This is a genomic window from Nafulsella turpanensis ZLM-10, from assembly GCF_000346615.1.
GTDB lineage: Bacteria > Bacteroidota > Bacteroidia > Cytophagales > Cyclobacteriaceae > Nafulsella > Nafulsella turpanensis.
Window position 1 is genome coordinate 57,672 of the sequence record NZ_ANNU01000025.1, and the last position, 55,896, is coordinate 113,567.

The 55,896-nt window shown below is 43.8% G+C and carries 55 protein-coding genes and 1 pseudogene (1 of these 56 cut by a window edge); 16 read left to right on the forward strand and 40 right to left on the reverse strand.

Annotation, left to right across the window (positions count from 1 at the left end):
- Nucleotides 1–667: the final stretch of a hypothetical protein gene (locus F752_RS0111630; protein WP_017731919.1), read on the forward strand. It extends 1,448 nt beyond the left edge of the window; the window shows 667 of its 2,115 coding nt (coding positions 1,449–2,115); its start codon lies off the left edge, out of view; it ends in the stop codon at nt 665–667.
- An 88-nt stretch (nt 668–755) separates the two neighbouring features.
- Here the strand turns inward: F752_RS0111630 and F752_RS0111635 are convergent, their stop codons facing one another.
- From F752_RS0111635 to F752_RS0111665, 5 genes are all read right to left on the reverse strand, one after another.
- Complete coding sequence (locus F752_RS0111635; RefSeq protein ID WP_017731920.1) at nt 756–1,079, reverse strand: 2Fe-2S iron-sulfur cluster-binding protein; 324 nt, start codon at nt 1,077–1,079, stop codon at nt 756–758.
- 11 nt (nt 1,080–1,090) lie between these two features.
- Nucleotides 1,091–2,095, reverse strand: a complete 1,005-nt coding sequence (locus F752_RS0111640) for an NAD(P)/FAD-dependent oxidoreductase (RefSeq protein ID WP_017731921.1) — start codon at nt 2,093–2,095, stop codon at nt 1,091–1,093.
- Nucleotides 2,096–2,187: 92 nt separating this feature from the next.
- Nucleotides 2,188–2,622: a MarR family winged helix-turn-helix transcriptional regulator gene (locus tag F752_RS0111645; RefSeq protein WP_017731922.1), complete on the reverse strand. Its 435-nt coding sequence runs from the start codon at nt 2,620–2,622 to the stop codon at nt 2,188–2,190.
- A gap of 123 nt (nt 2,623–2,745) precedes the next feature.
- Nucleotides 2,746–5,391 (reverse strand): CHASE domain-containing protein, encoded by a 2,646-nt coding sequence (locus F752_RS0111650; protein WP_017731923.1) that lies wholly within the window; start codon nt 5,389–5,391, stop codon nt 2,746–2,748.
- Nucleotides 5,392–5,711: 320 nt separating this feature from the next.
- Entirely contained in the window at nt 5,712–6,482 is a 771-nt protein-coding gene (locus tag F752_RS0111665) for an acyl-CoA desaturase (protein WP_017731925.1), read from the reverse strand.
- 251 nt (nt 6,483–6,733) lie between these two features.
- Between F752_RS0111665 and F752_RS0111670 the strand changes: the two genes are divergently transcribed.
- Nucleotides 6,734–8,350 carry an ABC-F family ATP-binding cassette domain-containing protein gene (locus tag F752_RS0111670; RefSeq protein ID WP_017731926.1) on the forward strand — a complete coding sequence of 539 codons (1,617 nt, stop codon included), beginning with the start codon at nt 6,734–6,736 and terminating at the stop codon, nt 8,348–8,350.
- Nucleotides 8,351–8,392: 42 nt separating this feature from the next.
- Here F752_RS0111670 and F752_RS0111675 read toward each other — a convergent pair whose 3' ends face one another.
- Nucleotides 8,393–8,929: a hypothetical protein gene (locus F752_RS0111675; protein ID WP_017731927.1), complete on the reverse strand. Its 537-nt coding sequence runs from the start codon at nt 8,927–8,929 to the stop codon at nt 8,393–8,395.
- A 129-nt stretch (nt 8,930–9,058) separates the two neighbouring features.
- On the opposite strand from F752_RS0111675, the gene F752_RS0111680 reads away from it, so the two are divergent.
- The 3 genes from F752_RS0111680 (at nt 9,059) to F752_RS0111690 (ending at nt 11,653) form a co-directional block, all read left to right on the forward strand.
- On the forward strand, nt 9,059–9,799 hold the full coding sequence (locus F752_RS0111680; protein WP_017731928.1) for a nucleotidyltransferase: 741 nt from the start codon (nt 9,059–9,061) through the stop codon (nt 9,797–9,799).
- A gap of 3 nt (nt 9,800–9,802) precedes the next feature.
- Nucleotides 9,803–10,537: a metallophosphoesterase family protein gene (locus tag F752_RS0111685; RefSeq protein WP_017731929.1), complete on the forward strand. Its 735-nt coding sequence runs from the start codon at nt 9,803–9,805 to the stop codon at nt 10,535–10,537.
- 75 nt (nt 10,538–10,612) lie between these two features.
- Nucleotides 10,613–11,653, forward strand: a complete 1,041-nt coding sequence (locus F752_RS0111690; RefSeq protein ID WP_017731930.1) for an SDR family NAD(P)-dependent oxidoreductase — start codon at nt 10,613–10,615, stop codon at nt 11,651–11,653.
- 49 nt (nt 11,654–11,702) lie between these two features.
- Here F752_RS0111690 and F752_RS0111695 read toward each other — a convergent pair whose 3' ends face one another.
- From F752_RS0111695 to F752_RS26250, 20 genes are all read right to left on the reverse strand, one after another.
- A complete protein-coding gene (locus F752_RS0111695; RefSeq protein ID WP_017731931.1) occupies nt 11,703–12,083 on the reverse strand; it encodes a response regulator in 381 nt (126 codons plus the stop codon).
- Between the two features lie 6 nt (nt 12,084–12,089).
- The gene (locus tag F752_RS0111700; protein WP_017731932.1) at nt 12,090–13,991 is read right to left on the reverse strand and encodes a PAS domain-containing protein; all 1,902 of its coding nucleotides are present in this window, start codon (nt 13,989–13,991) and stop codon (nt 12,090–12,092) included.
- Entirely contained in the window at nt 13,978–14,112 is a 135-nt protein-coding gene (locus tag F752_RS26830; RefSeq protein ID WP_017731933.1) for a hypothetical protein, read from the reverse strand. The genes F752_RS0111700 and F752_RS26830 overlap by 14 nt, the downstream gene beginning before the upstream one ends.
- Before the next feature lie 263 nt (nt 14,113–14,375).
- The gene (locus F752_RS23960) at nt 14,376–14,786 is read right to left on the reverse strand and encodes an ArsI/CadI family heavy metal resistance metalloenzyme (RefSeq protein WP_051049895.1); all 411 of its coding nucleotides are present in this window, start codon (nt 14,784–14,786) and stop codon (nt 14,376–14,378) included.
- Nucleotides 14,787–14,866: 80 nt separating this feature from the next.
- Nucleotides 14,867–15,892 carry an ACR3 family arsenite efflux transporter gene (gene arsB / locus F752_RS0111720; RefSeq protein WP_017731936.1) on the reverse strand — a complete coding sequence of 342 codons (1,026 nt, stop codon included), beginning with the start codon at nt 15,890–15,892 and terminating at the stop codon, nt 14,867–14,869.
- Nucleotides 15,893–15,978: 86 nt separating this feature from the next.
- The gene (locus F752_RS0111725) at nt 15,979–17,040 is read right to left on the reverse strand and encodes an ArsO family NAD(P)H-dependent flavin-containing monooxygenase (RefSeq protein ID WP_017731937.1); all 1,062 of its coding nucleotides are present in this window, start codon (nt 17,038–17,040) and stop codon (nt 15,979–15,981) included.
- Between the two features lie 11 nt (nt 17,041–17,051).
- Nucleotides 17,052–17,675, reverse strand: a complete 624-nt coding sequence (locus F752_RS0111730) for a low molecular weight phosphatase family protein (protein WP_017731938.1) — start codon at nt 17,673–17,675, stop codon at nt 17,052–17,054.
- Between the two features lie 44 nt (nt 17,676–17,719).
- Nucleotides 17,720–18,049 carry an ArsR/SmtB family transcription factor gene (locus tag F752_RS0111735; RefSeq protein ID WP_017731939.1) on the reverse strand — a complete coding sequence of 110 codons (330 nt, stop codon included), beginning with the start codon at nt 18,047–18,049 and terminating at the stop codon, nt 17,720–17,722.
- Nucleotides 18,050–18,205: 156 nt separating this feature from the next.
- Nucleotides 18,206–18,640 (reverse strand): hypothetical protein, encoded by a 435-nt coding sequence (locus F752_RS0111740; RefSeq protein WP_017731940.1) that lies wholly within the window; start codon nt 18,638–18,640, stop codon nt 18,206–18,208.
- Between the two features lie 13 nt (nt 18,641–18,653).
- Nucleotides 18,654–19,319 (reverse strand): hypothetical protein, encoded by a 666-nt coding sequence (locus F752_RS0111745; RefSeq protein WP_017731941.1) that lies wholly within the window; start codon nt 19,317–19,319, stop codon nt 18,654–18,656.
- 271 nt (nt 19,320–19,590) lie between these two features.
- On the reverse strand, nt 19,591–20,253 hold the full coding sequence (locus F752_RS0111750; RefSeq protein WP_017731942.1) for a response regulator: 663 nt from the start codon (nt 20,251–20,253) through the stop codon (nt 19,591–19,593).
- Complete coding sequence (locus tag F752_RS0111755) at nt 20,253–22,415, reverse strand: sensor histidine kinase (protein ID WP_017731943.1); 2,163 nt, start codon at nt 22,413–22,415, stop codon at nt 20,253–20,255. Before F752_RS0111755 ends, F752_RS0111750 begins: the two co-directional genes overlap by 1 nt.
- 173 nt (nt 22,416–22,588) lie before the next feature.
- The gene (locus tag F752_RS0111760) at nt 22,589–24,961 is read right to left on the reverse strand and encodes a TonB-dependent receptor (RefSeq protein ID WP_017731944.1); all 2,373 of its coding nucleotides are present in this window, start codon (nt 24,959–24,961) and stop codon (nt 22,589–22,591) included.
- A 2-nt stretch (nt 24,962–24,963) separates the two neighbouring features.
- Nucleotides 24,964–25,632: a ribulose-phosphate 3-epimerase gene (gene rpe / locus F752_RS0111765; protein ID WP_017731945.1), complete on the reverse strand. Its 669-nt coding sequence runs from the start codon at nt 25,630–25,632 to the stop codon at nt 24,964–24,966.
- A 57-nt stretch (nt 25,633–25,689) separates the two neighbouring features.
- Entirely contained in the window at nt 25,690–27,303 is a 1,614-nt protein-coding gene (locus F752_RS0111770) for a S8 family serine peptidase (RefSeq protein WP_017731946.1), read from the reverse strand.
- Between the two features lie 2 nt (nt 27,304–27,305).
- On the reverse strand, nt 27,306–27,959 hold the full coding sequence (locus tag F752_RS0111775) for a hypothetical protein (RefSeq protein ID WP_152425115.1): 654 nt from the start codon (nt 27,957–27,959) through the stop codon (nt 27,306–27,308).
- A 37-nt stretch (nt 27,960–27,996) separates the two neighbouring features.
- Complete coding sequence (gene mnmA / locus F752_RS0111780) at nt 27,997–29,133, reverse strand: tRNA 2-thiouridine(34) synthase MnmA (protein WP_017731948.1); 1,137 nt, start codon at nt 29,131–29,133, stop codon at nt 27,997–27,999.
- A 122-nt stretch (nt 29,134–29,255) separates the two neighbouring features.
- Nucleotides 29,256–29,501 carry a DUF6952 family protein gene (locus tag F752_RS0111785; RefSeq protein WP_017731949.1) on the reverse strand — a complete coding sequence of 82 codons (246 nt, stop codon included), beginning with the start codon at nt 29,499–29,501 and terminating at the stop codon, nt 29,256–29,258.
- Between the two features lies 1 nt (nt 29,502).
- The gene (locus F752_RS0111790) at nt 29,503–29,856 is read right to left on the reverse strand and encodes a thioredoxin family protein (RefSeq protein WP_316928875.1); all 354 of its coding nucleotides are present in this window, start codon (nt 29,854–29,856) and stop codon (nt 29,503–29,505) included.
- Nucleotides 29,857–29,917: 61 nt separating this feature from the next.
- Nucleotides 29,918–30,055 carry a hypothetical protein gene (locus F752_RS26250; RefSeq protein ID WP_017731951.1) on the reverse strand — a complete coding sequence of 46 codons (138 nt, stop codon included), beginning with the start codon at nt 30,053–30,055 and terminating at the stop codon, nt 29,918–29,920.
- A 30-nt stretch (nt 30,056–30,085) separates the two neighbouring features.
- On the opposite strand from F752_RS26250, the gene trpF reads away from it, so the two are divergent.
- Both trpF and F752_RS0111805 read left to right on the forward strand, forming a co-directional pair.
- A complete protein-coding gene (gene trpF / locus F752_RS0111800; protein WP_017731952.1) occupies nt 30,086–30,718 on the forward strand; it encodes a phosphoribosylanthranilate isomerase in 633 nt (210 codons plus the stop codon).
- A 31-nt stretch (nt 30,719–30,749) separates the two neighbouring features.
- The gene (locus tag F752_RS0111805; RefSeq protein WP_017731953.1) at nt 30,750–32,051 is read left to right on the forward strand and encodes a glycosyltransferase family 39 protein; all 1,302 of its coding nucleotides are present in this window, start codon (nt 30,750–30,752) and stop codon (nt 32,049–32,051) included.
- Between the two features lie 36 nt (nt 32,052–32,087).
- On the opposite strand, the gene trmB is transcribed toward F752_RS0111805, so the two are convergent.
- The 8 genes from trmB to F752_RS0111845 form a co-directional block, all read right to left on the reverse strand.
- Nucleotides 32,088–32,747, reverse strand: a complete 660-nt coding sequence (trmB, locus tag F752_RS0111810) for a tRNA (guanosine(46)-N7)-methyltransferase TrmB (RefSeq protein ID WP_017731954.1) — start codon at nt 32,745–32,747, stop codon at nt 32,088–32,090.
- 2 nt (nt 32,748–32,749) lie between these two features.
- Nucleotides 32,750–34,033, reverse strand: coding sequence for a bifunctional folylpolyglutamate synthase/dihydrofolate synthase (locus tag F752_RS0111815; protein ID WP_017731955.1), 1,284 nt, complete (start codon nt 34,031–34,033; stop codon nt 32,750–32,752).
- A gap of 8 nt (nt 34,034–34,041) precedes the next feature.
- A complete protein-coding gene (locus F752_RS25365) occupies nt 34,042–34,911 on the reverse strand; it encodes a hypothetical protein (RefSeq protein ID WP_017731956.1) in 870 nt (289 codons plus the stop codon).
- 15 nt (nt 34,912–34,926) lie between these two features.
- Complete coding sequence (locus tag F752_RS0111825; RefSeq protein WP_017731957.1) at nt 34,927–35,328, reverse strand: ExbD/TolR family protein; 402 nt, start codon at nt 35,326–35,328, stop codon at nt 34,927–34,929.
- Between the two features lies 1 nt (nt 35,329).
- A complete protein-coding gene (locus F752_RS0111830) occupies nt 35,330–36,016 on the reverse strand; it encodes a MotA/TolQ/ExbB proton channel family protein (protein WP_026135692.1) in 687 nt (228 codons plus the stop codon).
- Between the two features lies 1 nt (nt 36,017).
- A complete protein-coding gene (locus tag F752_RS0111835; RefSeq protein ID WP_017731959.1) occupies nt 36,018–36,683 on the reverse strand; it encodes an SPOR domain-containing protein in 666 nt (221 codons plus the stop codon).
- 211 nt (nt 36,684–36,894) lie between these two features.
- Nucleotides 36,895–38,550, reverse strand: a complete 1,656-nt coding sequence (locus tag F752_RS0111840; protein ID WP_017731960.1) for a hypothetical protein — start codon at nt 38,548–38,550, stop codon at nt 36,895–36,897.
- A 37-nt stretch (nt 38,551–38,587) separates the two neighbouring features.
- On the reverse strand, nt 38,588–41,611 hold the full coding sequence (locus F752_RS0111845; protein ID WP_040664543.1) for a tetratricopeptide repeat protein: 3,024 nt from the start codon (nt 41,609–41,611) through the stop codon (nt 38,588–38,590).
- 665 nt (nt 41,612–42,276) lie between these two features.
- Here F752_RS0111845 and F752_RS23970 point away from each other — a divergent pair.
- Nucleotides 42,277–43,269 carry an MBL fold metallo-hydrolase gene (locus F752_RS23970; protein ID WP_017731963.1) on the forward strand — a complete coding sequence of 331 codons (993 nt, stop codon included), beginning with the start codon at nt 42,277–42,279 and terminating at the stop codon, nt 43,267–43,269.
- A gap of 53 nt (nt 43,270–43,322) precedes the next feature.
- Here the strand turns inward: F752_RS23970 and F752_RS0111865 are convergent, their stop codons facing one another.
- Complete coding sequence (locus F752_RS0111865; protein WP_017731964.1) at nt 43,323–44,576, reverse strand: NAD(P)/FAD-dependent oxidoreductase; 1,254 nt, start codon at nt 44,574–44,576, stop codon at nt 43,323–43,325.
- A gap of 31 nt (nt 44,577–44,607) precedes the next feature.
- Nucleotides 44,608–45,435: a CvfB family protein gene (locus tag F752_RS0111870; RefSeq protein WP_017731965.1), complete on the reverse strand. Its 828-nt coding sequence runs from the start codon at nt 45,433–45,435 to the stop codon at nt 44,608–44,610.
- A gap of 121 nt (nt 45,436–45,556) precedes the next feature.
- Between F752_RS0111870 and F752_RS0111875 the strand changes: the two genes are divergently transcribed.
- Entirely contained in the window at nt 45,557–46,447 is an 891-nt protein-coding gene (locus F752_RS0111875; RefSeq protein ID WP_017731966.1) for a 3-hydroxybutyryl-CoA dehydrogenase, read from the forward strand.
- Between the two features lie 106 nt (nt 46,448–46,553).
- Here F752_RS0111875 and F752_RS0111880 read toward each other — a convergent pair whose 3' ends face one another.
- Nucleotides 46,554–47,792 (reverse strand): BaiN/RdsA family NAD(P)/FAD-dependent oxidoreductase, encoded by a 1,239-nt coding sequence (locus F752_RS0111880; RefSeq protein WP_040664551.1) that lies wholly within the window; start codon nt 47,790–47,792, stop codon nt 46,554–46,556.
- A 630-nt stretch (nt 47,793–48,422) separates the two neighbouring features.
- Between F752_RS0111880 and F752_RS23975 the strand changes: the two genes are divergently transcribed.
- Nucleotides 48,423–49,289, forward strand: a complete 867-nt coding sequence (locus F752_RS23975) for a DNA/RNA non-specific endonuclease (protein WP_017731968.1) — start codon at nt 48,423–48,425, stop codon at nt 49,287–49,289.
- Nucleotides 49,290–49,300: 11 nt separating this feature from the next.
- Nucleotides 49,301–50,002, forward strand: a complete 702-nt coding sequence (locus F752_RS23980; protein WP_152425116.1) for a hypothetical protein — start codon at nt 49,301–49,303, stop codon at nt 50,000–50,002.
- Nucleotides 50,003–50,005: 3 nt separating this feature from the next.
- On the opposite strand, the gene F752_RS0111895 is transcribed toward F752_RS23980, so the two are convergent.
- From F752_RS0111895 to F752_RS0111905, 3 genes are all read right to left on the reverse strand, one after another.
- The gene (locus F752_RS0111895; protein ID WP_017731970.1) at nt 50,006–50,605 is read right to left on the reverse strand and encodes a tetratricopeptide repeat protein; all 600 of its coding nucleotides are present in this window, start codon (nt 50,603–50,605) and stop codon (nt 50,006–50,008) included.
- 115 nt (nt 50,606–50,720) lie between these two features.
- Nucleotides 50,721–51,548 (reverse strand): DUF3108 domain-containing protein, encoded by an 828-nt coding sequence (locus F752_RS0111900; protein WP_017731971.1) that lies wholly within the window; start codon nt 51,546–51,548, stop codon nt 50,721–50,723.
- Between the two features lie 68 nt (nt 51,549–51,616).
- Complete coding sequence (locus tag F752_RS0111905; RefSeq protein ID WP_017731972.1) at nt 51,617–52,429, reverse strand: 2,3,4,5-tetrahydropyridine-2,6-dicarboxylate N-succinyltransferase; 813 nt, start codon at nt 52,427–52,429, stop codon at nt 51,617–51,619.
- Between the two features lie 25 nt (nt 52,430–52,454).
- Between F752_RS0111905 and F752_RS0111910 the strand changes: the two genes are divergently transcribed.
- The 5 genes and pseudogenes from F752_RS0111910 to F752_RS0111930 form a co-directional block, all read left to right on the forward strand.
- Complete coding sequence (locus F752_RS0111910) at nt 52,455–53,570, forward strand: glycosyltransferase (protein ID WP_152425117.1); 1,116 nt, start codon at nt 52,455–52,457, stop codon at nt 53,568–53,570.
- A 132-nt stretch (nt 53,571–53,702) separates the two neighbouring features.
- Nucleotides 53,703–54,374, forward strand: a complete 672-nt coding sequence (locus F752_RS0111915) for a metal-dependent transcriptional regulator (RefSeq protein WP_017731974.1) — start codon at nt 53,703–53,705, stop codon at nt 54,372–54,374.
- Nucleotides 54,375–54,622: 248 nt separating this feature from the next.
- Nucleotides 54,623–54,835 (forward strand): hypothetical protein, encoded by a 213-nt coding sequence (locus F752_RS26045; RefSeq protein ID WP_152425118.1) that lies wholly within the window; start codon nt 54,623–54,625, stop codon nt 54,833–54,835.
- Between the two features lie 119 nt (nt 54,836–54,954).
- Nucleotides 54,955–55,446, forward strand: coding sequence for a thioredoxin family protein (locus F752_RS0111925; protein WP_017731976.1), 492 nt, complete (start codon nt 54,955–54,957; stop codon nt 55,444–55,446).
- 3 nt (nt 55,447–55,449) lie between these two features.
- Nucleotides 55,450–55,896, forward strand: a pseudogene (locus F752_RS0111930) (tRNA uridine-5-carboxymethylaminomethyl(34) synthesis GTPase MnmE); the annotation flags it as partial.

Below are 55,896 nucleotides of genomic sequence, written 5' to 3' on the forward strand. Positions count from 1 at the left end.
GGATCAGAAAGCTGAAATATTCCAGACCGGAACACTCAATGATGTGTATGCCATCCAGCGTGGCGAAGGAAACGAAACCTGGATCGCCCAGTTTGGTGAAAGAAATGTTGCCTTCGTTAACCAGCTGGACATGAACAACAGCTCTTATGTGCTGCAGGATGGAACAGACCATTATGCAAACCAGGAGCAGTCTGGCAGCGAAAACAATGCCATTGTTTACCAGTATGACCTGAACCAGATTTCTAACCAGGTACAGACAGGCATGAGCAATGTTGGCTTAATTAAGCAGTGGGGCGACACCCAGACCGGCCGCCAGTGGCAAAGCGGAATGGATAATGCTGCTACTATCATGCAAATGAGTGGAATGGAAAACCTTGCTGAGCAAATGCAGGCGGGCGTTGAAAATACTGCTCTTGCCACACAAAACGGAGAGTTCAACGAATCTTACCAGAACCAGTACGAAGAAGCTCTTGGAAACTACTCTGAAACAGAGCAGTGGGGAACCGGCAACATGGCGCTTACCGAGCAGTGGGGCGACTATAATGAGGCCTGGATCTACCAGAATGGCATCGATAACTATGGTGCAATATACCAGTATGGCATCAATGATGACGCTACCATTTACCAGACTGGAGTAGGCAATAGGGCTATTATCATTCAGTATTAATTAGCTGCCCAGTTTATTAAAAAGGCCGGCAGAATTTAATTTCTGCCGGCCTTTTTCTATGAATGCCCTGTTCGGGAAATCATTGTTTTTAAGATTCTTCTTCAGCCATTAACTTAAAATAGGCTCCATTCAGGTGCTCTCCTATCCGGATTTGGCAAGCCAGGCGGCTGTTAGAGGTAACAATGGGTAAGGTGTCCAGCATATCCAATTCTGCGTCTGAAGGTTCTCCTAATTCCTCTACCCCCTCTTCCACTTCTATATGGCAGGTGGCACAAAGGGCCATTCCTCCGCAGGTAGCAAGGATATTATACTCTGATGCCTTTAAAACTTCCATTAAGCTTAAGGAAATATCGGCAGGCACTTCAATATCCTGCACGTTCCCTTCCCTGTCTTCTACTTTAAATCGAATCATAAATAACTAAGTTAAAAGGCATTAACTCCGTTTACGGTTGTATATTTAAAGCTTAGCTTCTGATTTGGATATACAAATTTAAAGGCACTTTGTGCCATGAGGGCCGCTTCGTGGAAGCCACTTAAAATAAGCTTAAGTTTTCCGGGATAAGTATTGATATCGCCAATGGCGAAAATGCCGGGGATGTTGGTGCTGTAATCAAAGGTATCGACCACTACCGCATTTTTATCAATGTTTAAGCCCCAGCCGGCAATTGGTCCCAGTTTAGGACTTAACCCAAAGAGAGGGATCAGGTAATCGGTATCCAGTTCCGTTACTTCCTTTTCCTTATTTATTACCCCAACTGATTTTAATACACCATTACCATTAATAGAGTGCAGATTGGCATTAAGGAGCAGGTTAATCTTACCAGTTTTTGCCAGTTCAAATACCTTTTCAGCCGAATCAGGCGCACCACGGAAGGTTTCATTCCGGTGTACCAGGGTCACTTCTTTTGCAAGATTGGCCAGAAAAATGGTCCAGTCAAGGGCAGAATCACCTCCACCGGCAATTACCAGCTTTTTATCACGAAAGGATTCCGGATTCTTGACCATGTATACGATTCCCTTTCCCTCATAATCTTCCAGTTTTTCCACCGCTGGTTTACGGGGCTCAAAGCAACCCAGGCCGCCGGCGATTACCACTACTTTGGCTTTAATCTGCGTTCCGTCAGAAGTACCAAGGACAAAATCGCCATCCTCGTTTTTCTCCAGCTTCTCTACCCTTTCGCCTAATGAGAAGGTCGGCTTAAAAGGTTCAATTTGCTTCATGAGGTTATCTACAAGTTCCTGGGCCTTTACTTCAGGAAAGCCAGGAATATCATAAATGGGTTTGCTGGGATAGATCTCAGAAAGCTGCCCTCCCACCTGCGGAAGTGCATCGACCAAATGGCAGCGCATTTTTAATAAACCTGCTTCAAATACGGCAAATAAACCAACCGGACCGGCGCCAATGATACAAATATCTGTTTCAATCATATTTTAAAAGGTTAGAGAAAGCGCGTTTTATATTATAAATGCTTTATATTGTGTATTAATAATTAGTATAACAAGCAGTTTGATAAAATGATTTATATGCTGCTTAAGTTTTCATTTATAGTGGAAAGGATCCTTTTAAACTCCCTGAAATCTTCTTCACCTAATCCATTCCATGCTTTTAGTCGAATAGCTCTTATCTGCGGTTTTAATTGCTCGACTTTCTTTACTCCATCGGGAGTTAGCTGAACAATAAAACTTCGTCTGTCTTCCGGATGGAGAACTCTTTCGGTTAGCCCCTTGCTGCAGAGCAGGTCAATAATTCGGGTAAGTGTGGGGGTATCTTTAAACACCCTTTCGGCAAGCTCCCTCTGGTTAAGGCCATTATGCTCATACAACTGCCGAAGAACCAGCCACTGATCAACAGTTACATTAAAGCCTAATTCCTTAAACTGCCTTTGGGCGAACTGTTTTACACTTCGGGCCGTGCGGTCCAGCAGCAGGGAATAAAGACTATAAGGTTCCTCCATCTATCAACAATTATTAGTACAACAACAAAGTTACAAAAAGGGAATTAATTCTGTTCCATTTTCTCAGGAGAAAAAATTTGGTTCTCTTTTAAAAGAAGTAACGGGTCTTTACTTTCTTATTGCTTATTGATCCTGTGGTAGCTCAATGGTGAAAGTGCTCCCCTGCCCTTCCACACTTTCTACACCTATCGTTCCGCCATAATTTTCCACTATTCTTTTTACCAGGTACAAGCCCACCCCTGTTCCTTCGGTATGGGTGTGGTAACGTTTGAACATGACAAAGATTTTCGAAAGTTGTGATGCCGGAATCCCTAATCCGTTATCTTTTACTTTTAATGTAACAAAACCATCGTCTTTTTTGTGGCAGGAAACGGTTATAAGCGGCAGCCTTTCCGGCGATCTGTATTTAATGGCATTGGTAATAAGATTTAGCAGAATGCTCCGTAAATTTGGTTTTGAGAAGTGTAAAAGCCCACACTCCAGATCCTGCTGTATACGCACACCGGCATCTATTATGAGTTCGTTAACGCTCAGCCGAATGTCTTCCAGAATTTCCTGAAGGTCCACCTCTTCCACTTTTTCATCCAGGTTTTTATTTGTGCGGGCCACATCAGTTAAGGCCTGTATGGTTTCTTTAAACTTTAACACCGAGATATTCATCATTTCCACGATTTTATCTACCTGATCGGTATTTTTCTTTTCCATGGCCACTTTCAGGGCATTCAGCAGCCCTTCAATGTTTAATACAGGCGCCTTTAAATCGTGAGAAGCGGTATACACAAAATTATCAAGGTCATTATTGATTCTGATTAATTCTGTATTCTTCTTCCGGGTGGTTTCGAAAAGCCGTGAATTATCAATGGCAATGGCTGCCTGTGAGGCTATACCCACTACAATTTCTTCAGTATTTTCTGTAAACACTCCTCTCTTCGAATGTCCAAAAAACAAACCTCCTACTGTGTCTCCACCGCGAGAAACGACTGGAATGGCAAGGTAGCTTTTTACCGGAAGGTGGCCCGCAGGCATTCCTTTATAGGGGGCATTTTGGCCAAACCGAGGATCCTGAGTAATGTCATCGGACCTAAGTATAGTTTGTGCTTTGAAAGTTGGCTCAAAAATCTTAGTGGCACGCGGCATAGGCATTTTTGAAAATGCTTCAGGAGGTACGCCTGACAAAGTATACAACATATAGGAACTTTCTTTTTCAGCATCCTGCTGATTGTAAAAAAAAGCTCCGAATTCAGCGCCGGCCAGCTCTGTGCATGAATCTGTTACTTCCTGCAGGAGCTTTTGCAGGTCAAGCTCAGCCGATAAATTTTTACCGATATGGTTAAGGGTTTGCAGGTCCCTGTTCCTCTTCTTTAAAGCTTTCTCATTCAGCTTCTCCTGTGTAATATCTCTTACCTCTAATAAAAAGGCTGTAACCATCCCTCTTTCATAGAGAGGGCGGGCATTGATGCTCACTGTTATTTTTTCTCCATTTTTTCTATAGAAGACATCCTCCTCATTTATCAGAACCCCTCTGTTGTTTAAGGTTTTAAATATGGCACAATCGGCAGGATTGAAATAGGAGCCATCAGGGTGGCTGTGGTGGACCATATTATGCAGGGTGTCCTGCTGTATCTCTTCCAGTGTAAAACCTGTAAGAATTTCTGCAGCAGGGTTCATAAATGTGCAGTAATCTTTTGGATCTAAAATAAAAAGAGCCGCAGTGGCATTATCCGTAATAACCTCGTTTAGGTAAGTGGAGCGACGGATGTTAGCCATGGAAAACATAACAAAAAATAGCAGCACACTCATTAAAACCCCTCCACCTAATATAAACCAGGGGAAAGTGGTTTCATAGCCAAAGTCCGGGAGGGCGCGAATAAACACCAGCCATTGGTGACCTCCTACTGTTAAAGTAGATTTTTGCTGGAGACTAAAAAGGGATGGAATATCCGCGAAAGTAAGAGAAGGTTCTTTATCGAATAAAAGGGTGCCGGGGCCCATTTCTGTACCATCATAAATTTCCAGGTCCAGATCTTCATAACGGCCTCTAAAAATGCCATTCATCAGATCATTTACCCTGAAGGGGCTATACACAAAGCCTTTTAATTTGGCCTGTCTCTCTCTAAGGGTTTGTGGCTTTTCTCCATTTTGGTACACCGGCAGGTAAAGTAAAAAGCCTTTCTGCACTCCTACATCTTTTTCTTGAACCAGGGTTACCATACCCGACAAAGAAGGTTCCCCAGTTCCTCCGGCTCTTTTCATGGCTTCCCGCCTAATGTCATTGGTAAACATATCGTAGCCAAATGCCCGCTGGTTTCGCTCATTAAAAGGCTCCAGGTATATAATAGAGGAATAATAATCCCTGTTATCCTCAGGCCACACTTTAAAACCAGGAAAACCCGCCGATTGAACTGCAGCTTCAAAAGCCGGAAGCTTCCTTTCCGGAAAAAACCTGGAGTAACCAATTCCTAAAATGCCAGGATATACTTTATCTACATTCAGATTATCTACATAGTTTTTCCATTCCTGCCGGGTAACGGTGTCACTAACATTCAAAAGTCCCTGGGCTCCCTTTAAAATTTGGGTATAATCCCGTATCCGCTTTGCTACAGCGTCTTTGGCTGATTCTGCCCTAATGTTAAAAAGCACCTCATTTCTTTCCTTTACCCTTTGGTAAGTTTCGAAATAGATAAGGAGGGTAAGTGTTAGCAGAAGTAAGGCAGAAACGAATGCTAATAAATAAAACCTTATAAATTTTCTGATCCTGATCCAGGCCATATTTTTCTCAGTCAAAGCAGGTAACTTCCTGCAACTTTCCTGCTTTATTTAACCACCTTCCACCTTTTATTTCTGGTAGTATGGAAACATGATTATTACCAGTAACTAACTTAAACGGATGTGCTATTTTTTCACCACACAAGCGAAAACTTTTCGCTGATTTAAAACCGGTTAAAAGCTGAATTCCTAACTGGTTTGACAAGCCGCAGGTGTAAAGCAGTAATTACTATTTCCCTTGCAAAGATAGGAATAAAAAAAGCTTTTGGCATAGCCTCTCACTATACCAAAAGCTTTAACTGCTTCCTGCCAAAAAAGGTTGCTTAGGCAGCCTGCTGAACAGGTACCATTTTGGCCTTTTTTCTCTTCTTTAATCGAATAATTCTCGTTTTATCCAGCAATACAATAACCAGATAGGTCGGGTCCAGTTCATGCCAGCGTACACCACCAAAGTTTGCACGGTTCCCATGCTTGTGGTGGTTATTGTGGTAGCTCTCTCCCATCATTAAGAAGTCGAAAGGAAGAAAGTTCTTAGAAGTATCACCTACTTTATAGTTCGTATAGCCGTATTTATGCGCAAACCAGTTAATTATGGCTCCATGGATGGGCGACATCAGGAAATGAATAGGTAAAAGCAGCCATAACCACCAGGCTGTGGCAAACTGCCAGTAAATAAAAACATAAACAGCACCCCATATTAGCCTCGAAACCCATGAACGGGCAAAGGAATCAAAAGCTTCCCATTCAGGCACATCTTTGGTAAAGCGCTCCTCTACCTTCATGGATTTAGAGGTAATGGCAGAATAAATGGTTTTGGTTTTCCACATCATTTTCCAGATGCTTTCATCGTATTTGGGCGAGTGAGGATCATCGGGAGTATCGGCAAAAGCATGGTGCATGCGGTGCATAATACCATAACCATAGGCACTTAAATAGTTAGAGCCCTGGAAAACCCAGGTAAGTACAAAAAAGACTTTCTCCGTAAATTTAGACATGGTAAATGCCTGGTGTGCTGCATAGCGGTGCAGGAAGAAAGTCTGGAAGAATAGCGATAGGTACCAGTGTGCTATAAAGAAAAGAAGTATAATTTTCATTGGGTATTAAATAAATGGTATTTGAATTCTCTTTTAATGTTTATACATTAAAGACAGTTCCCTCAACTCTTTTGTGACAGAGAAAGGAAATTATTTTTTTCTCCCTTCTGTAGGCTGCCGGCTAAACTTTACTTCCCGCTAAATAAACTTTAAATAAAATCCACCAGCCCGCACTAATTAAAGCGAATGATGGTTGTGCTTTAGATTTGACGTTTATTTCCGCTACCTTTGCGGTTTAAAAATTATTTTGAATGATATCAGCAAATAATATTTCCCTACAGTACGGCAAGAGAGTCCTCTTCGATGAGGTTAACATAAAATTTACCGCCGGTAACTGCTATGGAGTAATTGGCGCCAATGGAGCCGGTAAATCCACCTTCCTGAAAATCCTTTCCGGCGAGGTAGACCCAAATGCCGGCCACATCAGCATCGATGCAGGCAAACGGATGGCTGTGCTGCGCCAGAACCACTTTGAATTCGATGAGTTTACAGTTTTAGATACTGTTATGATGGGCCATGGCAAGTTGTGGAGCATTATAAAGGAAAAAGATGCTATTTATGCCAAACCTGATTTTTCGGAAGCCGATGGGGTGCGAGCCTCTGAACTGGAAGCAGAGTTTGCCGAAATGGATGGCTGGAATGCTGAATCAGATGCAGCAGCCCTTTTAAGTGGAGCCGGTGTTCCCGAGTCGGAACATTATAAACTCATGAAGGACCTGAATGGTAACATGAAAGTAAGGGTTTTGCTCACCCAGGCTCTTTTTGGAAATCCGGATATCCTGATCCTGGACGAACCTACCAACGACCTCGATATCCATACTGTAAGCTGGCTGGAAGATTTCCTGCTGGACTTTAACAATACGGTTATCGTTGTATCGCACGACCGCCACTTCCTCGACACGGTTTGTACTCATATTGTCGATATTGACTTCAAAGCAATCAAGCTTTATACCGGTAACTATAGTTTCTGGTATGAGTCAAGCCAGCTGGCTCTGAGCCAGAGGGCCTCCTCTAATAAAAAGGCCGAGGAGAAGAAGAAGGAGCTCCAGGAGTTTATTGCCCGCTTTAGTGCGAATGCTTCTAAGTCAAAGCAGGCCACCAGCCGTAAAAAGCTTCTCGATAAAATAAATGTGGATGACATTCAGCCGTCTACCCGCAGGTACCCTGCCATCATTTTCAACCAGAACCGCCAGGCCGGGGACCAGATACTGGAGATAAAAGGACTGAGCAAAACAGCAGAAGGTAAAAAGTTATTCCAGAACCTGAACCTGTTTGTGAATAAGGGGGACAAAATATCTTTCCTTAGTAAGGATAGCCTTGCCACTACCGCCCTGTTTAAAATTCTGATGGAAGAAGAAAAGGCCGATGCAGGTACTTTTAAGTTTGGACAGACAATTACAACCGCCTACCTGCCAAACGAGAACGGGGAATATTTTGAATCGGAGGAGAACCTGATCGACTGGCTGCGCCAGTATTCCGAAGGAGAAAAGGATGATGTATATATCCGGGGATTCCTTGGTAAAATGCTCTTTTCAGGAGAAGAAACCTTTAAGAAGTGTAATGTCCTCTCCGGTGGAGAAAAAGTGCGTTGTATGGTATCGCGTATGATGCTGGCAGGCGCTAACGTCCTGATCCTGGACGAGCCAACGAACCACCTCGACCTTGAATCCATTACCGCTTTCAATAATGCCTTAAAGGATTTCCCGGGCACTGTTCTCTTCACTTCGCATGACCACGAGTTTACCCAAACAGTGGCAAATCGAATTGTTGAGCTTACGCCAACAGGCTGCATCGATAAGCTGATGACATTCGATGAGTATATCTCTAATGAGAAAATTCTTGCCCAACGCCAGGAAATGTATGCTTAATTATACCTGAAAAGGTAAAAGAATAAAAATGAAGGACGGTTTTTAGCTATTTTCGCTTAAAGCCGTCCTTTTTTCTTTTGAAAGATCTATCTTCTTTTTAGCCTCCTGAGAACTTTCGATCAAATTGATACCCTCCCCTTCAAGGTACAGGAGTGCTTTGCTGGTACACAAGCCAAACACCAGGTGAGCCAGGAAAAGATGCAGAAAATACCTGCATTGCGCAATTTCAGGAGGCTTCGGATGAAGGCTAAATACCATCTTCCAAATTCCTACCCCAAGCAGGCCATCCATTGCTCCCATTAAAACGCCTTTACCCAATCCCTCCTTTTGTTTTCCTTTTAATACCTTCTTAGTATATCCAAGAGAAAAAACAGCTCCGACCATATAGTGGAGCATCCATCCTATTATTTTTGTATTGCTGTCGACTTTCGCCTTTTTATTCCGTTTTCCTTCTAATAATAATGCTAAAAGCACGGGTTCCCTGAACTGCTGATGAGCCACCCTCGACCAGGCATAGCTAAAAGCAGACATGCCGGTCGTGCCGGCTATTCCGCCTAAAATCTTATGTTTTAATTTCATTTTATTTTGCTCTTCCTTTACCTAATTACTCCGATAACGGCCTCTGGAATGGAAAGTTATGGGCAGATAAAAGAAAGGCATAAATTCATTTTCCGGCCAACCTTCTGCGGGTAAACAGGTTCCATTGCTATGGATGTACTAGATTATTTTACAGAAGAACAAAAGCAATTTTACCGGGAGGCGATGCAACTCCTGGAAAAACATAAAATGCCTTACCTGATTGGGGGTGCCTTCGCCATACAGCATTATACCGGCATTTACCGTAATACCAAAGACCTTGATATGTTCTGTAAAGCCGGAGATTACCAGGAGCTGCTGAAAATTTTCAGTCGCGAAGGCTACCAGGTAGAAGTCACTGACTCCCGCTGGATTGCTAAAGTATTTAAGGACGACTACTTTATCGATGTTATTTTTAATACCACAAATCATCTATGCGCGGTGGATGACAGCTGGTTCGAAAATGCACGGCAGGGAGAGTTTTTAAACTGTCCCGTCAGGGTTGTAGCTCCTGAAGATCTCATCTGGTGTAAAACTTATATCCAGGACCGTGGCCGGTACGATGGTGCAGATGTGAATCATTTACTCCTGAAGGCATCAAAGGAAATAGACTGGAAGCGCCTGCTGGAGCGGCTGGACCAGCACTGGCACCTTCTGCTGGGGAAGCTGCTGAATTTCCAGTTTGTTTACCCTGCTGATCGGGACTTAATCCCCCGCTGGTTATTTGATGAGCTGCTGGAAAGAGCAAAGGATCAGTTTGACCTCCCTCCTTCCGAAAACAAGGTTTGCATGGGGCCTGTTATAGATCATAGCAGCTATGCCATTGATATTAAGGAATGGAATTATAAATCCCTCACCCTTTATACTACCTGAGCTATGAAGAACACCCAAAGTACCCGGATCGCAGCAGTTGGCGATATTCATGTAAAAGAAGGCGACGAAGGAAAGTGGGCACCTTATTTCAGAATTCTTTGCGAGGAGGCCGATGTACTCCTGCTCTGCGGTGACCTTACCGATACAGGAAAGCCCGAAGAAGCAGTTGTATTGCTGGAAGAATTACAACATTGCGATGTCCCTGTAATCGGAGTTTTAGGAAATCACGATTTCCAGTCAGGAATGGAAAAGGAAGTATCTGCCATACTGAAGAAGGCGCTGAAGCTGTTAGACGGAGACTCAGTAGTGGTGGAAGGAGTTGGCTTTGCCGGGGTAAAGGGCTTCTCCGGTGGCTTTGGCAGGTACAAAATGCCCGCTTATGGAGAGGAAATGAATAAGGTTTATGTCCAGGAAGTATTGCGTGAGGCAGAAAAGCTGGACGGTGCACTGGAGGAATTAAACCGGCAGGATGGTGGACTCAAAAAAGTTGCCGTTCTGCATTATGCTCCTGTTGAAGAAACTTTGGTAGGTGAACCTATCCAAATTTACTCCTACCTGGGCTCCTCCTACCTAGCAGATCCGCTGGATAAGCACAGGGTAAAGGTAGCTTTTCATGGCCATGCACATGCAGGGGCATTAAAAGGAAACACCAGCGGTGGAATAGAGGTTTTTAATGTTTCTGTACCAGTGCTTCGGGCGAATGGCTTTAAAGTACCATTCTATTTCTTTGAAGTATAGGTAGCAGCCTCACCTCCTGTTTAACAAACAGGCCGGCGGGTGGGTTGAGTAAGCAAAAAGGCAGGAGATTATTTTATGAATCAGAAGAAAATTATTTGGCTGGCCGGTCTGGCAGCTGCAATAGGGGTACGTAAAATTTGGCACAGGAAGAGAGAAAAGCAATTTCCTTTTTTTCGAAAAGTGGTTTTTATTACTGGAGCTTCCAGAGGACTCGGACTAATTCTGGCCCGACAGCTTGCTAAACAAAATGCCCGGCTGGCTATTTGTGCAAGAAGTGAAATAGAGCTCCAGCGAGCCAAAAATCAATTGCAGCAGGAATACGCGGCAGAAGTTCTTTGCATTCCCTGCGATGTGGCAGACCAGAAGCAAGTAGAACAGGTAATTGATCAGGTTGTAGCGCATTATGGTAAACTTGATGTACTGATTAATAATGCCGGCGAAATTATCGTGAGCCCTCTTCAGAATAATACCTTAAATGATTTTGACCAGCTGATGAAAGTCCACTTCTATGGTCCTTTGTTTGCCATGCAGGCGGTTGTTCCTTATATGCAACAGCAGGGCGAAGGCCGGATTGTTAATATCTCTTCCATTGGAGGTCGTCTTAGCGTCCCTCACCTGTTACCCTATAGTGCCAGTAAATTTGCCCTGTCTGGCTTATCGGAAGGAATTCATAGTGCTCTGAAGAAGGAGAATATTCATGTTACGACCGTTTATCCGGGGCTGATGCGTACCAGGAGCCCCAGAAATGTGCTGGTAAAGGGCCAGTATGAAAAAGAGTATCAGTGGTTCAAAATTTGTGATTCTGTACCCGGGATGTCGGTGAATGCAGAAAGAGCGGCTGCAAAAATTCTGCGGGCCTGTCAGCGAGCGGAAGCCTCCATAACCATTTCCCTGCCTGCCAAATTAGCCGGTGCTCTTCAGGGGCTATTTCCGGGCTTCACTGCCCGCTTAAATACCATTGTTAATAATTTAATGCCCGAAGCGACAGAAAGTAACAAAAGCATCCGTGGTTATGAAACAGGATACGAGCAAAAAGAAAGTTGGTTAACCCAGTTGACAGACAAGTCTGCCAGGGAAAATTTAAATGTACTTGGCCATCCTCCCAGACAGGAATGATGGCCAGTAAAAAAATGTGTTTTTCCTAAACAGTCAGATAAAGTTTTAATTAAACAATGGAAGTAGTAATTCTCTGAAGACTTTCTTCACCTAAGGGTTTTGAAAGCAAACCCTGCACAAGAGGATGCTTATCTGCTTTTTCCTCATCTCTTTTACTAATGGAATTGGTAAGAATATAAATTTTTCCGCTCAAAAGCTTCTTTCCATACTTTTCCTCCATCTTTTCTATCAGCTCAAAACCGCTCATGTCCGGCATATCAAGGTCTACCAGCACTACATCAGGCCACTCCTCATTTTTACACTGGTTCAGGTAGGCCATCGCTTCTGAGCCATTACCTGCTTTAGTCCATTCGATACCCTGCTGGTCTTCCAGCAATATATCATATAACTGCAGGGTTAGTTCGTCGTCTTCAACAATTAATATTCTCATCCTTTCCTAAATATATTCTTTTAAATACAACTGGAAACAGGTCCCTTTCCCAAGGGAGCTGCTTACGTCCACATATCCTCCGTTTTTTTCAACCATATGTTTTACAATGGCCAAGCCCATGCCCTGCTGATCGCTTCCTTTATTGATGTGACTAAAAGGTTTAAACAGGTATTTTCTTTCCTTTTCAAGGTTTATACCTGGTCCATTATCCTGTACCTCAATCATATAGAACCCGTCCCTGGTTTGCCGTGTGGCAATTTCCAGCCTGAGCGGATGGCTTTCATCGCGGAAGCGAAGGGTATAGCGGATAATATTACGAAGAATATTGTAAATATAGGATTTTGGGTAGCGAATTGTTCTCCATTCGAAGTGGCCATTCTTTACAGAAGCACCTGCACTCATCAGCTTTTCCTTCAGGTCCAGCACAATTCCCTCAATAACCTGCTGTACATCAATTTGTTCGTAAAAAGACTGCTGGCTATCTTCCTGAACTTCAATTAATTGAACAAGGCCTTTTAAAGTATTGTCTAAGCGATCGAGAAAAGCTTCACAGCCCTTGATAATTTTATCCTGCTTCGATTCATCTACCTGTTTGAGCAGTTCAAATGAAAGCTTAAGGCCGGCTACAGGTGAGCGTAAATCGTGCGCAACCGCATGGACGAATTCATCGAGGTAACTGTTAATCTGGAACAGCTTCTGATTTTTATTGTTGAGCTCATCTCTCTGGAGTTTCTGTTCATGGATATCGGTGCAGGTACCAAACCACTGCACGATTTCTCCCAGATGATTCCTGAAAGGCACTGCCATAGAAATAAACCAATGGTAGATTCCATCGGACCGTAGCAGGCGAAATTCGAACTGGAAAGGAGTGCCACTTGAAAAAGAGTGCTGCAAGGCAGAAAGAGCCCCTTCCTGGTCCTCTGGATGAATAGCGGACAACCAACCATCATTCAAAGATTGTTGAGCTGTAAGGCCGGTGTAATCGTACCACTGCCGGTTAAAATAATTTGCATTACCATTGACGCCCGTTTTCCAGACAAGCTGTGGTATGGCTTCCGAAACCTGCTCCAGTTCTCTTACCTTTAGCTCAAACTTTTCCAGGAGTACTTTATTTTCATGTATGTCTGTGGCAGTTCCAATAAAACGTACCACCTCTCCCTGCTTATTGGTAACCGGTACAGCTCTTCCGATATGCCAGCGGTAGACATTGTCTTTCGAGAGCAGGCGGTATTCCGCTTCGAACTGGCTGCCGGAATCTACCAGTTGTTTAAGCTGGTAAGCATAGGTAGGTGCATCATCAGGATGAATAAAGCGCTGCCAGCCTTTTTCCAGCAATTCTTCTTTTGGGTAACCGGTAAAGCTGCTCGCCCATTTATTAACAAAGTCTTTTATTCCATCGGGACGCGAAGTCCACACAATTTGAGGAATGGCATCTGCAAGGGCTATAAACTCCTGCATCAGTTTCACTTCTTTTTCGGCCCTTATTCTGTCGCTGATGTCGCGGGCAAGATAGCTTGCGCCGATAATGATTCCTTCTTTGTTGCGGATACAGCGATAAGCAAGTTCATGGTATGTTTCTTGCTGACCAGGAATTTCGGAGGGCTTCACAAAAATAAAATCCTCTCCCTGCAGGGCTAGAGACCACCGTTCCTTTGCTTTTTCTAATTTTTCCGGCATATCTTCCATCGCCTCCTCCAGGGACATCCCAATAGCAATTTCTTTTCCAAAAGCAGCATTAAACTCTTTCTGGTAAGCATTATTATAAGCTACCAGGCAATAATCCGTGTCAATTGCTACCATCATATCACTCATTCCATCGAAAATAGTCTTCACCCAGCCCTCCTGCTGCGCGGTTGCGGCTTCTCTTGATGAACGTGTGTATTTAGTGCTTTTTTTATTTGTTTCCATAACCCAATCCATCCTCTTTCACTTTAACATGCCAGTTTCCTGAATAGCCAACAGGAAAATCAGAGCAAACCTGTTCTTCCTTTTTGCTGCTGATAATTCCTGCATGGTGTTCAGATGTCATTAATGGTTTTTAAAGGGAGAGATTCAATACATTCCGCAATATCCGGTAATTCATTTTTTTAAACTGATCTCGATGATAAGAGAATAAAATTATGGCCGCTTTGTTTGATATTTTTTAAGAAAATCAGGTAAAACAGCCTAAATGAGATGTGGCAAAGGCCTCAGGGAAAAAATGTTCCCTTACTTTGGCCATGTCATGCGGTTATTTCCATCTATCACAAAAGAAACCGGCAGTGTAGCCGGTTTCTTTGCGGGAGTTTTCTTCTAGGTAAGTGAGCAGCAGGTTTTTTCCTCCATTAGGCTCTCTCCATAAACGGTCGATTCTCCAAATGTATAAAATGCTTCCCACTCAATCCCCTGCAGATCTTTTATCCATGACTTTTCGCTATGGGCATAACAGCAGGTGGTTTTTCCTTCTTCACGTATACTCTCTTTTGCCTCCTTTAAGCGGTTGTACACTTCCTGCAGTTCCTCCCCATTCTCAGCCTGAATCCCGAGGTGTTCCACCCCTGCCACAGGTTTTAAAGAAATAGCAAAATTTACCCGAGGATCTTCCAGCATCCATTTGGCATAATCTTTTTTAAGAACGGTAGGAGCATTCCCAAAAAGAGCGGAATAAAAGGCTACAGAGGGCTCCATGGCCGTAACACTTACATTTACATGAAATCTTTTCATTTCAGTTTCTGTTAATTGGTTTTTTCTTTCCCTATAGACCTGAAGTGATTTAAAAAGACGCAGCATAATGGAAATATTTTTCAATACCTCCAGCGATTGGCTAATGAAACCAACGAAAGCATTACCGGCACTTCAATCAGCACACCCACCACTGTGGCGAGGGAAGCACCGGAATTGAGACCGAAAAGGGCGATGGCAACTGCTACAGCCAACTCAAAGAAATTGCTGGCGCCAATCATCGCAGCCGGGGCGCAAACAGAATGCCGTAAGCCCATATAGCGGCCTGCAAACCAGGAAAGAAAGAAAATGAAATAGGTCTGGATGATAAGAGGGATGGCAATCAACAAAATATCCAGCGGGTTTTCCAATATCTTTTCTCCCTGAAAGGCAAAGAGCAGCAGTAAAGTGGAAAGTAAAGCAATCATTGAAATAGGCTTTAGAGCGGGTAAAAAGGTGGCTTTAAACCAATCATCTCCCTTCCATCGGCTCAGCAGGCGATTGGAAATATAAGCGGCCACAAGCGGAATAACAATAAATACAACCACTGAAGTAATAAGGGTATCGTAAGGGATGTAAATTGCACTGATTCCCAACAACCACTTTACAATGGGAACAAAGGCAACCAATAAAATTAAATCATTTACCGACACCTGAATAAGGGTATAATTGGCATCGCCATCGGTAAGGTAAGACCACACAAAAACCATGGCTGTACATGGAGCAGCCCCCAGCAAAATAGCTCCCGCTATATATTCCTGCGCCCGAACGGGGTCGATCCATGCCTGGTACAGCTGGTCGAAAAACAGCCATGCAAAAAAAGCCATGGTAAAAGGTTTGATTAGCCAATTGACTACCACGGTAAGACTCAATCCTTTCCAGTTATTCTTTACTTTCCGGATAGAAGTGAAATCGATTTGTACCATCATCGGGTATACCATTAGCCAGACCAGGACGGCGACCGGAATATTAACGGTGGCTATATTTAATCCGCTAAGGTAGCTTATTCTTTCACCAGCTATTTCTCCTACCAAAATGCCGGCGACTATACACAGGAAAACCCAAAGGGTAAGATACCTCTCAAAAAAAGGAATTTTCTTTTTACTCATGAAAATGGTTTTCTTTTTTGGTTTTGAAGATTTATAAAGAGGGAAAGATTAATGAGTAGGATTAACTTATTCTATTTTGGATTGCCTTATCCGTTGTGAGCCAGGTAAGTCTCTACCTCCTGAACCGTTTTCCTGGCAGACCGTCCCACTCCAATAAGTGTGGAAGAAGCAAATCCGGTCCAGTTTCCATAACCTACCAGCCAAAGGCCTTTGATGGTTTCTGCCTGTGTTCCGTTTGTCTTTACCTTTCCATTCTCCACGATTCCTAAACTTTCGAGATGAGCAAGAGAAGCCCTGAAACCTGTGCAAAAGACTACCGCGTCAGCGGCAATGCTTTTACCATTTTCCAGTATAACCCCTTCTTCAGTAAAAGCTTTTATGGGAGGATTCCATTTAAGAACACCACGGAAACGAGCCTCTTTTACAGAAGGCACCATTACTATATCACCCAGTGAGGGAGGGGTAAAAGACCTTCCCTCCTGCCTGGCTTTATACATTTCTGTAGCCGCATCAAACAAGGTTCTCCCGTCCACCTCATCAGGTAAAAAGCGTGGAGGTTTTTCCGTTACCCAAAGAGTATGGGCCACACGGCTAAGCTCTGCCAGAATCTGGGTCCCTGAATTTCCGCCTCCCACCACTACTACTTTCTTATTCCTGAATTGCCCGGGTGCCCTGTACTGCGAAGAATGGAGAATTTTACCTTTAAAAGTATCTTTGCCAGGTATTTCAGGAATATACGGGTTGGAGAATGAGCCGGTGGCACTAATTAGGGCCCGGCTCATCCATACTCCTTTATTGGTGTAAAGCTTAATAATTCCCTCCTCTGCCTGTTCTACTTTTTCGATGTGGACGGAGCGTTCTACCGGAATTTTATACTTCTCTTCATAGCCTTTTAAGTATTCGATTGTTTCATTCCTGCCTGGGTAGTAATCTGGCCCTCCCTGCATAAGGGTACCGGGTAAAGAGCTCCATTGGGCAGGACTGAAAAGCTGCAGGGACTCCCAGAAATGTTGCCAGCTGCCTCCTGCTGATTCTTCCTTATCGAGTATTTTGTAGGTGAGTTCACTCCTCCTTAGGTAGTAACCCAGGGCCAGACCGCTCTGTCCTCCGCCTATTACAAGTACATCAAATATATTAGGACCACTCATGTGCTGCAAAACTATTTTTGTGGAAAAAGAGAAAAGACATAGAAAATCTCTCTTCCAATTTGTTCACTTCTTTCGCGATATTTCTCTTCCTCCAGAGGGCTTCCATCAAATTCTTTAGGGTCTTCATAAGGTAAAGAAAAGCGAATGGCAGCACCGGGAATAAAGGGGCAGTTTTGGTCAGCCTCCGTACAGGTCATGACGGCTACAAATTTCTCCTGAGGATTTGGATCGCTATCATAAATTTTGGAATAGGCATGAACAGGAGCTGCACCATCGGCAAAGGAAACCTCATAAAGAGGGTTCTCGCCTCCATTAACTTCCTGTATCTTAAAACCAGCTTCTCTCATGGCATTTACCGCTCTAGTATTGAAAGCGGTTGCCTCTGTTCCTCCCGAAAAGGTAAAGACACCTTGAATCTGGTAGTAATAGGCCGCCACCTGTGCCCACAATTGTGCCATGTGGCTTCGTCTGGAGTTGTGGGTACAGATAAATACCAGCTTTAATGGATGGTCCTCCTTACGCTCCCCTTCCAGACAGTGGTTTAATTTTTGCAGGAGGTCTTTCCTTTCTGAAGGAATTTCCCCAAAGGTGGAGGTGAACTGTTTAGCTTTTTGAGCAATACGATCGTATAACATAATTCCACTAAAAATATTGAGATACAGAGAGTTAAAAATCTTACCTAACAGGTGGGATTTTTAAGGATAGGAGTAGAGAAGAAACCTTCCAGCACCTGTTTGGCTGCCGCCCATTTTACAGGATCGATGCAGTAACATCGCCTAGGACCTTCCACTTCTCCTTTTAGAATACCAATTCGCTTTAATTCTTTTAAATGTTGAGATACAGTAGCCTGAGAAAGAGGAAGTACTTCTACCAGGTCGCCACAGTGACAGCTTTTCTTGTCTAATAAAAACTGTAATATGGCAATGCGGGCAGGATGAGCGAGCGCTTTTGCCAGCTGAGCCAGTTGATTCTGGTCTGCTGAAAAGCCGGATGTTTTAGAAATTCCCATGTTTAATTTTTCCTATCGCAATATTACGATGGAAGTGCGAAATACCCTAGTGGATGCCAGGTAAAAACAAAAAACGATGAGAATGACAGGACAAAAGCTACAAAAAGGAAAACCAGGTTTGCTTATCAGTTTCTGTAACTTTCCTTTTTGGCTATTTTAAGAGGGTTTAAACCAGGAGTTAATCTTGCTTCCGTTTAGAGGACATTCTTCCACTTCCATGGAGACTAAGGAAGTGATTTCTGTGGAAAAGCATGCTGATGATAAACTTTGAGCGAATAATTGATCCTGACAGTAGCTGTTAATCTCCCCTTCAAATGAGGAAGCGTTGCCCGAGCTGGTTAATTCTAGCTGAATGAGAGAAGATGCCTTCTTGATCTGAAGAGACAAAAAAGGGTCTCCTTCGGAGGCTTTACCGAACACAGCATGGAACAGACAATGAGAGAGCACCTTCCGGAAGTCATCTTCCTCCATAGGCAATTCTTCCAGCTCTTTAATGTTACTGCGGAAAGCCAGATTGTACTTTAAGAAGAGAAGCAGAAGATCGTTTTGAAGACAGTTAAGTATCTGTTTCGGTTTTGCTTTAACTTTCATACCAAAACCGGAATTAGTCAATAATTTGGAGAAGCTTTCCGATTCTAAAGTCCAATCCTGTATGAGCTACAATGGTTAACTGGTAATTACCCGGACTGAGTTTTTGCTGCAGGTCCAGTTCACTGGCTGCATGTACACTTGTAATTTCCACTTCTTTGCTTATGATTCGGCGGCCTGTCTGGTCGGTTACATATACCATTGCTTTAAAGCTTTGCTCTACCCCTTTGAAACTTAAGTTTAAGGTTTCGGCATTTCCAACAGGCATGGGGTAAAGTACCAGTTCTGGCTTACCACTTCCTTCGAGATAGATGGAAACAACTCTCGAAATATTTGCTTCTCCATTGTAGTCGATTACCTGGAGGCGGTAGTAAGAAACCCCCTTGTAGGGATTTCTATCAATAAATTTATGATTGGTTTGTGTATTAGAGTAGGAAGCTTCAGTCAAAGCTTCAAAAGTCAATCCATCGAGACTTCTTTCTACTATAAAATAGTCAGTGGTATCATTAAATTTGGTAGCCCAGCTTAGTTGCACTCCCCTGCCTTTAAGATAGGTTGCTTCAATTGACTTTATTTCATTCACATTAAGAGCTGAGTTTTGAGCATACAAAGCGGTAGCAGAAAAGATGAATGCAATCAGTGCCGCAATTCCTGTTTTTTGTATTTCTTTAAAGCTTAGCATAATGTTTCGGATTATTTATGCTAAAGGTAGAAACAGTTAAAGCAGGACGGAATAGAGTAAAAACGTAATTTGTTATTTAGGAAAACTCCCTATGTTGTAGCGGGCACTTAAAAAGAAAAAGTGGTACAGAGGAAGGTACTTTTTTATTTTCTATAACTAAAAATGAATTACAATAGACATTTTCCGATTTCATAGGAATTTTACCTATTTCCTGTTGAACAACATGTAGGTAATAGAAAGTAAATCTAATAATTATAGCAAGCCGCATTACTCATATTTCTATTATTTGATGTTTAATGGCATATTTCACCAATTCCACCGTGCCTTTTAATTCTAGTTTTTCCAGAATATGGGAGCGGTGGGCATCGACAGTTCGAGGACTGATAAATAATTGGTCTGCAATTTCCTTCTTGCTTATTCCAAGGCTGAGCAACTTTACTATTTCCAGCTCTCTTTCAGTAAGCTTTGCTGGTGTAGCCGCTTTCTCTCCCCTTCCCTCTAATGAGTTTTGTTCGTAATATTTTCTAAATACAAGGTCAGATATACTCTTGCTGAAATAGGGAGTTCCGGAAACAGCATTTCGGACAGCACCGGCCAGTTCATTTTTTCTGATATCTTTTAGTACATATCCCTCAGCACCAATTTTAATAATTTCATTTAGGTATTCCTGGGAAACCTCCATCGAAAGAAACATTATTTTTATTTTCGGCAGCTTACCCCTGATTATCCGGGACGCTTCAATCCCATTGATGCCAGGCAAAATAATATCCATCAGGATAATATCGGGCTGAATCAGGTAAGATTTGTTAATAGCTTCTTCCCCATCGGAGGCCTCTCCTACAACTTCAAAATCGGCGCAGCTGGTAAGCATGGTAATTATTCCATCCCGAACCAGATTATGGTCATCTACCACAAGAATTTTTATTTTTTCCATTACAGTTCTTTTTTTTCTGTTAAAGTGGATTCTATCGGAATGTTAACAATGAGGGAGGTGCCTTTCCCTTCTTCTGAGTAAATCTGAAAGCGTCCTCCTAAAAGCTTTACCCGCTCTTCCATATTTTTTAAACCATTTCCATCTGCACCTTCTTCTAAAATACCTTTTCCGTTATCTTCCACCTTTAATTCAATAAAATTTCTTCCCTGGAAAACCTGAAGATGCGCTTCAGAAGCCTGGGCGTGTTTAATTATATTTTGGGTAGCTTCCTGTGCCACCCGGTATAAAGCATTAACAATTTTATGATTGATTTCCTGCTCTCCCCCTATGTACCGGAATTTTAGGTCAATGGCTGTTAATCGCTTCACCTGATCACACATTTGTCTCAGGGAGCTTTCGAGCCCCATGGTAGCCACACTGCGGGGAGCCAGGTTTTTGGAGATGGATCGGGCTTCTTCTAGTGCCTGTTCCAGCATTCCTTCTAAATATTGTAATTTAAAATGGTTTTCCTCCTCAATAAGGGGCTCAAGGCTTACCAGCTTATATTTAATAGCTATCAGCATTTGTCCAATTCCGTCATGGATATCTCTGGCCACTCGTTTGCGCTCTTCCTGTTGTCCTTCTTTTCGAGCTTCCTCTGCCAACTGGCGAGTGGTAACATCATTTAGCAAAATAAGAATGGAATTAAGCTGGTTATCCTCTCCGCTTATACCGGACATAAAAACTTCGCAGTGGACAACAGTCCTTTTCCGTGTCCATAGTTTTACATTATTATTCTTATAACTGAAACTGGTTTGTTTGATTTTCTGGTCAAGCCCCTGAGAACCCTGCTCTTCTCCTTCCGGAAAAATGGGAAGGGTCAATAGCTTTTTCCCTACCACTTCGGCCGCTTCCCAGCCAAAAATCACCTCCGCACGTTTTGACCAGTGGCTTACTTCAAGTTCGCTATTAAGTTGAATGATGGCCAGCGGAGAATTTTCCAAATGCAGGCTGAGTATTTGGTTAGCTCTATGCAGTTGTTCTTCTGTTTGGCGTTGTTGAGTTATATCCTGTACAGTGCATACAACATGGATCACCCTTCCTGCTTCATCCACTTTTGGCTTTCCATTTATTTTTATATATTTCCGCTTTCCACTAGCTAAAACCACTCCATGGCTCATGGCAGCTTCTGTTAAAATCCCTTCCCGTAATTGCTGAAGGAGAGAAAGTAGTTCTCTTTTTTCTTCTTCATCCTGTATAAAAGAAAGATAAACATCCAGCGTTTGCTGGTTCTGCCCCAAAGGCAACTCCAGTATCTGCAGGAGGCCATCTGACCAGCGGGTTTTATTATCGTTAGAATTAATGAGGTAACTTCCGAGCAGGGCCATACTTTGCGCTTCAGAGAGTTGCTCCTTATGGACCAGTATGTCTTGGATATTCTTTTTTTCTTCTGAAATATCCCTGAAGATTACCTGAACGGCATGTTTTCCTGAATAAGGAAAAGGGTGATAAGTAGCTTGTACCAAAGTTTCTGAACCATCCAAGCAAATCAGCCTATGCTCAAATGGGTCAGTTTGTTCATTTGCCAAAATATCTTCCAAATCTTTTTCTACCCTATCACTATTAAGGCTAGAGACAAAGCTAAGGGGGGAACGCCCAAGAATCTGCCTTTCGTTTTCTGCCTTTAATAATTGTGTGGCTTTCGGGTTAACAAAAAGGATTTCCTCTGTAGTGAAAACAACAATAGGAAGTGGAGCATTCTTAATAAGATTGATGTACCGTTTTTCTGCATCATTTAAATCTTTTCCCAAATTGTATTGCTCCGTTTCTGGACGAATCATTATCAGGCCTCCCATAACCTGTTGCTGGTTATCATAAACCGGGGTGAAGGTAGCCGAGAAATAACTCATGCGGCCAGTAATAGGAAAGAAGAGAGATTGCTTTTGCAGAGAGAATTCCCCCCCTTCCAACACTTTTCGGCAGGTAGCCTCAAATTCGGTTTTAAGAAGAAAAGGGAAAGTTTCCATCGCTTTCTTACCCAAACACTCTTTTTTCCTATATCCGCTCATTTTTTCCATTGCCGGATTAAAGAGGGTACATCGAAGTTCATGGTCGAACATTAGTACACCATCATTGCAGTTTTCCAGTACAAAATCTGAAACTTTGGATACTTCCAGGCTCATAAACAGCTTTTTAACTCTACATGAAGGTAAGGAAGAATACGGTGCCTGCTACTTTTATTTAGGAATTTATCTTACATAGGTAGGCTCGCAAAAACAGGGACTCACTTTTTAAAAACTGTAAAGCTCTGAAAAGCAGATTGATGGGGTGGAGTGTTTGAAAATTAGAAGATGAGTTACCAGTTTCCTACCACTTTAAGATTAAAAAAACGGCTAGAAAGGGTATTCGGTACCGCATACTGGTTGTTATTAAAATCACTGATCCAGGTGTAGGAGATAATATTGTTGTTCCCGAGGAGGTTGAGGATCTCCAGTCCCAGCCACAGGTTATCGAGGCCCAAGGTGGATATATTGGCTATTTTAGAGAAACCGATATCTACCCGCCGGTAGGAACGTGAGCGTAGCAAATTCCTGTATTCGATGTTTTGTGGAGGGCCAAAAGGCAGGCCTGTTCCATATAATAGTTTTAGGTATACCCGGAGGCTGGGGTCGTTAGGGATATGGTCCTGAAAGAAAATTCCAAGATTAACTAACTGATCAGAAGGTCGGGCTATGTAGCCTTTGGTGGCGCCAGGTATATCTTCTTCAGTTTTCAGCAACCCAAGGCTAAACCAGGATTCAGCCCCTCGAACAAACTCGCCACTCAACCGCAAGTCAGCCCCAGTTGCATAAGCCTCACTTTCATTATTGGCAAAATAACGGATTCGTACATTTTCTACACTATAGGCATTTACATCCCAGAGCTTTTTATAATAAACCTCAGACACAAAATTAAAAACCCTGTCCCACATCCGAAAATTTAAATCGCTACCGGCGATGAGGTGCATAGATTGCTGAGCCAGCACACCAGCTACAATCCCGCCCTTCCTGTCCCTGTACTCACGATAAAGTGGTGGCTGATGATACAAACCGGCAGCAGCTGTAAAAACAATGTCCATTAGCCAGTCTGGCCGGTAGCTGTACTGAGCCCGGGGACTTAGCAGCCACTGCTGGTTCAGGTCGAAATAATGCAGGCGAAGGCCATAGTGGAGGGTATGATTTCCCAACCCAAAGCTGCTGGTATTTTGTACATAAGCTTCCAGCCGCTGGTTTTGCAGGGTAATATCGTTAGAGATGAGTCGATCCGTTTTAATTTTTACAAAATCAGCAGAATCTGCAAACTCCCACTCCCGCAGGCGATCGTCGATATTCTCAAGACTGTACTGCAGCCCAAACTCCAGTAGCTGCCCCGGTGCGAAGCGCCATTCATTCCGGCTTTGCAGGTTTAGAATTCTGGCCTTAAAGCTGTTACGGATATTGAGGTAGTCGGTTCCTACTCCTAAAACGCGGAGGCATTCATTATAGGTGTCTGAACTGGGGTTCTTATCAATATTACAGAGATAATATCCCCCCTCTACTTCCACATATTCCCGTTCAGTGGTGTAGAGATAGGAGGCAATCCAGCTGGTTTTGAGGTGGCGATTCCAGCGGGTACTTAGCTTCACCGCATTTTGCCACATATCGTAATTTAATAGTTCTCTCCCTTCGAAGCCAACATTTAGCTGGAAAGCCTGCTGAAGCGTGCCAAAGCTGGTCTGGCGGCTCTGGGGCTCCACTAGGTAGCGGTTACGGGCATAGCTGAGCAGGAGGTCAAGAGATGTATTCTCACTGATACGATAAGTAAGGAAGGACTGCAAATCGGTAAAGCGGGGAAGGTATTCTCCTTCAGTATCAAGTGTATTGAGCAGGTATTGGGCGCTTTTATGGCGTACTCCTGCAAGGTAGGTAAACCTTCCATCTTCTGAAGCACCTTCTATATGAGCGGCACCACCCAGTAAGCCTGCCGTTACCGTTGCTGCAACAGAATCAGGCTCTTTATACCTGATGCTGAGAACTGAAGATAGCTTATCGCCCCATTTTGCCTGCCAACCGCCAGATGAAAAGTGCAATTGTTCCACCAAAGCCGGATTAACAAAGCTTAAGCCTTCCTGCTGCCCTGCCCTTACCAGAAAAGGCCTGTAAATGGGAATTTCATTTACATACACCAGGTTTTCATCGAAATTCCCTCCCCGCACTGAATAAGCCGAGGATAGTTCATTGTTTTGCCTGACCCCAGGTAGGGTAGCCAGGGTGGCACTGATATCCCCAAAGGGGGACGTGAGATGAGTTATTTGTTTAGGTTCAATCCGGCTGATGCTGCTTTGATCCCGAAGGACCTCTGCCCTGTTTTCGTTTACCGCTACTTCGTCCAGATATTGAGTTTGCGGCTCCAGCGGCACCGCCAAGAAGAGGCTTTGCCCTGGTTTCAAGGCTATCTTTTTTTCAAAGGTACGGTAGCCAACAAAGGAAATTTTAAGCAGAAAACTATCCGTGGCAGGAACAGTGAGGCTAAAGAAACCCTCCTTATTGGTAGTGGTACTTTTTTGTAGAGAAGGGATAGTAACAGAAGCCCCTTCCAGTACCTGTTGCCCTTCCCCGCTTACCTTTCCCTGCACCACTCCCTCCTGCGCCTTTGCTAAGCCGCAGTAAAATAAAGTTAGGAACAGAAGGAAGATACTTTTCTTGCGCAAGCTTACACGTTTTTTTCGTCGGTGGTTTGTTTTAGTCCGGCAATTGTCTGTAGTGGATTCTCAGCATTAAAAACAAAGCTTCCGGCTACCAGCACATCTGCTCCGCTAGCCATCAATTTTCCGGCATTGGCGGTGCTTACCCCTCCATCAATTTCAATGAGGGTTTGTGCACCTTTTGCCTGAATGATATCTCGCAGCTCCCGCACCTTGTGGTAGGTATTTTCGATGAACTTTTGCCCCCCGAAGCCTGGATTAACGGACATTACACAAACCAAATCAATTTCATTTATCACATCGCTTAATAAACCCACAGGGGTATGCGGATTAATGGCTACACCAGTCTTACAGCCGAGCTCCTTTATTTGCTGAAGGGTTCGGTGCAAATGTTGGCAGGCTTCGTAATGGACAGAAATAATTTCAGCCCCAGCTTTTTTAAAGGCCTCAAGGTATTTCTCCGGGCGTTCTATCATCAGGTGCACATCCAGGGGCTTTTGAGCATATCGATGGATGGCTTCTGTAACAGGTATCCCAAAGGAGATATTAGGAACGAAGGCACCGTCCATGATATCAACATGTATCCAGTCGGCTTCGCTTTGGTTAAGCATTTCAACTTCTTTTTGCAGGTTGGCAAAATCAGCTGCCAGTATAGATGGGGCAATAATAGGTTTCATCTTTCAAAGATAACAGAAAATGGGAGCTAATTAACCTCTTTAAAGGTTTCCTGAGTCTCAGTATTTGATAATTTTATGGACTGTAAAACTGGACCCGTTGTAAATATGCAAAAAATACAAACCGGCAGAAAGAGCTGGCAGTTGCATTTTAAGAATTCCCGCATGCTGAGAAGCTTCCAATAACATTCCTCCCGCTATTTGCTGGCCGGAAACTGTAAATAAACTTGCCTCCACCGGTAAACCGGAAATTCGGTTAGTTTTAATATTCAGATGGCTTTGGCCGGACACCGGGTTAGGATAGACCATCAGCTCTTCTTCTTCCGGAAATGATTGCACCGGCAGAATTACCGACTGCAACCTGGAGAAATTAGGCACCCCATAGCCTGCAGATTCATCGGGATTCCTTGCCTGGCTTCCCGATTCAAGGATGACTTCCCGTAATTCCAGGTTGGTTAACTCAGGATAAGCCTGCCAAACTGCTGCTGCCAGTCCTGCAATTTGTGGAGCGGCAAAAGAAGTGCCATTGCCCGTTGTAAACCCACCGGCCTGATCTGCTACAATGGTCTGTACCCCCAGGGCCACCACATCGGGTTTAATACGTCCGTCGGCAGAGGGGCCAACGGAGCTAAAGCTGGCTACTTCTCCCTGTGGGGTAGTGGCTCCAACAGCCAGAATGTTAATGGCATCTGCAGGTGTGGTAATATACCGCCACGGGTCATTTCCTGAATTTCCGGCGCTGCTCACAACCAGTATTCCTTTTTGAGTGGCAATAGAGGCGGCAAGGCCGGCCACCGTTGTCACCCCATCCAGCTCCTCGTAGGTATGATTCATAGTTGAATCATCGAAAATGCTGTAGCCTAAAGAAGAAGTAATAATATCGGCACCGGCACTATCGGCCCATTCGGCGGCAAATAGCCAGTTATATTCTTCCACCATGTATTCAGTGGCTACTTCCTCCGTTACAGCCAGCATAAAGGAAGCAAGGGGGGCTGTACCTATAAACGCTGCCGAATCAATGGCGGCAATGGTAGAAAGGGCTTTTGTGCCATGGGCACTGTAGCGGAAAACATCTTCCGTTGCGGTGGTATAATCGTAGGTAGCCAGGAGCAGTTCTTCCTCAAATAAATGGCTAAAGTAGGGTAACCTATTAGTTGCCGTAAATCCTCCATCAAAGACGGCAATAATTTTTCCCTGACCTGTATACCCTGCCTCCTGCAGTTCAGGAATGCCCAGAAGGGTATTTTGCTGATTCTCCGGAGGTGTTTTCTTCTGGTTTTTAAAAGAAACCTGCCATCTTCCCTTTATCAAATCGGAAGTGGGGGCTACATATACCACCTCTTCTACCATGGGCAATGATTTAATGTCAGGAATCACCGTATCTTCTGCCTCTACCAGAATGGCATTAAACCAGCGCGACTGGTAAAAAACAGTGGCACCTGTGGAGGCAACCGCTTCTATATAGGCCTGGCTTACCGGCAGGTCATCGGGAGAAATGGTGATTTGCTGAGCTGCCCTGCGAGCTAAAGCACGGGGCGAAAGAAACTCTTCTGGTCTGTCGAGGGAGTAGGAATTATTTTCTTTATCTCTGAAGTAAACAACATAACGGTCAACCTCCTGCGCTGCTAAGGCAGAGGAAAAAAGAAGCGTAAAAACAATTAAAAAATAGCGCATGTTTATTCCTTTCCAAAGGCGATTAATTTCATTTCTTCAAAAACACCTGTTGTAATGAGCCCCTGGCCAATACAATCGGCAGTGGCACAGTAGTTAAATATCTTCCTGATTCGGTAAACAGGCCCGGTTTGCAAGGCAAACACTTCCTGCTGCACATCCTGCCGAACAATGGTGTCCGGTATATTTTGCTGCAAAACCGTTAAAGTTTGTTCATAAAGGCTGTCGAGCACTAAAAAAGGCTGGTGTACATTGACCATCCTAAAGCTATCAGCCTCCGCGGAATTTAAAATATTGCTGTTCCAGGTTTTTCCTTCATTTACCGGAAAAACCAGCTTTACAATCGCTTTGTTATTGCTTAATTCAATAAGTTGTCGGGTATTAAGCCTGATGTGCTGGATCGAGTCGAGCTTCCATCTTTGCCCGGCATCCTTGCGATGGAGGTTATGGATTACAAAGGTGGAATCACCTTCCTGGTTCAGGTAGGCACTTTCTACCAGTTGTTTTAGTTCAAAGCGGGAGGTGTCGTTTTCTCCGACAAAATTATAATTGATGCGGTAAACATCAAAAATACGATACTGCCCGGGAGACAGAGGATAATAGTCATAACCGGTACGGGCATTATCGGGCATAATACTTACCTGCTCGCACGCGGCCATAAAAGCCAGTGCAAGCAGGAAAAGTAAAAACCTTTTATTAAGGCTGAAGCATGGCTTCATATTTTTGTTGTTCTTGTCTGAAACTTTTCGAGATCCATCCTCCCCCAATCACATCATCCCCTTCGTAAAAGACAGCTGCCTGTCCTGGAGCAATAGCATGAACTCCCTTTCCGAAGAATACCTTCATGGTATCGCCGGCCTGTTCGATGACGGCCGGAGAGCCTGCATCATTATACCTCACTTTGGTGATGGTATCCAGGCGATTGCCTCCCAAATCGGCATATTTGCCCATTACCAGCTGGTTCACATACATTCCGTCGCGGCTCAGCTCATCGAAGGTTCCTAGTACTACCTCATTTGCCTCAGGGCGAATTTCAATAACATACACCGGGTAACCCAATGCCACGCCAAGACCTTTTCGCTGGCCAACGGTAAAGAAAGGATAACCTTCATGCTGGCCTACCACGGTTCCATCTTCCAGCACAAAATTGCCGCCTTTTACCGATTCCTGTAGTCCGTCAACACGCCGTTTTAAGAAACCGCGGTAGTCATTATCAGGCACAAAGCATATTTCGTAAGATTCTGACTTTGTTACCAGTTCAATAAAGCCACGTTCTTTCGCCATTTCCCTAATTTCCGTCTTTTTCAGCTTACCGAGTGGAAAAAGGGTACGGCTCAGACTCTCCTGCGAAACACCCCATAAGGCATAGGACTGGTCTTTATTAATATCTAATCCACGGCTAATCACAAAGCGGCCATTCTCTTTACGCACATTGGCATAATGTCCGGTGGCAATATAGTCACACCCTAACCTGTCGGCCCTGCGAAGCAGCGCATCCCATTTAATATGCGTATTACATAATACACAGGGGTTGGGCGTACGGCCTGCCATGTATTCATTAGTAAAATGGTCGATTACATAATCTCCAAACTCATTTCGAATGTCCAGGATGTAATGCGGAAACCCCAGGCTAACGGCTATGTTGCGTGCATCGTTAATGGAGTCAAGGCTGCAACAGCCTGTTTCTTTTTTAGAAGAACCTGAGGAAGCATAATCCCAGGTTTTCATGGTCATTCCTATTACTTCATAACCTTGTTCGTGAAGTAATACGGCGGCTAATGAACTATCTATACCGCCACTCATTGCTACTAATACTCTTCCTTTTTTGCTCATGTTCTCGTGATTTCACAGGGTTCAAAGCCCGGCTTACACATTTATTTAACTGTAATAATACAAAAAGGAAGAAACAATCATTCGTTTCTTCCTGTAAATATTGCTGTTATGGAATAAAAACGTCAGGAAATAGATTCTCTTACCTTTTGGGTGTATTCCCGCAAAGCTGTTTTAAATTCTTTTCCTTCCTTATCCATTTGGTCCTTAATATAAATAGCTGCAATTACATGGGTTAACTGCTCACCTACGTCCTCTCCTTCCACCTCGATAAGTGTACAGCATTCCCGGTCAATAATCTCTTCTTCAACTGCTATTAAGTCGTCCATGGAGGCGTTTTCCACTAACTTTTTAATTGCTGGTATCTTCATTTTAAAGCTTTTCTAATAATTCCACAAATGCTTCTTCTTTATTAGTAGCCACCCCTTCTTTCAGCTCACCATTTTCAAAAATGGCAAAATAAGGAAGACTGGTTACGCCGGCCGCTTTCCTGGCTTCTGGGTTTTTTTCAGCATTAACATCCAGGAAGGCCACTCCTTCATACTTTTCATCGTTCGATATCCTTTTGTACTTAGGGGCAAACAAACGACAGCTACCACACCAGTCGGCATAATATTTAACAACAACCTTCTGGTTGTTTTTCAAGCTTGATTGGAATTCGTTATCAGTTATCTGTTCTACGGCCATAGTTTTAAAAGTTTTTTTGCAAATATAAGGTTGGAACATAAATTTAGCTATCTCTTCAGGGTAAAAGTAGGTACTTCCCTTCTGCCATACTTTAAACACCTTAACTGGCGGATAGTTTCCTCAGGCCTTTTGTTCCGGTAAAGATGAGGTGCGGGAGGATGAAGTTCTCTTCAGCAATACTTTCCTGTGCTGAAAGATTCGCATACATGGGCTGGTTAAAAAGCAGTCTTTTTAGCATCTTTGTGGCCTAAACTGAATAGAAGAGGACATGGCCTTACAGACTTTTGTAAAAGTAAGCAAAGTAAATAACCTGAGTGATGCCCGTTACTGTGCAGGTATGGGGGTGGATGTGATAGGATTTAACCTTGTTCCCGGCACTCCTCACCACATGAACCCGGAGCGTTTTAAAGAAATTACAGAATGGCTTTCAGGAGTGGCTTTTGCCGGAGAATTTGAAGGATTGGGGACAGAAGAAATTCAGCAAATCTCCTCCTCTTATTCTCTTCAGTATATTCAAATTACTGATGCGAACCTTATTCCTTCTCTTGCTGAACTGGGAATTCCGCTCATTCTCAAAATTAAGCTCGATGAAAATCCCGCAATAGCTTCCATTGAGCAGCTTTTAAAGGAAAATAGAGGAAAGGTAAGTTACTTTTTACTTGAAAGCGAGCAGGATGCTTACCAGCAGGATTTACTCGATAAAATTTTAGCCCTCGCAGAGACTTATCCTATTCTTTTAGGCTACGGCCTTCATCCTGGAAACGCACAGGATATCATAGAGCGCTCTTCCATCAGGGGAATCGCATTAATGGGTGAGGAAGAAATAAGAGCAGGCTATAAAGATTTTGAGAAACTTGCCGATATGCTGGAAGTACTCGAAATGGATGAATTTGATAACTAAGGTCTCTCTTACGCAGTAATACTATCCTTTTATGTTCAAGCGATCTGAGCATTATAACTACGTCTATTTCATTTTCCTGCTTGCCACAGCCGCTTTGCTGCCCCACTGGGCTTTTCATTTGCCTGTGGCTTCTTCCGTGGAAAAGGAAATAATAACGGTTGCAGGTGCAATGGCAGCCTCCGGTTCCTGGACGCTCCCTTCCTCTGCTTTTCTCCCGGGCTCGCTCCTTCCCTACTGGCTGGCCACAGCCGGGCATTTGCTCCTTCCCGAAGGCTTTTTAGGCTATCGTATGTTCTTCATCCTTATTAGCCTTTGCGGCCTTTTTAGCTGGTATTATTTTATGCGGGATCACCTGGGTCATCAGGTCGGAGCCTTTTGTATAGGTATATTTATTGCCTGCTTACCCTTGTCTTCTTCCTTTTTTCAGGCCAATCCATTTAGCCTGGCTACTATTTTCATTGCTACCTCTCTTTTTTCCTTTTATGCCTATTTAAAGAAAAGGGAGAGTTATAATTTATGGATATTGTATGGAAGCCTGGCGCTTGGGACCCTTTCTACCAGTCCTTTGCTTCTCCTGCTTCCCCTACTCATTATCATCATCTACCTGATGTTCAAAATAAAGATGACGGGGAAGATGATGGCTACCATTAGAGCAGGAAGAGGAATGCTCGCAGTTTTTCTGATTATTCTTCCCTGCTACCTTCTGGCTTTGCCGAAAAAAGAAGTGGATATGGTTCAAAACCTTTTCCTCGCTACTTCGCCTACTATGGCCTTTGCTGCAGGAGAGGCTTTTTATTTGCCACTCCTCTTTCTTTTGGGGTTGCTCTTACCTTTTGCGGGATTTTTGCCTAAAGCTTTCGCCATAGCCTGGAAATGGAAAGTTAAAAAAGATCTGCTCATGCTGATTTGCCTGGCCCTGCTCACCATTCTTTTATGGTATATGCTGTCAGAAGAGGTGCTCCTGTACCAACTGTTACCGGCGACACCTTATGCAGTAATGGCCACTGGCTTTCTTTTTAGTCAGCAGACCGGAAGAAGCTGGAAGAAAATGGGAATAAATTTTGGAAGCGCCTGCCTCCTTATAATCTCTTTGGCTGTTGTAGCAGGACTTTTATTTTACCTTCCCGAAGGACTGGAGAATAACTGGTTCCTGTGGGTGGGCTGCGTGGCCCTTTTGCTTGGTTTAGGAAGCTGCTTTTTCCTCTGGAGCAGAAAGCAAACAGATCTGGGCCTGTTCATTCTCTGCTTTAGCTTTTTCCTCTTCAATGCCTGCCTGATGGAAGCCATGCGATATCAACCACAGATTTTCATGGAAGCTACAGGTCTTTTTTAGACCTTTACCTTTTTCAAAACGGCAGAAAAGAAGGTATCAGCTCTTCAGCATTTCGCAGCGAAGGTAGTTAATCTTTTTGCCTTCTTTTAGCCAGCGCTTTTCATATGTTGTCTGAATACCAAAGTGCTCTTCCAGAAGTGGACTTTGGTATAGGTCAGTAGTTTGAGTCAGGTTTCTGATGGGGAAAGATTGCAGCATTTCCATGGTAAAGTCAAAGAATGGCAGGTCATCGGTCTTCAGGTGAAAAATTCCCCCATCCTTTAATATTTTCTGGTACATTTTCAGGTAACGGCTGTGGGTAAGCCTTCTGCGTATATCCTTGTCCCTTGGTCGGGGGTCCGGGAAGGTTATCCATAGCTCGCTTAGCTCATTCTCAGCGAAAAAATTCTCTATCAGGAGAATTTGAGTGCGTAGAAAGGCTACATTCCGTAATTGTTCCTCCTCCGCGGTGGTGCTCCCGTACCAGATCCGGGATCCCTTTATATCTACTCCAATAAAATTCCGGTCCGGGAATCGACGGGCCAGGCCAATTGTATAGTCTCCTTTACCACAGGCCAGTTCTACTGTAATGGGTTGGTCTTTTTCAAAATATCGCTCGTTCCAGCAGCCCTTAATTTGCTCATAAAGTTCTTTTCCCGGCTCAATAATATTCTCTCGTGCCGCATTGTCGGCAAATCTTTTTATTTTGTTCCTCACAATTATAGGTCTTCGATTTCGGCTACGACAAAAGTGGAGCCTGTAATTAAAATTAAATCCTGTGCCTGGGCCTGCTGGTGCGCTTCCTTCAAAGCCTGGTTTACATCAGGAATAATTTTTCCTTCCAGCCCCATTCTACTGGCTTGCTGCTCTAAAGATTCTGCAGCTAGGGCTCTTGGAATATTTGCCTGGCAAAAATAGTAAAAAGCATCTTTAGGGAGCAAACAAAGCACCGTTTGTATATCTTTATCATTAACGGTCCCGATAATGATGTGCAATTTCCGGTAATTTTGTTGCCGGAGCTGCTCCAACAACTGTAATATACCATCTGGATTATGACTGACATCTGCCACAATCATTGGCTCCTGCCCCAATACCTGCCACCGTCCTTTCAACCCTGTATTGGCGACTATTTGCGCCAATCCAGTTTTAATGGTGGAAGAAGCAATTTTTGAATATCCTTTCTCCTGTAATATTTCCAGCGATTTAAAAACACCCGGAAGATTCCTGATAAAATAGGCTGCCTTTATATCTGGCCGGAGGTTATCCATAAAAAGCGTCTCTTCTTTCCAAACCTGCCATTTCCCTGCTCCCTCCTCTTTAAGCTGGTAATGTTCACCTGCAAAATGCAATGGAGCCTGCAGTTCACTAGCCTTTTTGAGATAAACTGGGGTCGTTTCTTCCTGCTTCTGGCCTATTACAACAGGGATTCCTTTTTTAATGATACCCGCTTTTTCACCGGCAATTTCCGCAAGCGTATTCCCTAGCATAGCCATATGGTCAAGCCCAATATTGGTAATTAGGCTCACTTCCGGAATTATAACATTAGTGCTATCGAGCCTGCCACCCATACCCACTTCGATTACCGCCACGTCCACTTCTTCACTGGCAAAATAATCAAAGGCAAGCGCCACAGTTAGTTCGAAAAAAGAAGGCTTTACCGTTTCAATCAGGTGTTTATGTTCGGCGACCCATGCTACAATAAAGGTTTCAGCAATTTCCTGTCCATTTATCCTGATTCGCTCCGTAAAATTTTTAAGATGTGGCGAAGTGTAGAGCCCTGTTTTATAACCCGACTCCTGAAGAACAGAGGCTATTGCATGAGCGGAACTTCCTTTTCCGTTTGTGCCGGCAACATGGACGCTCCGGAATTTTTTTTCCGGTTTATCGAGTGCTTCGCAAAGGCGGATGGTATTGGATAGGTCTTTTTTAAAGGCAGACTGCCCGATGCGTTGGTACATCGGGAGCATCCCATAGAGATAGTCCAGGGTTTGCTGGTAATTCATTGGAAGAATTAACGCGATTTAATGATAAAAGTAACCGTACCGGAGGTTGTGGCTGCACGGGAAGCATTGCCATTGGTAGGGCTAAAAGTAGTTCTTAAAAGTTGCTCTTTATAAAACTGAGCTACTTTGGGACTGACTGTAGACGTTTTGGTCGTTACACTGATGACATAGCCCTGATCATCGATGGTAAAATTAAATACCACCTGCCCATTTTCATTTGACTGGTCCTTTCTATCCGGCCGCTCATCCCATGTCCAGCCGGATATGTTTAGCTGAGGTCCTCCCTGGCCACCTCCCGGTTCACCATACAAGGCACGTGAATCAAGTGTTCCCTGCTCGTTGCCCTGGTCCCCAACGGCTCCTTCCCGATCTCCCTGGTTGGCCTGAGTGGTTTGGGTGTTGTTTTCGTCAGATGGAAAAAGGGCAGGCTTAGTGGTTTCCTTCTTTGGTTCTTCTTTCTTTGGTTCTTCGACAGGCTGAGGTTTTTTTACCGTTTTTTTTGCGACTTCTTCTTTGGTTACAGGACTTGGTGCGGGCTGAGAAACCACTTCGGCCGGCGTTTCTGCTTCAACTATTTCCTGCACCTCAGGTTCTACCGGTATTTCTTCCACAACAGGCTCTTCTATGGGCTGAGATTTGGGGGCAACCGGTTCTATTACCTCCTCTACTTCCTCACTTTGACTGGCCGGAGTTACAGGCTGCTCGGTACCAGAGCCAGCATCGGCAAGGCCAAAATTCAGTTCAATTCCATATTCAGGTAAAGGAGGATCAGGAGCTCTCCAGGCGAGAATAAAGAAAAATAAAAGCAAAAGGATAGCATGTAACCCTACAGTTACTGCTAATCCAACCTTTTTGTCTTTTTCTTCCTGTGTAGCCATTATAAATTTTACGTTCTACCGTTCGGCGGGTTGAGTGGCAATGGAAACTTTAGCATTTAGAGCCGTAGCAATGCCTGCCGCCTCTACAAAAAACTCTGTGGGCACACTTTTATCCACATGCAGCACTACTACACCCTCGCCTTCTCCATTTGCCAGCTCCTGCTTTAATACAGATTCAAGTGCATTCCGGCTGATTTCCTTGTTGTTTACCAGAAATTCAAGATCTTCGGTAATGGTTACGCTTACCTTCTGCATGACTATCTCTGATTTTTTGCTCGAAGGTAAATTGACGTTCAGCCCTGAAGGAGTAATAAAGGAAGAAGTAAGCATAAAAAAGATCAGTAACAGAAATATAATATCTGTCATGGAGGACATGCTAAATGCCGGATCTATTTTATTTTTTGAGGTTAAGGCCATATCAGTTCGGTTCCTGTAAAAGGTCGATAAAGTCAATTGAGTTGTATTCCATTTTGTGGATCACCTTCTGTACCTGAGCCACCAGGTAATTGTACATCAGGTAGGCCAGAATCCCGACCACCAGGCCTGCGGCGGTGGTAATCATAGCCTGGTATATCCCCTCCGACAGGAGTTTCGGGCTTACAGAACCCTCCTCCTGTGCTATGGCAATAAAAGCCTTAATCATACCGGTTACCGTTCCGAGGAAGCCAATCATAGGGGCAGCTCCGGAAATAGTGGCTATAAGCGAAAGGTTTTTTTCCAGCTTATAGATCTCTATTTTACCTACATTTTCAATAGAAGCCTCAATATTTTTCAAAGGACTGCCGATGCGGCTTATACCCTTTTCAATCATTTTAGCCACCGGTGTATCGGTTTGATTACACAGGAGACGGGCCCCATTTATATCACCATTTAAAACCAGGGACTTTATCTTGTCGATAAACTGATTTGGAGTTTTAGCCGCCCGCCTTATTGTCAGAAGACGTTCGACAAAAATGTAAACTGCCACAAGCGACAGTAAAAAAATGGGTATCATAGCCCACCCTCCATTCAGCAGGAGCTCCATGACTGACACTGAAGCCTCTTCGCTTAAATCTACCGCAGAGGGATCTGTTTCCAGGGGCGTAGTAATTTGTAGTAAAACCATATTAATATTTAACAATCCAGACGTTCTCTCCAAATTTGGCTCGTAAACTATCTAATTCAGCCTGCAGGTCTACAAGGCTTTCTGCATCTTTAACGCTTAAGCGGTAGAATTTTCGTGTACCGGAAGGCTCAATTATTTTTGCATCGGTTCCTTTACTGGCTAATTCTTCGGCATAATCCCGGGCAAGGTCTGCATCAATAAAACTTCCTGCCACAACATAATAGCGACCGGTACGGCTGGATACGCTGCTGATCGTGCCCATTTCCGGTTCTTCTTCCGCCGCAACCCATTCCTCCTCCGCAGGCACTTCTTCAGGGGCTGTTTCTTCCGCAATAACGGTAGCCTCTACTGCTTTTTTAGGAGTTTCGGCAATCAGCTCCGGCTCAGTACCGGCATCAATGAGAAAGAAATAAACAAAAATTCCGGCTAAGACTAAAATAACCCCCAGCGCAGTCCACATTGGCCAGCTGGAAGCTTTTTGCTGAGGCTGAATATCTTCATCGGCAACGTATTGGTTATGAGTAGTTTCCTCCTCGTACACGGCCCACTCCTGTTGAATAGGGGTATACTCTGCTTCAGGCAAACCGTATTCATTGTCGGCATCGTTATAAGGGGGCTTTCCAGCCTCCTCATCGTTCTTCCTGTTTTGGTCGTCTTTCTCGATCATCTTATTCTGATTAAAACCGGATAATTATGGATATGCAATAGAAAATGATGCGTAAAACTAGCTATTTTTTACCAGCCAAAAAAAGGCGTGGGTTTATCTTCCTGTAAGTTTTAAGCTTAATTTGAGGGTTTTGCTGGTGGTAAGAAATCTATTCAATCTTAATAATAAGTATATTTCCTATTTTTTCACAATAAGCTACGGAAAGATTAATTTAAAAAGCATAACTACCTCCAATAGTCACAACTATTCCTCTGGACGGATAGTGGTAGTAACGCTCAAACTGTTGCGAAAGAATATTTTCCAGCTGCAGAAAAGCGGCTGCCTGAGGTGAAAACAGGTATTCAATCCCTACCCCTAAATCAGCAATTGGCTTCAGCTCCACTTCAGTATCCAGGGTGCCAATTTCTCTGGCAGTAATACCACCCAGAACAAAAGCATTAGCAGAAAAAAGGATTTTGTCATACAGGTTATAGTTAGCCAGCCATTCCACTTTATATTCCGGTTTGTGCCAGGCAGCGGCTACATCATCAGTATTATAGGCAAAATAGTCCGCACGAAGGGAGGTAAGAAATCGGTCAGTTACCGTATAGCTTAATTCACCATAGCCATTTACAATCGCAGTATTCCCATTATCATATATTACCTCAAATCGGCTACTATCTTCCAGGCTATTTACGAAGAAGAACATATTCTTGTAGTTTGCCACAGAAAAACCGGCTCCAAAACCAAATCCACCGCCTATTCGGCCTTTTACATTGCCATAGAAATCGATGGTCTTGTTGCTGTGAAGCAATGGTAGATACTCTCCTACAAAAGGATTTTCGTTTACTAATGACTGGTAAGTAAATGGAAGAATGTTTCCCTCAACACCAATCCATGCTTCTACACTTTCTGAAGGTGTAATGCGTACCTCTGCCCTTGGGTAAAAATGGAGCTGATCAGCATTTCCTGCCGTATCATTTTCATAAGCAATATTAAAACCTGCGAGTATTTCTACGGGAGCATAATCGAAACGAAAGGCCGGAGAAACCCGGAAAACATTCCGGCTGAGGCTTGTGCTATCTTTATAATTAGATACCAAGAGATCTGAATCGAGACGAACACCCAGCACATCGCTTAACTCGTAGCGGAGGGTACCTTCAGCCATTCCTAAATTTTCCCTGGCATCTAAAAAGCTGCTGGTCCTGTAAAATGCCACACCTGCACCCAATCCTAATCGGTCATTTTCTGCATTCTTTATGGCCAGCCGGGCACCCATCTGGTTAAAGACCTGCTTTAGTCCTGATTTTTCAGGGTCCAGAGCTTCTTCATCATAACCGTAAAAATTAAAGCGGCTTCGCTGGTAGTATGCCTCACTGTCGAGAGTTAGGTTACGGCCAAAAAATTTGGCGTGTCCTTTAATCTTATTTTTGCTGTAGCCGCTGTTGCCTTTATCTACCGGGCCTCTGGCGGCCCCTCTGTGCTTAAGCTCAAGCCCGTAAAGGGAGCTCGGATTTTTTTCACTATTGATCCAGGCATCCAGGTAGGTGGAGAAGTAGTTACCAACGCCCGCCTTAATGTAGTGATTGTAATATGGTACAGGCGGATCGGCCTTTATCGTCAACACCCTAACCGTCGGATCAACCGGTTTCAGCTGAAGAGAAAATTCAGGGAACTGATACCGGATATTCTCTTTACGCTCACTCAGCTTTTGAGGGGGAACCTTTTGGTATGAGCGGACTGCAGGAGGTAGCTCATTTTCTCTCTCCTTCACAATAACCACTTCTTCGCTTCCAATTTCGGCTTCGGTTTGCCATGGCTGTTGCTGGGCAAAAACAGGGCCTGCCGCTAAGCTTAAAATAAAAGTAAGATTCCTGAATTTTCTCATGAAATAATCTTATGCATCTACTACAATTCCTGCCTCTTTATTTTCTGGCAGTGGTGTCGGTAATAACAGGGGTTTGGGCAGCCTCTTGTTTTTCGATGGCGGCAAGTTTGGCTTTTGCCTCCTCAACAATACGGGCATCTTTGGAATTAGCGATAATAGACTTGAGAGTCTCTTTCGCCTGGAAGAGTTCGCCCATCTGGCGGTAGTTTTCAGCAATGAGAATAAAAGATTTGCCTAACCAGTAGCGGTACATAGAGTAGTTGCTGTTAAAGGCAAAAAGGGTTTCTACAGACTGCTGGTATTTTTTCTGATTGTGCTGAATAAGAGCAATCATATACTGAGCTTCTGCCCCGTTCTCATCTTTTGCGGCATTGGTTGTTTGAAGAAAAGCCTCCATCGCCTCCTCATAATTACCTTTTGCAAAATTAATCTTTCCTTTATAAAGAAGTGCTTTGTTCTCCACATTGGCTCCGGAGCCTCCCATTTCTAATAAACGGTTGGCATAATAACTGGCGGAATCATACTTGTTTTGAAGGTAGAACGATTCCATTAAACCAACAAAAGCATCAGTTTGCTGACGCTTGTTGGTAGAGCCTGAAGCTAACTTTCTGTAATAATCGACTGCCTGCTGGTAGTTCTCGTTTTTGTAAGCAATTTCCGCTACCCGGTTTAAGGCTCTTTGCCTTAAAGGGCCTTTTTCATTATCGGCCAGGGCAACATAATAAGAGAGGGCTTCCTGGTCCCGGTTTAAGCGGTAAAGAGATTCAGCCAGGTAAAAACGGGCTTCACCAGCATTGCTGCCATTGGGATAGTTGCGAAGGTAGGCCTGCAGGTTTTCAATTGCTTTCTCATATCGTTGAGAGAAGTAAACTGCTTTGATTGTTTCAAACTCCACATTTTCAAGCGACTTGTCAGATGGGTTCGCATTTTTGTAGAGGACCAGGTATTTGTCGAATTCATCTGTTCTTCCTAAAAGCGCCAGGGTTTCCTGCAAGCCAATCAGGGCACTGTTAGCTGTTTGGTGTGAAGGGTATTCCTTCAAAAGCTGTTGGTAATTCTGGGCAGCTCTTTCGTATTCTTTCTGGTTGAAGTAAGCTACTGCAATACTTCTTAAGGCATAAGGAATGAACGGGCTGTTCGGCTGGCTTTGCTGAAGCTTCTTAAAGCCACTGATGGCTTCCTGGTAATTCCCCATTTCAAGCTGAAGCTGTGCTTTGTTGTACAGCGCATCGTCGTAATAAGGAGAGCGACCGAATTTTTCCAGTACAGTGTTCCATGCATTTAAGGCTTCCTGTTCCCGGTCATTAATGCTATTTACTAAGCCCAGCTGGAAGTAAGCATAATCCTGCTCAGGGTTACCTTCCCGTATCGCTTTTCTATACGTATCAATGGCATTGCCATAAATTTTATTGGCATAATAGCTATCTGCCAGCCTGAGAAGGGCGTCATTATAAAACTGCGCTTTTTCACCACCACGATCTACATACTCTTTAAAGTGGGTAAGTGCGCGGTCGTACTGTTCAGTATTATAATAAGCATAGCCGATGCCATAGCGGCTGGCCAGGTGAAGCGGGTTATTCGGGCGGGTGTTCCGGAAAACAGCGGCATATGAATTAATGGCCTCATTCCACTTTTTACCGATAGAATAAGCTTCTCCACTCCAGTAATTTGCTTTTGCCACCAGTTCTTCATTTTGTGGGTACCGGAGCGACTTTTCAAACATCTGAACTGCCTGATAGAATTTGGCATCATTGAATAACTCTGTTCCTTTCAGGTAACTTACTTCCTGGTAAGTTTCCCTGATTTCCGGGCTTTTATTGTCCAGTTGCTCCATATAGGCCAGGGCCTGGCCGTAGTCGTTAGAGTTTAGGAGCGATTTACTGAGTAGCTCCTTTGCTTCTTTTAAATAGGGCGAGCGGGCATATTCCTGGGTAAAGCTTTTTAACTGCTCTGCTGCCTCCTGATAGTTTCCAAGCTCGTAGTTAATTTTGGCCAGTGCAAATTTGCTTTCCTCTGCGATTTCTTTATTAAAATTCATAGAGGCGGCCTTTTTAAAGGCTGTTTGGGCAAAAGGCTTATTTCCTTCCTGAACATAGAGGGTTCCAAGGTAGTAGGCAGCATACTGTCCCAGAGAATCAGGATTGTCAGCAACTAATTTAAAATTCTTTAAGGCTTCCTCCTCCTGTTCACTTTTATATTGAGCATAAGCCATACGATAGCGCAGCCCTTCCTCCAGCTTCTTTCCTTGGGCATAATCTTCGAAGCGGGTTGCTGCTTTTTCATACTGGCCCTTCTGGTAATACGCTTCTGCCACTAACTGCTCCAGTTCATCTTTCTGGCCCCTTCTTCCTTTGCCTGCCTCTTCTGCATAAGCAATCAATTTATCATACTGGCCCTGGCGGTAATAAATAGTGGCTATAAGAGAAGGTACCACCTGCTCGTAAGCTTCATTTTTTGCTGCCCGCTGAAGGTCATAGATAGCCTGGTCATATTCACCACGGTTAAAGTAAATGTAACCTGCATAATAGCTGGCAGCATAGGTATAGCGGTTATCTGTCCTTTTCAGCTGGTTAAAACGTTCAAGGGCTTTATCGAACTCTCTGTTGCTGAAGTAGGTGTAGGCCAGATTAAAATTCACTTCTTCGCGTTGGGGCTGCGTTAATTGCGAAACATTTACTTTTTCAAAGTAATTTGCTGCTTTGCTGTATTTTTTATCATTATAATAAAACCTGCCTAATTCATAATAAGCCAGGATGGCTTTAGGGTGATTTTCATGATAGCGGATAAAGTTCTCCGTCAGGCTTTCAGCATCATCATTATATAAGTGCAGGGCACAAAGGGCGACATAGTATTTTGCTTCGGCCTGCTGCAGGTCCTCTCGACCGGTTTTTTCCAGGTACTCCTCAAAAGTATGTCTTGCTGCTCCCCACTGTTCCTTATGGAGCAGGGCTAACCCCTTCTCATAGAGCTTTTCTTCCTCCTGCCGAATAGCAGGATCCTGCCCGTAAAGAGCAGTGGAGAGCCACAAAAGAAGGAAACATGTTAGCAGGTGACGACTCATATTTTTTTGTACTATTTAGTGCTCCTATTCTATTAAACGACCTGCCTTGCCAGACAGGTATTCAAGCATGCAAATTTTACATTTTATTTAACTTAAGCAAGTATTTCAGCGCAATTATTCCCAAAATCTTACCTGCCTTTTCTTAAAGCTTTTATCAAAGGATATTTCCGTAAAAACATGAATTCCAGGAATTTAATACATTGTGCCTAAAGAATGTGTTGAAGATCTAAGCTTCAGGTTTGCCACTTCCAAAGTTCTAATAATTTTATTTTAATGGTAGGCAGGCTCACCGGTAAAAGAAAGGTAAGTCGCTCATTTATTTTTCATTATCCTGGTTTTGGTCCTGAATTAAAAAGTCAAAACTCAGCTGATAAATCCGAAAAGTACCAGCCACAGGCAATAAAAGGTACTTATTTAAACACTTACCATATATTACACGAACAAGAATGCCTCCCAGCTGTTAAAAGATTAAGAAAAATATAGCTGACATTATTTTCTTTTCATTCATTAAATCTTTAAAATTCGCCCGGAAATAAAGGTACTTTTGTATGCCCGGAAATAAGTGGGTGAAATACATGTTTCGTGCCTTTATAGAGGAAAAAAAGAAGTCGCTTTGAAAAGGAAGGCGGCTCCATATTTTCAAGCTAGCTTCGTGTACTTTTATTATGGGGAAATTTATCTACAACTCCAGTTTACCATTCGTCAAAAACAATTATAACGGGAACCGAATTGAAAAGGATCGCTTCACTAATTTTCCTTTTCCCGACCCCGATCCTTCCTTTAAAAAAGTATTGAAGTGGAAGTTGAGCAGCAATCCCCAGGCGGCCCAGAAGAAATCTGATCCTTTTAAACTGGATGTTGAGTTTATGCCTTCCCTGCCGGAAGAAAAGGGAAACTATCTTATTTGGCTTGGGCATGCTTCCTTCTTTATTCAGTACAATGGGATTCGGATTATAACAGATCCTGTTTTCGGAAACCTGCCGCTCATCCAGCGCAAAGCTCCACTTCCGCTGCCAATTGAGGAACTAAAAGGCCTGGACTATATTCTTATCTCCCACAGCCACCGCGACCACTTCGATAAAAGCTCTATTCAGCAGCTTCTGAAGCAAAACACCAAAGCAGTGGTTTTGGGCCCACTCAGAATGGAAAACCTGTTGAGGAAAACAGATGGAGATATTCATTTTCAGCAGGCTGGCTGGTATCAGAAATTTGATACAAAAAAAAATATTTCCATTGCTTTCCTGCCGGCAATCCACTGGCACCGTCGTGGTTTGTTTGATTATAATGCTGTTTTATGGGGTAGCTTTTTAATTTCTGGCGGTACGGAAAAAATTTATTTTGGAGGGGATTCTGCCTTTGGGCGCCACTATCAGGAAATTTATGACACTGTTGGTGCCCAGGATATTTCTTTAATGCCTGTTGGTGCCTATAAACCTTCTTTTTTGATGAAGGGCTCCCATATGTCGCCCGATGAGGCCGTAAAAGCAGCGGATATACTGCGGACAAAGACTCTCATTCCCATGCATTATGGTACCTTTGACGTTTCCGATGAACCATTAGGAGAGCCGGTAGAGAGATTACTACAGTTAGATGAAATGGAAAAGATAAATGCGAAACTGGAGATTATTAAGCCCGGTGCTATTTTCAAATTCAGCTAAAACCATTTTTTAACTTTTCTCTTAGAAGTTAAGGACACTTTCCTTCCTTTTACTTAAACCTTCCCTTCTTTTCGAATGATGACTTCTGCAGCAAAGGCTCCCGAACGCATCGCCCCGTTTATGGAGCCGTTGAGCAGGTGGTCACCACAAACATAAAGACCTGGAGATAAACAAATGCTGCTATCAGCTAATTGTTGTTGCACATGGCGCTGGTCGGGTAAAGCATAGCGTATTTTGATGTTTTTAATGTGATGCCAGTCCTGCACCTGCTGACCGAAATAAGGCTTTAATTCCTGCTTTATGTGTTTTATCGCTTCCTGATTATTTTGCTCCACTATCCCGATTACTGAAACGGAAATCAGGCTCTTCGAGCCTGGGGCATAGGCACGGCTTAATTCTGAAGGGACACATAAGTGATTGACAAAACGATTTGGTTTGGTGTTCAGCACCAAAAAGGGGCCCTTAACCGGCGTTTTATCGGCCGAAAAATAGAAGGTCGTAATGCTGCTGCAGTTTGTTTTTACCTCAGGCAAATAGTCATTGGTAAGGCCACAGGCTTCTGTTGCCAGTAAAATAGCAGGAGCACTCCACTCCTGGCCGCTGGTAAGCCTAACGGTACCTTCTTTCACCTCCTTCACTTTGCTTTTATAATGGATAACTCCCTCCCCTAATTGTTTGGAGAGCTGCCGCGGTATTTCCTCCATTCCCATTTCCGGAAGTGCGGCATAGCCTTCGATAAACATCTTCAGGGTAAAATCAAACATTCGGCGGGAAGTTTGCAGTTCAGTCTCCAGGAAAATACCTGCCATAAAAGGTTGTAAAAAATTGTCAATCAGCTTTCGACTAAAGCCATACTCCTCTCTGAGCACCTCCATGGTTGGCTTTTCCTCCTGTTTAAAAATATCAACAATTGGCTTAGACTGTAGTCTCTGGGAAAGCCACAGAAGCTTCATTTTATCTGAAAAAGTACCTGCTGGGGAAAGGAGAGTGGAAATAAAAAGGGAAGGAACCCGCCGGGGATCGGCTACCTTATGCTTTGTGCCTTCCTTAAGCAATATGGCGCCGGGAATAAACTGGCGGAGCCGGAGTTTCCGGTAGTCGAGGTACTTTTGTGTTTCCGGGTAAGCGGTTAGCATCACCTGAAAACCTTTATCAAGCAGGAATCCATCCACTTTTTCAGTACTCACCCTTCCTCCGGGCTTATCCTCCGCCTCCAGCACTACCACTTTTTTACCCGCTTTCTGCAGCTCTAAGGCGGCAGTAAGACCGGATAATCCGGCTCCCACAATAATTACATCTGTTAGCATGTGCTTTTGGTTTCCCTGTGGAAAATGGCCTTTACTTCAACTTTATTTCATGGTCGGAAAGGCTGATTTTTTGCTCTTTATAAAGCATTCCTATGGCTCTTTTAAAACTCTTTTTGCTCATGTTCAGGAGATGACTAATCTCTTCAGGCTGGCTTTTATCCCCCAGCGGAAGGCTCCCTCCCTGCTGTTCCAGCTTTTCAAGCACCTTTTCACGGTCCCCTTTCATTCCTTCTTTCCCGAAAGGTTTAAGGCTCAGGTCCAGCTTCCCATCTTCCCTCAATTTGCTCACGTAAGCCGTTTTTCGATCCCCTGTTTGAAGAGGCCCGAATACTTCGTTCCTGTAAATAAGGCCGTTATATTGCTGGTTAACTAAAACCTGGAAACCAAGGGGCGTAGTATGATAAACCCATGCTTCTACCTCCTCTCCAGGTTGAAGGGTATGTTCTTTCTCTTTTAAAAAAGACCCAATTTTACTTACTGCAATTACCCTGTTGGTTTTATAGTCGAGGCAAATCCTTACGACCACTTTATCTCCAACTGCTGGTTTTTGTATTTGTTCGGCCTTTGGTAGTAGAAGATCCTTTTCCAGACCCCAGTCCAAAAAAGCACCAAAAGGAGCAACCGCTTTCACTTCCAGTATGGCAAACTCTCCTACGGTAGCAGCTGGTTTCATGGTGGTAGCAATAGGCCGATCTTCCGAGTCTGTATACACAAAAACTCTTAATTCCTGCCCCACTTCTGTTCCTGCCGGTTTCCATTTTCCCGGAAGGAGCAACTCTTCTTCCCCATCGCCAAGGTACACACCAAAATCTACTTCTCTGTTTACCTTTAGGGTGTTGTATTCTCCTATATTAATCATGGGTTCTTAATTATCATTTATCCGCTAAACTGCAAAGATGGAGATAAAGCCGGCAAATTTTAGCAGCCTGCCAGATATTTAATATCTTTAGGCCGAAAATTAAACTAAATACTTTTTAAACATGAAAAATGTTGCAGTAATAGGCTCGGGTACCATGGGAAACGGTATTGCCCACGTCTTTGCCCAAAAAGGCCATCAGGTGGCCCTTATCGATATTAATGAAGAGGCACTCCAGCGGGCCCTAAAAACCATTGAAAAAAACCTCGACCGCCAGTTAACAAAAGGGCTGATTGATGAAGCTACCAAACAGCAAAGCCTGCAAAACATTACCACTTATACCAGAATGGAGCAGGGGGTAAAAGAAGCTGAGCTGGTAGTGGAAGCGGCTACTGAAAATGTAGACCTTAAACTGAAAATTTTTCAACAGCTTGATGAGCTTTGCCCTGAAAATACACTGCTGGCCTCTAATACTTCCTCTATCTCCATCACTAAAATTGCTGCCGTTACCAAACGACCCGAAAAAGTAATTGGCATGCACTTTATGAATCCCGTTCCTGTAATGAAGCTGGTAGAGGTAATTCGGGGTTATGCGACTACCGATGAGGTGACCAACCAGATTATGGAACTTTCCAGGGCATTAGGAAAAGTACCGGTAGAAGTTAATGATTATCCGGGCTTTGTGGCAAACCGTATTCTGATGCCCATGATCAATGAAGCCATCTACAGCCTGTTTGAGGGGGTAGCCGGCGTAGAAGAAATTGATACCGTAATGAAGTTAGGAATGGCACACCCCATGGGGCCTTTACAGCTGGCCGATTTTATAGGGCTGGATGTTTGCCTTTCTATTCTTCGTGTACTGCACGAAGGATTTGGCAATCAAAAGTATGCTCCCTGCCCACTGCTGGTTAATATGGTTACAGCTGGTCACCTGGGCGCCAAATCAGGAAGAGGCTTTTACGAATACAGCCACGGCAGTAAAGAATTAGTGGTAGCGGAGACATTCAGAAAGTAAAATTCTTATTTGAAAGCATACGCTACAGGTGCTTAACATTATCCATAATTTTTCAGACTAAACTCCTGCCCGTCTGCGCGCAGGAGTTTTCTTTTATCTTCGCCTTTTATATTTCTGCAAGGCTACGACCGATATGACTGCCCGCCAGCCAGCCGCTGGTCCAGGCATGCTGGAAATTGAATCCACCTGTAATACCATCTACATCCAGCACCTCCCCTGCAAAAAATAATCCCGGTGACAGGCGGCTTTCCATTTGCGGAAGATGGAGCTCCGAAAGCGGAATACCTCCGCAGGTAACAAACTCTTCTTTAAAAGTTGTTTTCCCTTTTATCTCCTGCCGATCTCTGAAAAGGCATTCCAGTAATTTATTAAAACTTTTTCTGGAAACTTCCGCCCACACCTTTTCGGGATAAATTTCGGCCTGCTCACATGCGTAAGCCCACAGGCGCTGCGGTAGCTCAAACAGCGGATGTCCCTGGACGAGCCGTTTAGGGTGTGCCTGCTGATAAGCCTTGAGCTGTGCCCTCAGCTCTTCTTCGGAGGTGACAGCTACCCAGCGGATATGAATTACAAAAGTATAATCCTGCTCATGCACCCAGCGGGCCCCAAAAGCGGAGAGCTTTAATACAGCCGGCCCACTAAAGCCCCAGTGCGTAATAAGCACCGGCCCCTCATACTGAAGCTTGGTTCCCTCAATGCGAACCAGTCCCTTTGGAACGCTTATCCCCGGCAGTTTCCGTAATGGATTTGCAGGACTGTTAAAGGTGAAAAGCGAAGGGATGGGCGATGAAAGGCTGTGACCGGTTTCCCGTAGCCAATTGTATGCCTCCTCTTTAGGGTGCCCACCTGTTGCCACCAGCACCTTTTTCGCTCTTAGCACATTATCTTTAGAAGAGTAAAGTAAAAACGCCCCTTCCTCTGCCTTTACCTTATTGACTGGAAAGTGTAAGTGCACCTGAATGCGGAGGCGTTTTGCTTCCTGCAGGAAGCAGTCAATAATCGTTTGGGAATTATCGGTTAGCGGGAACATTCGACCATCCTTCTCTACCTTTAGTTCTACTCCCCTTCTGGCAAACCACTCTACCGTATCCTCCACTTTAAAGGCGCCAAACATCTTCTTCAGGGCATTCCCTCCGCGTGGATATTGCTGGATTAGCTGTGAAACATGGGAACAGTCATGAGTGACATTGCAGCGACCGCCTCCGCTTATTTTTACCTTACTCAACAGCTTTCCGCTCTTTTCGAGGATGTGGATTTTTGCTGACGGATTGATTTCTGCAGCACGAATAGCAGCAAAAAAACCTGCAGCCCCTCCTCCGATTACAGCCAGATCAACGCTTTCCAATTTAATTACTGTTAGGTGAAAATCCTTGACTGTAGCAAAAGTACAGCCTTTCTGTTCCACAATCGCTTTTTTGTTGAAAGAATTGCCTTAACATACATAATACGCACAATACCTTAAACATTAATAATATTATGTTTTTCATATTACCAAAGTTACCTGCTTCTCTTTCAAGAGAGAAAAGAAGCCAGACTTTTTAAAACCGTACATCATGTAAGATGGCTGAACGAAATTTTATTCCTCGAAGCGGTTAAAGAAGATTTCCAGTTCCTCTTACTTACCTTCAAGTCCAGTGGAAGAACCTGCTTCAGGAGCACCGGCAAATATTTGGCTGAATTTTTCCTGTTGCAGCAGCTCTAGGCTGTTTGTTTTTATTTGCTTAATTTACTGAGAAAGGAAAAGATCAGCTTGAAAGCAGGCAGGGGTTATTTGGGCCTTAAAATAATCTTCGATTGGGAAAATTGTTCAGGTAAAATGAGCACATTGGACCGAGGCAATGTCGGTTTCTGGAGAACTTTGGTCTTCCCTCAGCCTTCCATCAGGAGAAAAATAAAAAGCAGAGATTGATTCTTGTTTTATTATTCCTTCCCGAGGGGGCTCTGTTCAAAAAAGGATTAAACTTTTCATATGTCGATGAAGAAAACATCTGCAGGCTTTTTCTTACTGCTCGTTTTTAGCCTGCTTGTCGTGCTGTTGCTCATTTTGTACCTTTATGATGAACAGAAGCAGAGAAAAACGGAACGGTCCGTTGATCAGCAGGAGGAAGTGAGCGACGGAAACCTGGAAGAGGGATTTATTCTGCTGGAGAAAGAGAGGAAGGAAGAAGACTTTCCCTGGCCTTCTACCTTTTCGATGGAGCTGCTTCCTGTGGTGCACAAGGCTTACAGCCTTGGCTTTTATGAAGAGCACGGACAGGCGGCGTGGGTGGCTTACCTGTTGAGCAGCCAACACCAGCGCAACTCTTTTGAACGACGGAATAATTTTCGTGAAGACCCTCTGTTGGAGGGAAAATCAGCCTCTCCTGAAGATTACACCAACAGTGGTTATGATCGCGGACATCTTGCTCCGGCAGGGGATCTGGATTATTCGAAAAACGCCCTGGCGGAAAGCTTTTATATGTCTAACATAAGCCCTCAGGAGCCTTCTTTTAACCGGGGCGGATGGAAGGAGCTGGAAGATTTGATTCGCACATGGGCAACCTTGGAAGATTCGTTGCTCATTGTTACTGGCCCTGTTCTACAGCCCGGACTGAAAAAAATCGGAAGGAATAAGGTGAGTGTTCCGGAATATTTTTATAAAATTATATTCGATACCCGACAACCAGAGGTGAAGATGATTGGTTTTTTAATGCCAAACCGGGGTATCCGGGAAAAGTTGGATACCTTTATTGTTCCTGTTGATTCCATCGAAAAACTGACAGGCCTGGATTTCTTCCCAGGCTTGTCAGGAGCTCTTGAGGATTCGCTTGAGGATAGGGTGCAAAAAGAAAAGTGGTTCTGAAAATGTCCAAAATGAAAAACTTAAGCCTGCTCTGTATTTTATTATTCTTTTTATGCCTGCAAAGCCCATTGCGGGCTCAAAAAGCAGGGATTGGGCAACAGAAAGAGGCTGCCGCGCTTCTTGCACAGGCCAAAAGAGAAATGGGACGGCAGGATTATGCAGCGGCTAATAAAAGTTTTCGGCAAATGCTGGCGCTCCATACCCCCCTTCCAACCGAAATGTGTTACTTTTTTGCCGGCACTCTTTTTAATTTGGGGCAGTATGAAAACAGCCTGCAGTTTCTGGAAAAGTACAGAAGCCTTGCCGGGCCCGGTGGTGAATTTTACCACCAAAGTGAAGAGTTGAAGAAGCAGCTGGAGGAACAGATGCATATCATCAGGGAGTGTGCTGCATGTGACAGCCAAGGCTATGTTCAGCAGTTATGTTCTTATTGCCGGGGAATGGGAAAGGTAGAGCAGAATTGCACCCGGTGCTATGGAAGAAAAAAAGCTGTATGTTCCGGCTGCAAAGGCGAAGGGGTGCGAATAGAAGAAGATCTTTTTGGCCAGAAGAAGTACCAGAGCTGTCCCGATTGTGAAGCAACCGGTATAAGGAAGTGCACCTATTGTAAAGGAGAAGGGAAAGTTACAAGCAATTGTGAATATTGCAAAGGCCTAGGGCAGCTCAGTACAGACGAACTCTGCAGCCATGAAGCCTCCCAAGGCCAGCCTTAATTTTTAGCGACAGTATTTCTGAAGAGCCTCACCGGCTCCGGCAACCTGCAGCGATTGAGCTTTCCGGAAATCTTCGCAGGCACTGCTCACCTTCTTTTGGGACACTTTTAGAGCTCCCCGGTAATAATAGGCGTCTCCATACTGCTGGTTTTCACGCAGGGCATCATTGTAATAATCCATCGCTTCCTCCACATTTCCCAGCTGATGATGCGCATTCCCCACTTTAAAAAGGGCCACTGCATTATTCTTCTCGAATTGGGCTGCCTGCTTATAATGATAGAGGGCATTTTCATAGTCCTTCTGCTTATAAAAGACATCACCCAGCCCAATTAAAACCTTTACGTTTCGGTCATCCTGTTCCAGGGCAGCTTTAAAATCCTCCATGGCCTTTTCATAATTCCCAAGCTCTTCATGAGCTCTGGCCCGATTATACAGAAGGGAAACATTGTCGGGATTCAGTCCAAGCTCTCTGGAATAAGCCTCAACTGCCTGCTGATATTCACCTGCCTGGAAAAGCTCATCACCTTTTCCTTTTTCATTTCCGGAGCAGCTGAAAAGAATTACTGCCGAAACTACTATGGCTGTATGTTTTATTAAACTCATTTTTTACTTTCTCTACACTCCAACAAGAGCACTTTTATCTTTATATTTTGCTTTAGATAAACTCAAATAAACTATTGATTATTAGCAGGTTATGAAGAGTCATTTAAATCTTTTTTTACTGGTAATGAGGAGGATTCTTCAACCTTTCATGTGAAATAATTTCACAGGCTGCTTTTCCTATTACCAGCTCTGCCTCCACTTTTACTGGTATTTTATTTAAATCATCAGAAAGCCAAATGGTAATGGAGTTTTCGCCGGCAAACAATTTGTTATCCGGCATCACAGGCACAAGCTTTATAGCATTAATAGGCCCTAGCTTTGTTTTTACCACTTCTCTTCCTGCAAATAAAATATTCAGCCTGTAAACTTCGTCCTCAAAAACACCATAAACTGAAAGGGTGTCCCCTTCTTTTTTTTCAGCATAGTCCAGTGTTCTCAGGTAGGTGTAACCTCCTACAATATCCCGTACCGGCTCCAGGGTCTGGAAGATTTTAGGTTCACGGAACTTTCCCGTTTTCTGGTTCAATACCTTTAATTCTACCATTTTGTTCCGCTGGTCGAATTTGGTTACTTCATTTTTGCGGTAACTATTTTCACTGATATTCCGGTAGCTGAGGTAAGGATAAAAACCGAGGGTATCGATATAGGACCCCCAGGTGTCGTCAACATTAGCGACCCAGTCAACTGCCCCGCTTGTTTTTCCTCTAACATCTATTTTGTAGCATGGGCGGCCATTTACTTTGTAGACGTTTGGTGCGGTTTTTATCTGCGCTTTCCCTACTGTTAAGAAGCCAAAAGTAACTTTATATTCCATGGTTTCGCCCGGCTGAACAGGGTTGAAGGAAACCGGCTGAAGATAGGTAGAATCCTGTCCATGGGCCGGAATCCTTAATACTAATATTATTAGTAAAATAAAGGAAGGGTAAAATTGCCGGGTGCTCATCGTTTTTCTTGTCTTGCGCCAATAACGAAAAATAAACTATGGAAAGTTTATCAGTGCAAGGTTTTAAGTTAAACTGCTACATTATTTTCCCTCAATGCTTCATTAAGGGAAGTTTTGAGGTCGGTGCTCGGCTTTCGCTGGCCAATTATAAGAGCACAGGGTACCTGGAACTCCCCGGCCGGAAATTTTTTGGTATAACTGCCAGGTATAACCACCGAGCGCTCCGGAACATAGCCATTGTAAGTCACCGGCTCACTTCCGGTAACGTCAATAATCTTTGAACTGGCGGTTAAGGTTACGTTGGCCCCAAGTACTGCTTCTTTACCAATCCGAACTCCCTCAACCAGAATACAACGCGAACCGATAAAGGCTCCATCTTCCACAATTACAGGCTGAGCCTGCACAGGTTCCAGTACTCCACCTATTCCTACGCCTCCGCTGAGGTGGACATTTTTACCAATTTGGGCACAGCTTCCTACCGTGGCCCAGGTATCGACCATAGTTCCTCCGTCGACATAAGCGCCAATATTGACGTAGGAAGGCATTAGCACCACTCCCTTGCTTATATAGGCTCCATAGCGCGCTACAGCCGGTGGCACAACCCGCACCCCTTTGGCAGCATAGCCTGTTTTAAGTTTCATTTTGTCATGGAACTCAAAAGGACCTACTTCTATCACATTCATCGATTGAATAGGAAAGTAGAGAATGACGGCCTTTTTTAGCCATTCATTTACCTGCCACCCCTTCTCAGAAGGCTCGGCTACTCTCCTTCTGCCAAGGTCTAAGTCATCAATAATCGATTTAATGGCAATCTGTGTATCTTTATCTCCAAGGAGCTCCCGCTTATTCCAGGCATTCTCCACAAGGTCTTTCAGTTCCATACGCTAATGGTTAATTTAAATGTATATGTTGAAAAAGCACAAAGTCGTCCTAGCTTCCCTCCTCAAGCCGGTGGATGATCCGCGGATGTTTGAGAAGATAGGTGCATCGCTGGCCGAAACAAATAAATATGCCATTAATATCATAGGCTTTTCCGCAAAAAATAAGGTAACTCACCCAAACATTACTTTCCTGCCCATATTCAATTTTAGGAGATTAAGTCTTCAGCGCCTGCTAGCTCCTGTTCTTTACTGGAAAAAATTACTTCAAGTAAAACCTGAAGTGATTATAGTTAACTCTCCTGAAATACTGTTGGTTAGCTGCTTGTTCAAAACAATATTTGGCGGATCTATAATCTATGATGTGCAGGAAAATTACATGCAAAATATTATTTGGTCAGGCAGCCTGCCTGCCCCCCTCCGACACCCGACTGCCTTTGGCGTCCGGGCGGTAGAGATTCTCTGCAAGCGAATGATTAATCATTTTATCGTTGCGGAAAAATGTTATTTGACTGAATGCTCCTTCATTAAAGGAAATGTCTCTGTCCTTGAGAATAAAGCGATTTCTCCTGCTAAAGAAAGAAATCCTCCTACCATCCAGAAACAAACCCATCCCCTGAAGCTCCTCTACAGTGGCACCATTGCAGAGTCTTACGGAATATTTGATTGTATAGACCTGGTGGAAAAGCTTAATGACCGGGGAATTGACAGCGTGCTAACGATTATCGGTTACTGCCCCAGAAAAGACACACTGAAGGAAGTATATCAAAGACTCCGGAATAAGCCTTTCGTACGGCTTATAGGAGGTGAAAGTATAGTTCCTCACGCCCAAATTCTGGACGAGCTGCAGATTACTGATTTTGCCCTGATAAGTTACCGGCTCAATCCAAGCAATGCGGGCTGCTTTCCTACCAGGATTTGGGAATGCCTGGCCTATAAAGTTCCAATGCTCATGAAAAACGAACACCCCTGGGTTCATTTACTGGATGAATTTTCCGCCGGACTCCCTCTAGACTTTGAAAACCCCTCACCAGAATGCTTCCAGTTCCCGCTTTCCTTCTACCACAGGAAACCAATCCCCCCTTCTTTCTTCTGGGAAAGTGAAAAACAAAAGCTTCTCGAGGCGCTGGAAAAAGGGATTTAGACATGCCTAAAATTATTTTAACGCTCTATGTGGATAACTTTGTAGATTTAGGCGTGTCTAAACTTTGCTTTTTTAATGATTTTAGATGTGTTTAGTTTAAAATTTAGACTTATCTAAAAATATCCCTTGATAATGTTAAGCTTTGCTGAAGAGAATTACCTGAAAACCATCTTCCAGTTATCCTCTAATGGGAAGGACACGGTATCGACGAATGAACTGGCAGAATCCATGCAAAACAAGCCTGCTTCAGCCAGCGATATGATAAAGAAGCTGGCAGCCAAAGAGCTTCTTGAGCACGTAAAATACAGGGGGGTGCATATTACGGAAACAGGCAAAAAAGAAGCCCTTAAAATTATCCGTAAACACCGGCTATGGGAGGTGTTTCTGGTGGAGAAACTGCACTTTAACTGGGATGAAGTAGATGAGGTCGCCGAACAGCTGGAGCATATTAAGTCTCCCCTACTCGTGGAAAGGCTGGATCATTTTTTAGGAAACCCGCAATACGACCCTCATGGCGATCCAATCCCGAATGCCAAAGGAGAGTATAATCTTAAACCAAAGCTTCCGCTGACGGAATTAGCCGTCGGCTCAAAAGCGACTATTGTGGCGGTAAAAGATTCGAGTCCCCTCTTCCTGCAGTATCTCGATAAAATTGGGGCGCACATCCAGTCTTCTCTTCTTCTTTTAGACAGGATTGATTATGATGGTTCGGTTCAAATCCGCATCAACGGTGGACGGGAGCTTTTTATATCGAGGGATGCTGCAGAAAATTTACTGGTAACAGAAGATGAACAGGAAGTATAAGCTGTTCTGATAAAAATAATTATGTTAATCAGAATTCCTGAAGATAAAGTGGGTTTTACCTCACTTCAAATACTAATTATTTTAGTATTCATTTTCCTCTCTTTATAAAGAAAAACCCTGGATTACATCTGTAAACACAAAAGTCTTTTACCGCAGGGTTTGGTGGATTTACCTTAAGTAAATGCTGGTGTAGATTTGATAGTCCCACAGCAGAAGCGAACAACCATCTCACCAAAAAGGCAAGGCTGTTGAATCTAAAAGTGTTGGCAGCATCACCTTCGCCGCTGGATATGTTCAGGATATTTGCGCCAATAAGTACCTCAAAAGAGGCATTTCTAATCAAACCTTTATGGCTGATCGTTGCTCCTAATTCAAAGCGGGAAGAAAAGGAAAAGCAGAGTAAAAGGTTATCATCCGGAACCGGCGAAGAAAAGCTTTCGTTGCACCCTTATATTTTTTAGGCATTTTTTCCTGGATTAATTTCAGAAGTAAAGGTTAAATTGCATCCCTGTTGAAGTCTGGCACAATTATTTCATTAGAAGAGAAAAGGTTATATTTGTTCCTATCTTACCGAAATACCATGAAATTAAAGCACCTCCCCATTCAGGTAATGCTGCTATTCACCCTTACCACTATCATTGCGGCCATCATGCCTGCAGAGGCACAAACGGCAGAAAAAACAAAGATACAATGGCTCACACTGGAAGAAGCTTATGCCAAAAACCTGGAAGAGCCGCGCAAAATCTTTGTGGATGTGTACACTGACTGGTGTGGCTGGTGTAAGAAAATGGATAGAGAAACTTTTGCCGATGCATCCGTGGCAGCTTATGTTAATGAAAATTATTATGCGGTAAAGCTTGATGCAGAAAGCGACAGGGCTTTTGAAATGGCAGGAGAAAAAATGACTGAGCAAATGGTGGCACGGCAGTTTGGGGTCAGTAGCTTCCCGACTATTGTCCTCATTCATGAAGATTTTCAAAAATACCAACCTGTACCTGGCTTTCGGCCTGCAAAAGAATTTCAGGACCTGCTGGTAAAGTTTAAAGAGATCAATATCCACCCAAAAAATTAATTCGTGAAGGGAGCTGAACATCTGCAGAATGAAGACACCATCGTAGCGCTGGCCACCCCACAAGGGGCCGGCGCTATTGCTGTTATCCGTTTATCTGGCAAGAATGCCATTGTGTTGGCGAATAGTGTATTTAAAGGGAAGGATCTGGAAAAACAGGAATCCCATACTATTCACTTCGGCACTATCCGGAATGAGGATGGAAAGGTGATGGATGAGGTGTTGGCAAGTCTCTTTATAGCGCCCCGTTCTTTTACCCGCGAAAATGTGGTGGAATTCAGCTGCCACGGCTCCCCTTTTATTGTAAAGGAGATTCTGAAACTCCTGATCCGGAAGGGAGCCCGTCCTGCACGTGCCGGGGAATTTACCCGCCGGGCTTTCCTGAACGGCCAGTTCGACCTTGCCCAGGCGGAGGCAGTCGCTGACCTCATAAATGCCGATTCGGAAGCAGCA

Coding starts and splice junctions, on each gene's coding strand:
- F752_RS0111730 (WP_017731938.1), bottom strand. CDS start 17,675: ATGTTATACGATCGTATTGCTCAAAAAGCTAAACAGTTCACCTCCACC.
- F752_RS0111695 (WP_017731931.1), bottom strand. CDS start 12,083: ATGAGAATATTAATTGTTGAAGACGACGAACTAACCCTGCAGTTATAT.
- F752_RS0111645 (WP_017731922.1), bottom strand. CDS start 2,622: ATGGAGGAACCTTATAGTCTTTATTCCCTGCTGCTGGACCGCACGGCC.
- F752_RS0111915 (WP_017731974.1), top strand. CDS start 53,703: ATGTTAAGCTTTGCTGAAGAGAATTACCTGAAAACCATCTTCCAGTTA.
- F752_RS0111740 (WP_017731940.1), bottom strand. CDS start 18,640: ATGAAAGTTAAAGCAAAACCGAAACAGATACTTAACTGTCTTCAAAAC.
- mnmA (WP_017731948.1), bottom strand. CDS start 29,133: ATGAGCAAAAAAGGAAGAGTATTAGTAGCAATGAGTGGCGGTATAGAT.
- F752_RS0111675 (WP_017731927.1), bottom strand. CDS start 8,929: ATGAAATTAAAACATAAGATTTTAGGCGGAATAGCCGGCACGACCGGC.
- F752_RS0111805 (WP_017731953.1), top strand. CDS start 30,750: ATGTTCAAGCGATCTGAGCATTATAACTACGTCTATTTCATTTTCCTG.
- F752_RS0111835 (WP_017731959.1), bottom strand. CDS start 36,683: ATGATCGAGAAAGACGACCAAAACAGGAAGAACGATGAGGAGGCTGGA.
- F752_RS0111875 (WP_017731966.1), top strand. CDS start 45,557: ATGAAAAATGTTGCAGTAATAGGCTCGGGTACCATGGGAAACGGTATT.
- F752_RS0111900 (WP_017731971.1), bottom strand. CDS start 51,548: ATGAGCACCCGGCAATTTTACCCTTCCTTTATTTTACTAATAATATTA.
- F752_RS0111650 (WP_017731923.1), bottom strand. CDS start 5,391: ATGGCCTGGATCAGGATCAGAAAATTTATAAGGTTTTATTTATTAGCA.
- F752_RS23960 (WP_051049895.1), bottom strand. CDS start 14,786: ATGAAAAGATTTCATGTAAATGTAAGTGTTACGGCCATGGAGCCCTCT.
- arsB (WP_017731936.1), bottom strand. CDS start 15,892: ATGAGTAAAAAGAAAATTCCTTTTTTTGAGAGGTATCTTACCCTTTGG.
- F752_RS0111770 (WP_017731946.1), bottom strand. CDS start 27,303: ATGCGCTATTTTTTAATTGTTTTTACGCTTCTTTTTTCCTCTGCCTTA.
- F752_RS0111755 (WP_017731943.1), bottom strand. CDS start 22,415: ATGAGCCTGGAAGTATCCAAAGTTTCAGATTTTGTACTGGAAAACTGC.
- F752_RS0111870 (WP_017731965.1), bottom strand. CDS start 45,435: ATGATTAATATAGGAGAATACAACACCCTAAAGGTAAACAGAGAAGTA.
- F752_RS23980 (WP_152425116.1), top strand. CDS start 49,301: ATGAAAAACTTAAGCCTGCTCTGTATTTTATTATTCTTTTTATGCCTG.
- F752_RS0111825 (WP_017731957.1), bottom strand. CDS start 35,328: ATGGCCTTAACCTCAAAAAATAAAATAGATCCGGCATTTAGCATGTCC.
- F752_RS0111905 (WP_017731972.1), bottom strand. CDS start 52,429: ATGGAACTGAAAGACCTTGTGGAGAATGCCTGGAATAAGCGGGAGCTC.
- F752_RS0111785 (WP_017731949.1), bottom strand. CDS start 29,501: ATGAAGATACCAGCAATTAAAAAGTTAGTGGAAAACGCCTCCATGGAC.
- F752_RS0111700 (WP_017731932.1), bottom strand. CDS start 13,991: ATGGAAACAAATAAAAAAAGCACTAAATACACACGTTCATCAAGAGAA.
- rpe (WP_017731945.1), bottom strand. CDS start 25,632: ATGAAACCTATTATTGCCCCATCTATACTGGCAGCTGATTTTGCCAAC.
- F752_RS0111665 (WP_017731925.1), bottom strand. CDS start 6,482: ATGAAAATTATACTTCTTTTCTTTATAGCACACTGGTACCTATCGCTA.
- F752_RS0111690 (WP_017731930.1), top strand. CDS start 10,613: ATGAATCAGAAGAAAATTATTTGGCTGGCCGGTCTGGCAGCTGCAATA.
- F752_RS0111910 (WP_152425117.1), top strand. CDS start 52,455: ATGTTGAAAAAGCACAAAGTCGTCCTAGCTTCCCTCCTCAAGCCGGTG.
- F752_RS26250 (WP_017731951.1), bottom strand. CDS start 30,055: ATGCTAAAAAGACTGCTTTTTAACCAGCCCATGTATGCGAATCTTTCA.
- F752_RS26830 (WP_017731933.1), bottom strand. CDS start 14,112: ATGACATCTGAACACCATGCAGGAATTATCAGCAGCAAAAAGGAAGAA.
- F752_RS0111845 (WP_040664543.1), bottom strand. CDS start 41,611: ATGAGTCGTCACCTGCTAACATGTTTCCTTCTTTTGTGGCTCTCCACT.
- F752_RS0111865 (WP_017731964.1), bottom strand. CDS start 44,576: ATGCTAACAGATGTAATTATTGTGGGAGCCGGATTATCCGGTCTTACT.
- F752_RS0111750 (WP_017731942.1), bottom strand. CDS start 20,253: ATGGAAAAAATAAAAATTCTTGTGGTAGATGACCATAATCTGGTTCGG.
- F752_RS23970 (WP_017731963.1), top strand. CDS start 42,277: ATGGGGAAATTTATCTACAACTCCAGTTTACCATTCGTCAAAAACAAT.
- F752_RS0111640 (WP_017731921.1), bottom strand. CDS start 2,095: ATGATTGAAACAGATATTTGTATCATTGGCGCCGGTCCGGTTGGTTTA.
- F752_RS0111725 (WP_017731937.1), bottom strand. CDS start 17,040: ATGAGTGGTCCTAATATATTTGATGTACTTGTAATAGGCGGAGGACAG.
- F752_RS0111635 (WP_017731920.1), bottom strand. CDS start 1,079: ATGATTCGATTTAAAGTAGAAGACAGGGAAGGGAACGTGCAGGATATT.
- F752_RS0111895 (WP_017731970.1), bottom strand. CDS start 50,605: ATGAGTTTAATAAAACATACAGCCATAGTAGTTTCGGCAGTAATTCTT.
- F752_RS0111840 (WP_017731960.1), bottom strand. CDS start 38,550: ATGAGAAAATTCAGGAATCTTACTTTTATTTTAAGCTTAGCGGCAGGC.
- F752_RS0111775 (WP_152425115.1), bottom strand. CDS start 27,959: ATGGCCGCGTGCGAGCAGGTAAGTATTATGCCCGATAATGCCCGTACC.
- F752_RS0111925 (WP_017731976.1), top strand. CDS start 54,955: ATGAAATTAAAGCACCTCCCCATTCAGGTAATGCTGCTATTCACCCTT.
- F752_RS0111830 (WP_026135692.1), bottom strand. CDS start 36,016: ATGGTTTTACTACAAATTACTACGCCCCTGGAAACAGATCCCTCTGCG.
- F752_RS0111815 (WP_017731955.1), bottom strand. CDS start 34,033: ATGAATTACCAGCAAACCCTGGACTATCTCTATGGGATGCTCCCGATG.
- F752_RS23975 (WP_017731968.1), top strand. CDS start 48,423: ATGAAGAAAACATCTGCAGGCTTTTTCTTACTGCTCGTTTTTAGCCTG.
- F752_RS0111745 (WP_017731941.1), bottom strand. CDS start 19,319: ATGCTAAGCTTTAAAGAAATACAAAAAACAGGAATTGCGGCACTGATT.
- F752_RS25365 (WP_017731956.1), bottom strand. CDS start 34,911: ATGGCTACACAGGAAGAAAAAGACAAAAAGGTTGGATTAGCAGTAACT.
- F752_RS0111670 (WP_017731926.1), top strand. CDS start 6,734: ATGATATCAGCAAATAATATTTCCCTACAGTACGGCAAGAGAGTCCTC.
- F752_RS0111685 (WP_017731929.1), top strand. CDS start 9,803: ATGAAGAACACCCAAAGTACCCGGATCGCAGCAGTTGGCGATATTCAT.
- F752_RS0111680 (WP_017731928.1), top strand. CDS start 9,059: ATGGATGTACTAGATTATTTTACAGAAGAACAAAAGCAATTTTACCGG.
- F752_RS0111735 (WP_017731939.1), bottom strand. CDS start 18,049: ATGGGAATTTCTAAAACATCCGGCTTTTCAGCAGACCAGAATCAACTG.
- trpF (WP_017731952.1), top strand. CDS start 30,086: ATGGCCTTACAGACTTTTGTAAAAGTAAGCAAAGTAAATAACCTGAGT.
- F752_RS0111790 (WP_316928875.1), bottom strand. CDS start 29,856: ATGTTCCAACCTTATATTTGCAAAAAAACTTTTAAAACTATGGCCGTA.